The organism is Nesterenkonia sp. E16_10 (genome assembly GCF_017347085.1).
Taxonomy (GTDB): Bacteria; Actinomycetota; Actinomycetes; order Actinomycetales; family Micrococcaceae; genus Nesterenkonia.
The window spans coordinates 1-52,231 of record NZ_JADPSA010000039.1 but is presented as its reverse complement, the minus strand read 5'-3'; the positions used below and the strand labels follow the sequence as shown (position 1 = coordinate 52,231).

The 52,231-nt window shown below is 66.8% G+C and carries 53 protein-coding genes and 1 pseudogene; 19 read left to right on the top strand and 35 right to left on the bottom strand.

The window, feature by feature from the left end; all coding sequences use genetic code 11:
* Positions 1 to 104: 104 nt before the first annotated feature.
* Complete coding sequence (locus I2487_RS15565) at positions 105 to 311, bottom strand: DoxX family protein (RefSeq protein WP_255546357.1); 207 nt, start codon at positions 309 to 311, stop codon at positions 105 to 107.
* A 41-nt stretch (positions 312 to 352) separates the two neighbouring features.
* Between I2487_RS15565 and I2487_RS12735 the strand changes: the two genes are divergently transcribed.
* Positions 353 to 1,204: a UbiA family prenyltransferase gene (locus tag I2487_RS12735; RefSeq protein ID WP_255546356.1), complete on the top strand. Its 852-nt coding sequence runs from the start codon at positions 353 to 355 to the stop codon at positions 1,202 to 1,204.
* Between the two features lie 8 nt (positions 1,205 to 1,212).
* On the opposite strand, the gene I2487_RS12730 is transcribed toward I2487_RS12735, so the two are convergent.
* The 5 genes from I2487_RS12730 to I2487_RS12710 form a co-directional block, all read right to left on the bottom strand.
* Positions 1,213 to 2,355 (bottom strand): FAD-dependent monooxygenase, encoded by a 1,143-nt coding sequence (locus I2487_RS12730; protein WP_207170106.1) that lies wholly within the window; start codon positions 2,353 to 2,355, stop codon positions 1,213 to 1,215.
* Positions 2,348 to 3,091, bottom strand: coding sequence for a methyltransferase domain-containing protein (locus I2487_RS12725; RefSeq protein WP_345941431.1), 744 nt, complete (start codon positions 3,089 to 3,091; stop codon positions 2,348 to 2,350). Before I2487_RS12725 ends, I2487_RS12730 begins: the two co-directional genes overlap by 8 nt.
* 3 nt (positions 3,092 to 3,094) lie before the next feature.
* A complete protein-coding gene (locus I2487_RS12720; protein WP_207170105.1) occupies positions 3,095 to 4,177 on the bottom strand; it encodes a type III polyketide synthase in 1,083 nt (360 codons plus the stop codon).
* A 94-nt stretch (positions 4,178 to 4,271) separates the two neighbouring features.
* Positions 4,272 to 4,832 (bottom strand): mycothiol transferase, encoded by a 561-nt coding sequence (locus I2487_RS12715; RefSeq protein WP_207170104.1) that lies wholly within the window; start codon positions 4,830 to 4,832, stop codon positions 4,272 to 4,274.
* A 31-nt stretch (positions 4,833 to 4,863) separates the two neighbouring features.
* Complete coding sequence (locus I2487_RS12710; protein WP_207170103.1) at positions 4,864 to 5,721, bottom strand: SDR family oxidoreductase; 858 nt, start codon at positions 5,719 to 5,721, stop codon at positions 4,864 to 4,866.
* A 194-nt stretch (positions 5,722 to 5,915) separates the two neighbouring features.
* Here I2487_RS12710 and I2487_RS12705 point away from each other — a divergent pair, with 194 nt between their 5' ends.
* Positions 5,916 to 6,416, top strand: coding sequence for an NUDIX domain-containing protein (locus I2487_RS12705; protein ID WP_207170102.1), 501 nt, complete (start codon positions 5,916 to 5,918; stop codon positions 6,414 to 6,416).
* On the opposite strand, the gene I2487_RS12700 is transcribed toward I2487_RS12705, so the two are convergent.
* The 3 genes from I2487_RS12700 to I2487_RS12690 form a co-directional block, all read right to left on the bottom strand.
* The gene (locus I2487_RS12700) at positions 6,405 to 6,659 is read right to left on the bottom strand and encodes a hypothetical protein (protein WP_207170101.1); all 255 of its coding nucleotides are present in this window, start codon (positions 6,657 to 6,659) and stop codon (positions 6,405 to 6,407) included. The two genes, I2487_RS12705 and I2487_RS12700, sit on opposite strands and share 12 nt — an antisense overlap.
* 10 nt (positions 6,660 to 6,669) lie before the next feature.
* Complete coding sequence (locus I2487_RS12695) at positions 6,670 to 7,047, bottom strand: P-loop NTPase family protein (RefSeq protein WP_207170100.1); 378 nt, start codon at positions 7,045 to 7,047, stop codon at positions 6,670 to 6,672.
* 142 nt (positions 7,048 to 7,189) lie between these two features.
* Positions 7,190 to 7,591: a YunG family protein gene (locus I2487_RS12690; RefSeq protein ID WP_207170099.1), complete on the bottom strand. Its 402-nt coding sequence runs from the start codon at positions 7,589 to 7,591 to the stop codon at positions 7,190 to 7,192.
* A 151-nt stretch (positions 7,592 to 7,742) separates the two neighbouring features.
* Between I2487_RS12690 and I2487_RS12685 the strand changes: the two genes are divergently transcribed.
* Positions 7,743 to 8,468 (top strand): class I SAM-dependent methyltransferase, encoded by a 726-nt coding sequence (locus I2487_RS12685; protein WP_207170098.1) that lies wholly within the window; start codon positions 7,743 to 7,745, stop codon positions 8,466 to 8,468.
* A gap of 24 nt (positions 8,469 to 8,492) precedes the next feature.
* Here I2487_RS12685 and I2487_RS12680 read toward each other — a convergent pair whose 3' ends face one another.
* Positions 8,493 to 9,173 (bottom strand): haloacid dehalogenase type II, encoded by a 681-nt coding sequence (locus tag I2487_RS12680; RefSeq protein WP_207170097.1) that lies wholly within the window; start codon positions 9,171 to 9,173, stop codon positions 8,493 to 8,495.
* A gap of 61 nt (positions 9,174 to 9,234) precedes the next feature.
* Complete coding sequence (locus I2487_RS12675) at positions 9,235 to 10,299, bottom strand: 2,3-butanediol dehydrogenase (protein WP_207170096.1); 1,065 nt, start codon at positions 10,297 to 10,299, stop codon at positions 9,235 to 9,237.
* Between the two features lie 241 nt (positions 10,300 to 10,540).
* Between I2487_RS12675 and I2487_RS12670 the strand changes: the two genes are divergently transcribed.
* The 4 genes from I2487_RS12670 to I2487_RS12655 are packed head-to-tail and all read left to right on the top strand — an operon-like array spanning position 10,541 to position 16,114.
* Positions 10,541 to 12,181 carry an ABC transporter substrate-binding protein gene (locus I2487_RS12670; protein WP_207170095.1) on the top strand — a complete coding sequence of 547 codons (1,641 nt, stop codon included), beginning with the start codon at positions 10,541 to 10,543 and terminating at the stop codon, positions 12,179 to 12,181.
* Between the two features lie 41 nt (positions 12,182 to 12,222).
* The gene (locus I2487_RS12665) at positions 12,223 to 13,299 is read left to right on the top strand and encodes an ABC transporter permease (protein WP_518523727.1); all 1,077 of its coding nucleotides are present in this window, start codon (positions 12,223 to 12,225) and stop codon (positions 13,297 to 13,299) included.
* Positions 13,300 to 13,301: 2 nt separating this feature from the next.
* Complete coding sequence (locus I2487_RS12660) at positions 13,302 to 14,345, top strand: ABC transporter permease (RefSeq protein WP_207170094.1); 1,044 nt, start codon at positions 13,302 to 13,304, stop codon at positions 14,343 to 14,345.
* Positions 14,345 to 16,114, top strand: a complete 1,770-nt coding sequence (locus tag I2487_RS12655; protein WP_218624153.1) for an ABC transporter ATP-binding protein — start codon at positions 14,345 to 14,347, stop codon at positions 16,112 to 16,114. Before I2487_RS12660 ends, I2487_RS12655 begins: the two co-directional genes overlap by 1 nt.
* Before the next feature lie 113 nt (positions 16,115 to 16,227).
* Here I2487_RS12655 and I2487_RS12650 read toward each other — a convergent pair whose 3' ends face one another.
* From I2487_RS12650 to I2487_RS12635, 4 genes are all read right to left on the bottom strand, one after another.
* The gene (locus I2487_RS12650) at positions 16,228 to 16,956 is read right to left on the bottom strand and encodes an esterase/lipase family protein (RefSeq protein ID WP_207170093.1); all 729 of its coding nucleotides are present in this window, start codon (positions 16,954 to 16,956) and stop codon (positions 16,228 to 16,230) included.
* Positions 16,957 to 16,970: 14 nt separating this feature from the next.
* Entirely contained in the window at positions 16,971 to 17,774 is an 804-nt protein-coding gene (locus tag I2487_RS12645) for an alpha/beta fold hydrolase (RefSeq protein WP_207170092.1), read from the bottom strand.
* Between the two features lie 105 nt (positions 17,775 to 17,879).
* The gene (locus I2487_RS12640) at positions 17,880 to 18,611 is read right to left on the bottom strand and encodes an alpha/beta fold hydrolase (protein WP_207170091.1); all 732 of its coding nucleotides are present in this window, start codon (positions 18,609 to 18,611) and stop codon (positions 17,880 to 17,882) included.
* A 17-nt stretch (positions 18,612 to 18,628) separates the two neighbouring features.
* Positions 18,629 to 20,689, bottom strand: coding sequence for a glycoside hydrolase family 9 protein (locus I2487_RS12635; protein WP_255546353.1), 2,061 nt, complete (start codon positions 20,687 to 20,689; stop codon positions 18,629 to 18,631).
* A 211-nt stretch (positions 20,690 to 20,900) separates the two neighbouring features.
* Here I2487_RS12635 and I2487_RS12630 point away from each other — a divergent pair, with 211 nt between their 5' ends.
* Together I2487_RS12630 and I2487_RS12625 are read left to right on the top strand one after the other, a co-directional pair.
* Positions 20,901 to 21,725 (top strand): alpha/beta fold hydrolase, encoded by an 825-nt coding sequence (locus tag I2487_RS12630; protein ID WP_255546352.1) that lies wholly within the window; start codon positions 20,901 to 20,903, stop codon positions 21,723 to 21,725.
* Positions 21,726 to 21,887: 162 nt separating this feature from the next.
* On the top strand, positions 21,888 to 22,877 hold the full coding sequence (locus I2487_RS12625; protein ID WP_207170089.1) for an aldo/keto reductase: 990 nt from the start codon (positions 21,888 to 21,890) through the stop codon (positions 22,875 to 22,877).
* A gap of 98 nt (positions 22,878 to 22,975) precedes the next feature.
* Here the strand turns inward: I2487_RS12625 and I2487_RS12620 are convergent, their stop codons facing one another.
* A complete protein-coding gene (locus tag I2487_RS12620) occupies positions 22,976 to 23,791 on the bottom strand; it encodes an SDR family NAD(P)-dependent oxidoreductase (RefSeq protein WP_207170088.1) in 816 nt (271 codons plus the stop codon).
* Between the two features lie 179 nt (positions 23,792 to 23,970).
* Entirely contained in the window at positions 23,971 to 24,624 is a 654-nt protein-coding gene (locus tag I2487_RS12615; RefSeq protein ID WP_207170087.1) for a phosphatase PAP2 family protein, read from the bottom strand.
* A 159-nt stretch (positions 24,625 to 24,783) separates the two neighbouring features.
* Between I2487_RS12615 and I2487_RS12610 the strand changes: the two genes are divergently transcribed.
* Positions 24,784 to 25,140 carry a hypothetical protein gene (locus tag I2487_RS12610; protein ID WP_207170086.1) on the top strand — a complete coding sequence of 119 codons (357 nt, stop codon included), beginning with the start codon at positions 24,784 to 24,786 and terminating at the stop codon, positions 25,138 to 25,140.
* Here I2487_RS12610 and I2487_RS12605 read toward each other — a convergent pair.
* A complete protein-coding gene (locus I2487_RS12605; protein WP_207170085.1) occupies positions 25,107 to 27,398 on the bottom strand; it encodes an MMPL family transporter in 2,292 nt (763 codons plus the stop codon). The two genes, I2487_RS12610 and I2487_RS12605, sit on opposite strands and share 34 nt — an antisense overlap.
* Before the next feature lie 119 nt (positions 27,399 to 27,517).
* Between I2487_RS12605 and I2487_RS12600 the strand changes: the two genes are divergently transcribed.
* The 3 genes from I2487_RS12600 to I2487_RS12590 all read left to right on the top strand — a co-directional run bounded on the left by I2487_RS12600 (position 27,518) and on the right by I2487_RS12590 (position 30,521).
* Positions 27,518 to 28,096 (top strand): MarR family winged helix-turn-helix transcriptional regulator, encoded by a 579-nt coding sequence (locus tag I2487_RS12600; protein WP_207170084.1) that lies wholly within the window; start codon positions 27,518 to 27,520, stop codon positions 28,094 to 28,096.
* A gap of 93 nt (positions 28,097 to 28,189) precedes the next feature.
* Positions 28,190 to 28,765 carry a helix-turn-helix transcriptional regulator gene (locus tag I2487_RS12595; protein WP_207170083.1) on the top strand — a complete coding sequence of 192 codons (576 nt, stop codon included), beginning with the start codon at positions 28,190 to 28,192 and terminating at the stop codon, positions 28,763 to 28,765.
* A 52-nt stretch (positions 28,766 to 28,817) separates the two neighbouring features.
* A complete protein-coding gene (locus tag I2487_RS12590; protein ID WP_345941430.1) occupies positions 28,818 to 30,521 on the top strand; it encodes an ABC1 kinase family protein in 1,704 nt (567 codons plus the stop codon).
* A 34-nt stretch (positions 30,522 to 30,555) separates the two neighbouring features.
* Here I2487_RS12590 and I2487_RS12585 read toward each other — a convergent pair whose 3' ends face one another.
* The 11 genes and pseudogenes from I2487_RS12585 to I2487_RS12540 all read right to left on the bottom strand — a co-directional run bounded on the left by I2487_RS12585 (position 30,556) and on the right by I2487_RS12540 (position 41,288).
* Positions 30,556 to 31,599, bottom strand: a complete 1,044-nt coding sequence (locus tag I2487_RS12585; RefSeq protein WP_207170081.1) for a YfcC family protein — start codon at positions 31,597 to 31,599, stop codon at positions 30,556 to 30,558.
* A gap of 13 nt (positions 31,600 to 31,612) precedes the next feature.
* Positions 31,613 to 31,936 (bottom strand): annotated as a pseudogene (locus I2487_RS15890) (YfcC family protein); the annotation flags it as partial.
* 196 nt (positions 31,937 to 32,132) lie between these two features.
* Entirely contained in the window at positions 32,133 to 32,651 is a 519-nt protein-coding gene (locus I2487_RS12580) for a hypothetical protein (RefSeq protein WP_207170080.1), read from the bottom strand.
* A gap of 260 nt (positions 32,652 to 32,911) precedes the next feature.
* On the bottom strand, positions 32,912 to 33,193 hold the full coding sequence (locus I2487_RS12575; protein WP_207170079.1) for a hypothetical protein: 282 nt from the start codon (positions 33,191 to 33,193) through the stop codon (positions 32,912 to 32,914).
* Positions 33,190 to 33,705, bottom strand: coding sequence for a sigma-70 family RNA polymerase sigma factor (locus I2487_RS12570; RefSeq protein ID WP_207170078.1), 516 nt, complete (start codon positions 33,703 to 33,705; stop codon positions 33,190 to 33,192). Before I2487_RS12570 ends, I2487_RS12575 begins: the two co-directional genes overlap by 4 nt.
* Positions 33,706 to 33,990: 285 nt before the next feature.
* Entirely contained in the window at positions 33,991 to 34,998 is a 1,008-nt protein-coding gene (locus I2487_RS12565) for a universal stress protein (RefSeq protein WP_207170077.1), read from the bottom strand.
* Between the two features lie 149 nt (positions 34,999 to 35,147).
* A complete protein-coding gene (locus tag I2487_RS12560; protein ID WP_207170076.1) occupies positions 35,148 to 36,302 on the bottom strand; it encodes a polymer-forming cytoskeletal protein in 1,155 nt (384 codons plus the stop codon).
* Between the two features lie 210 nt (positions 36,303 to 36,512).
* Entirely contained in the window at positions 36,513 to 37,187 is a 675-nt protein-coding gene (locus I2487_RS12555) for a response regulator (protein ID WP_207170075.1), read from the bottom strand.
* Positions 37,184 to 38,884 (bottom strand): sensor histidine kinase, encoded by a 1,701-nt coding sequence (locus I2487_RS12550; protein ID WP_207170074.1) that lies wholly within the window; start codon positions 38,882 to 38,884, stop codon positions 37,184 to 37,186. Before I2487_RS12550 ends, I2487_RS12555 begins: the two co-directional genes overlap by 4 nt.
* A gap of 149 nt (positions 38,885 to 39,033) precedes the next feature.
* Complete coding sequence (locus tag I2487_RS12545) at positions 39,034 to 39,684, bottom strand: response regulator (RefSeq protein WP_207170073.1); 651 nt, start codon at positions 39,682 to 39,684, stop codon at positions 39,034 to 39,036.
* A complete protein-coding gene (locus I2487_RS12540) occupies positions 39,681 to 41,288 on the bottom strand; it encodes a sensor histidine kinase (protein WP_207170072.1) in 1,608 nt (535 codons plus the stop codon). The genes I2487_RS12545 and I2487_RS12540 overlap by 4 nt, the downstream gene beginning before the upstream one ends.
* 372 nt (positions 41,289 to 41,660) lie before the next feature.
* On the opposite strand from I2487_RS12540, the gene I2487_RS12535 reads away from it, so the two are divergent.
* Together I2487_RS12535 and I2487_RS12530 are read left to right on the top strand one after the other, a co-directional pair.
* Positions 41,661 to 42,749 carry a universal stress protein gene (locus I2487_RS12535; protein WP_207170071.1) on the top strand — a complete coding sequence of 363 codons (1,089 nt, stop codon included), beginning with the start codon at positions 41,661 to 41,663 and terminating at the stop codon, positions 42,747 to 42,749.
* 108 nt (positions 42,750 to 42,857) lie between these two features.
* On the top strand, positions 42,858 to 43,316 hold the full coding sequence (locus I2487_RS12530; protein ID WP_207170109.1) for a pyridoxamine 5'-phosphate oxidase family protein: 459 nt from the start codon (positions 42,858 to 42,860) through the stop codon (positions 43,314 to 43,316).
* Positions 43,317 to 43,358: 42 nt separating this feature from the next.
* Here the strand turns inward: I2487_RS12530 and I2487_RS12525 are convergent, their stop codons facing one another.
* Both I2487_RS12525 and I2487_RS12520 read right to left on the bottom strand, forming a co-directional pair.
* Positions 43,359 to 44,519 carry a carboxylate-amine ligase gene (locus I2487_RS12525; protein ID WP_345941429.1) on the bottom strand — a complete coding sequence of 387 codons (1,161 nt, stop codon included), beginning with the start codon at positions 44,517 to 44,519 and terminating at the stop codon, positions 43,359 to 43,361.
* 661 nt (positions 44,520 to 45,180) lie between these two features.
* The gene (locus tag I2487_RS12520; protein WP_207170070.1) at positions 45,181 to 45,999 is read right to left on the bottom strand and encodes a bacteriorhodopsin; all 819 of its coding nucleotides are present in this window, start codon (positions 45,997 to 45,999) and stop codon (positions 45,181 to 45,183) included.
* Positions 46,000 to 46,172: 173 nt separating this feature from the next.
* Between I2487_RS12520 and I2487_RS12515 the strand changes: the two genes are divergently transcribed.
* A complete protein-coding gene (locus I2487_RS12515) occupies positions 46,173 to 46,667 on the top strand; it encodes a MarR family winged helix-turn-helix transcriptional regulator (RefSeq protein ID WP_207170069.1) in 495 nt (164 codons plus the stop codon).
* Positions 46,668 to 46,767: 100 nt separating this feature from the next.
* The gene (locus I2487_RS12510; RefSeq protein WP_207170068.1) at positions 46,768 to 47,262 is read left to right on the top strand and encodes an NUDIX hydrolase; all 495 of its coding nucleotides are present in this window, start codon (positions 46,768 to 46,770) and stop codon (positions 47,260 to 47,262) included.
* A 56-nt stretch (positions 47,263 to 47,318) separates the two neighbouring features.
* On the opposite strand, the gene I2487_RS12505 is transcribed toward I2487_RS12510, so the two are convergent.
* From I2487_RS12505 to srmL, 3 genes are read right to left on the bottom strand one after another with little or no spacing between them, the layout of a single operon-like run.
* Complete coding sequence (locus I2487_RS12505) at positions 47,319 to 48,233, bottom strand: phosphotransferase (protein WP_255546360.1); 915 nt, start codon at positions 48,231 to 48,233, stop codon at positions 47,319 to 47,321.
* 2 nt (positions 48,234 to 48,235) lie between these two features.
* Positions 48,236 to 48,964: a class I SAM-dependent methyltransferase gene (locus I2487_RS12500; RefSeq protein ID WP_207170066.1), complete on the bottom strand. Its 729-nt coding sequence runs from the start codon at positions 48,962 to 48,964 to the stop codon at positions 48,236 to 48,238.
* Between the two features lie 56 nt (positions 48,965 to 49,020).
* Positions 49,021 to 50,148 carry a PheS-related mystery ligase SrmL gene (srmL, locus tag I2487_RS12495; RefSeq protein ID WP_207170065.1) on the bottom strand — a complete coding sequence of 376 codons (1,128 nt, stop codon included), beginning with the start codon at positions 50,146 to 50,148 and terminating at the stop codon, positions 49,021 to 49,023.
* Between the two features lie 406 nt (positions 50,149 to 50,554).
* Here srmL and I2487_RS12490 point away from each other — a divergent pair, with 406 nt between their 5' ends.
* Positions 50,555 to 51,124, top strand: coding sequence for a phosphotransferase (locus tag I2487_RS12490; RefSeq protein ID WP_345941428.1), 570 nt, complete (start codon positions 50,555 to 50,557; stop codon positions 51,122 to 51,124).
* Positions 51,121 to 51,384, top strand: coding sequence for a PLDc N-terminal domain-containing protein (locus I2487_RS12485; RefSeq protein ID WP_207170063.1), 264 nt, complete (start codon positions 51,121 to 51,123; stop codon positions 51,382 to 51,384). The genes I2487_RS12490 and I2487_RS12485 overlap by 4 nt, the downstream gene beginning before the upstream one ends.
* A 16-nt stretch (positions 51,385 to 51,400) precedes the next feature.
* Here the strand turns inward: I2487_RS12485 and I2487_RS12480 are convergent, their stop codons facing one another.
* A complete protein-coding gene (locus tag I2487_RS12480) occupies positions 51,401 to 51,967 on the bottom strand; it encodes a GNAT family N-acetyltransferase (RefSeq protein WP_345941427.1) in 567 nt (188 codons plus the stop codon).
* Positions 51,968 to 52,231 lie beyond the last annotated feature (264 nt).

The following is a 52,231-nucleotide window of genomic DNA, read 5'->3' as shown; positions in this document are numbered from 1 at the left end:
CTACCCGCCTCGCGCGATCCTGAAGCCGCCGCGGATGAGCGGCAGCTGCAGCGGGAGCCGCGCGAGCGCGATGTTGCGCACCGTGGGCCGGTGCCAGTATCGCTTCACCGAATAGAGGTTCGCCGGGTCGCCGGGACCGCCAGCAGGGCCGCGCAGCCCAGCTCGGCCACACCGCTGGCGTAGGTGATCCGCCGGCGGTTGCCCAGCTGGGGCGGCACGATGGCGTCGAAGGGCGCCGGTCGCAGGAAATGCATGGTCCCGGCGACACCGAGCAGTGTGGCCATCGACGCTGCGCGCGAGGTGCTGTTCATGGGTCCTCCGGGGTGGGATATCGAGGTGAGAGACTGGCGTGATGACGATCCTGAGCGTGACTCGAGGCCTGTGGGGATCCTCTCATCCCGGACCCACCGTCGTGGTGACCGTTCTCACCGCAGCGCTCGCGGTCTCGGCCGGACTCGGCGTGGAGCGGATCGCACTGCTGGGGTTCGCGGTGTTCCTCGGCCAGCTCTCGGTGGGCATCTCCAACGACGCCTTCGACGCCGAGCGCGACCGCGCCGTCGGGCGCCGCGACAAGCCGATCGCGCGCGGCGATCTCAGCCTGCGCACCGCCTGGATCGCCGCGATCGGTGCTCTGGTGCTCGCACTGGCGCTCTCCGCCCCGCTGGGGCTCGGACTGCTCGGCGCGCATGCGGTGTTCCTGGCGGCGTCCTGGATCTATAACGCGGGGCTCAAGGCCACCGTGTTCTCGCTGGCCCCGTTCCTGCTCGCCTTCGGACTGTTCCCCTCCTTCGCGACCCTGGCGGGCACGGATCCGGGGGTTGCCGCCCCCTGGGCCTGGTTCGCCGGCGCCGCCCTGGGCGCCGCGATCCATCTCACCAATGTCTTGCCGGACCTCGACGACGACGCCCGCACCGGCATCACCGGCCTGCCGCACCGGCTCGGTGCCCGGCCCGCGGCGGCGCTGGCCGCCGCGGCGGTGCTCAGCGGCGGGATCGCGGTCACCGCCGGTGCCGCCGGGTGGCGATTCGAGGCGGTCCCGGCGGTCTCCTGGGTGTTCTTCGTCCTGGTCAGCGCCGTGGCGCTGCTCGCTCTGGTCCTCTCGATCCGGGCCCGATCTGGGCGGGTGCTCTTCCGGCTGGTGATGTTGGCGGCGCTGCTGCTCGCCGCGCAGCTGGTGGTCGCCGGAGGCTCCCTGGCCGGCTGAGGTGAGGCTCAAGCCTCGGCGTCGAGACCCATGGCATAGGCGTGGGCGAAGAGCCTTCCCGACCCCGGACCGAGCATCAGCCGCACCCCGTTCCGGCGGGCGGAGTCCCTCGCGGGTGGGAGCGGCCGGCCGAGCCGAGTGTTCAGCGCCGCCAGCTGCGCGGCCCGGCGGGCCGAGCCCAGCCGGGTGCGCTCCCAATGCCGCAGCTGCGCCTCCGGTTCGGTGCCGGTGGTCACCCAGTCGGTGAGCAGCGGGGCCAGGGTCGCGGCGTCGAGCAGTCCCAGGTTCATGCCCTGGCCCCCGATCGGACTGACCTCGTGGGCGGCGTCTCCGATGACCAGCAGCCGGTGACGGCGCAGCGCCGGGGCGACGAATCGGCGCACCCCGAAGCCGCTGACCGCCCCGGTGAGCGGCTGGCCGTGTGCGGCCAGGGTGCGTGCCATCCGGTCACGCTGGGATGCCGGATCTTCGGAGGTGACCCCGGAGTCCCAGGCGACGAACCGGCGTCGTCCCCCGGGAAGCGGGAAGGACTCGACCACTCCGGAGGGCTCGAGGTGGACCAGGGCGGTGTGCGCGTCCTGCCGGGCCGGCATCTGCGTCCCCCGGCCCTGGGCACCCGGCGCCTCGACGTCGGTCATCAGGTACCGGTCCGGGTAGCTGTGCGCCACCGGGGACCGGTAGACCAGCTCGCGGGAGCGCGGGCCTCCGGCCAGCACCACCAGCGGGGCCCGGCGGGTTCCGGAGCTGGTGTCGAGCTCGACGTGGTCAGACTCGGGGCGCAGCGCGCTGACGGCGATGCCGCGCTGCGGAGCCGGGGCGTGGTGGGCGAGCGCGGCCTCGGTGCCGGACTGCGGCAGCGTCGCGACGAAGGGGAAACGGGTGCTGAGCCGATCAAAGCGCACGACGCCGAGCAGATTCCCCTGCGCGCGGGCTTCCCCACGGGTCACCTGCACCGCCTGCTCCAGCAGCCGCGCGGTCAGCCCGGAGTCCTCCAGGGCGGCGAGCACCGGGGCGTGGATCCCGATGGCACGGCTGTCTGCGCTGCCGTGTTCGCGCTGTTCCAGGATCTCCACATCCACACCGGCACGGCGGAGCAGGCCGCCCAGCAGCAGTCCCACCGGGCCGGCGCCGATCACGATCACCTCAGCCACGGCCGGGCGCTTCCGCGATCAGCCGGAACGGTGCGGGGGAGGTCACGGTCCAGCCGTCGCCCAGGGCGGTGGCGAGCTCCTCCTGCTGGTAGCTGCGCCGGATCGAGCGCAGTCCGTCGGTGCGCAGGAAGGTCCCGGGCGCCAGCGGGGTGATCCCGACGGCGTAGAGGCCGTAGGCGAGCCGGCCTCGGGCGATGTCGCTGTGCAGCACGGTGCCGGTGCAGAGCCGCCGGGAGGATTCGGTGAAGTCGAGCAGGCCGGGGGCGTCCAGGTGGTGGAGCACGTGGTTGGACAGCACGACGTCGAAGCTCTCGCCCGCCTCCAGCAGGGCGCCGGCATCGGCGCAGAGGAACCTGACCGGGGGAGGCTGGCGAGCGCCGGTGCGGTGCTTCCGGTCGTTCTGGGTGTTCTGAGTGTTCTGGGCGGCCTCGTGGGCACGCGGATCTGGATCTGCCCCGGTCCACTCCACGCGCAGCCCGTCGCGGGCGGCCAGCTGCGCCAGGCGGGTGACCACATCCCCGCCCCCGGAGCCCAGGTCCAGCACTCGGGCGGGCCGCTGCCGGTCCAGCAGCGCCGGGCGCAGCCGGGTCCGGTAGACCTGGTCCCAGCCGGAGATCAGCCGGTTGACCAGGTGGAAGCGGCGCAGGGTGGCGTCCAGGCGGACCGGGTCGCAGTCGGGGTCGTCCATGAGCTCGCGGAGCTGCTCATCGCGGGCGGAGAGGTTGACCGGGCTCACGGGTCACCGGGTCTTGTGCAGCAGCGCGGATTCCACCGTCAGCCCGGGCCCGAAGGCCAGCGCGGCGATGCGGCCGCTGACCGTGGGGTCGGTGAGGAGCTGGCGCAGGATGAACAGGATGGTGGCGCTGGACATGTTGCCGTGATCGCGCAGCACCGCGCGGGAGGCGTCCAGGGCGGTGGGCTCAAGCCGAAGTCCCGCCTCCACCCGGTCCAGGACGCTGCGGCCCCCCGGGTGGACCGCCCACCGGGCGGGCGCCGGCTGATCCCCGAGGAAGCGGTCGACGGCGGCGCGGATCTCCCGGCCGATGATCCTGGGCACCTCGGCGGAGAGCCGCATGTTGAACCCGTGGTCCCCGATGGTCCAGACCATGTCCGATTCGCCCTCATTGGTCAGGGCGGTGCCGAACCGTTCCAGGGTGATCCCACCGGGGGTGCCGAGGTTCTCGTCGGCGGTGACCACTGCCGCGGCGGCGCCGTCGGCGAAGACCGAGGCGGCGACGATCTGTTCGGCGTCCGAGGCCTCGCGGATATGCAGCGAGCACAGCTCCACGCAGACCACCAGCACCACGGCCTCGGGCTGCGCGGCGGTGATCTGGGAGGCGGTGCGCAGCGCCGGCAGTGCGGCCGCGCAGCCCATGAATCCCAGGTGGCTGCGTTCCACGGTCGGTGGCAGGCCGAGGTCACGGATCAGCCGGAAGTCCAGGCCCGGTGCGAAGAACCCGGTGCAGGAGACGGTCACGACATGGGTCACCTGGCTCGGTGCCAGTTCCGCCTCGGTCAGGGCGCGGCGCCCGGCCTCGGTCGCCAGTTCTGGGGCGCTCTGCCGGTAGAGCTCGTTGCGGGTCCCGGTGGTGGGCGAGAGCAGCGTGTTGCCTTCCCCGACGAAGACCCCGTCCGGGGTGCCGCCCAGGCCGGTGAGCGCCGAGTGCCTGGTCTCGATGCCGGCGGCGTCGAAGGCGGCCCCGATGAGCCGGCGGGTCAACCGGGTGGCGTCGGGCTGGTCTGCGAAGAAGGCGCGCAGATCTTGCTGGGGCACCGAGGTTGCCGGAAGTGCCGTGCCGATGGAGAGGATGCGCGCGGGCATGTCACCACTAAACCATGGTGACGAGCCTCTCCGCCGCAGAGGCCGCGCAGAAGACCAGGAAGTCTCCGCCCGGCGCCGTTGGCCGGACGAGGACTCACCGGGGCTCTTGGGCCTGATCCTGATGATCCTCTTGTGTCAGGGGCTCCTCGAACGCGACAGGATCCATCCCGATGATGTAGGTGGCCTGGGCGATATGCGCCACCGCGTCCAGCGAGATGCTGATGAGCCGCGCCGCCCGGGTCACCGGCGGGTCCCACTGGGGATCGACGATCTGCTCGAGGTCCGCGTCGTCCAGCGACTCCAGGTAGGACAGCTGAGCCTCGCCGACGGCGCGCAGATGCTCCAGCAGCAGTTCCGGGTCATCGGCCCGGATCCGCCGCGCCTCGGTGCCGGTGTGGCCGAATCCCATCTCGTGGTCCGTCAGGTTCAGGCCGAACCGCTCCGCGAAGCCCTGCGCCGTCCACACCGTCTCTGCTCCGGAGAGGCTGGCGAGCTGTTCATCGATCTCTCGGGCCGAGTGCCAGAGCAGCCAGGCGATGGAGTTGTGGTGCTGCGGGTGCGCGTTGAGCAGCCCGGGCGTCAGTGCGGGGCGCAGCGCCTGTGCCTCCTCGAGGGGGCGGCGCGCGATGTCTTGGAGAATCTCGATGCTGCTCATGGTGATCACCTGTTCTTCGAGGGCGGAAGGGCTATTCGGCGAGGAGGGTGCGGACGTGTTCGGTGAGCGTCGTCGTCGGACGGCCGATGAGGCGGGCGAGCGTGCCGTCGGAGTCGGCGAGCAGCCCTTCGGCGATGTTCGCGTCCAGGGCCGTGATGAACCCTGCGGTGCCCGCGTCCAGGCCGAAGCTGGTCAGCGCGGCGAGGTGCTCCTCGGTGGAGAGCTGCTCCACGCGCACCTCGCGTCCGGAGACCTCCGTGATGGTCGCGGCCAGCTCCTCAAAGGTCCACGGCGCATCTCCGGCGAGTTCAAGGACGGCGCCGTCGTGCTCCTTGGAGAGCAGCACGACGGCGGCGGCCTCGGCGTAGTCCCGGCGTGGGGCGCTCGCGATCCGGCCCGTCCCGGTGCTGGTGAGCAGGGCGCCGGTGGCGACGCCCTGGTGGATGGTCTCGTCGTAGTTCTCGGTGTACCAGCTGTTGCGCAGCACCGTGTGGGTCAGCCCGGAGGCTTCGAGGAGCTCCTCGGTGGCCTTGTGCTCGGGCGCGAGTACCAGGGCGGAGGTGGAGGCCTTCGGGGCGCTGGTGTAGACCACAGTGGCATTGACCCGCTGGGCGGCCTCGATGACCGCATGGTGCTGCGGGACGCGCTGGCCGACCTCGGTGCCTGAGATCAGCAGGACCTTCTCCGCGTCAGCGAACGCGGCCTCGAGGGTGGCCGGGTCGTTGTAATCGATGCGTGCGGTGCGCACCCCCAGGGCGGCGAGCTCGTGGAGCGCCTCGGGGTTGCGGCCTCCGGCGAGGATGCCGGCGGGGGTGGCTCCGCGGGCCAGCAGCTGCTCGACGACCTGGCGGCCCAGGTGTCCGGTGGCTCCGGTGACGACGATGCTCATGACTTCTCCTCCAGGTCTGGGCGCCATGGTGGTGCCTGCCTGGGTCAACCGTGCGGGGAGGTGATCGCTTCCCGACAACGGCCCTGAAGTCCCTGTGCCGGGCCGCTTTCAGTGAGGCCCCATGTGTAGGCATTCACGGGCTCGCCTGCCGTCGATAGGCTGATTCGGAGGATGCCGTCAGAGGAAGGGGCACTGTGGGACTGATCAGCCATGCGGTCGGAATGAAGAAGCAGTTCACCGCAACGGGGTATGTGGTGAACTCCAGCCGTACGCGCCTGCTGATGATCTATCACCGCGGCCTGGGCCGTTGGCTGCCGCCCGGAGGCCATGTGGACCCGGACGAGTTCCCCGGAGACACCGTCCTGCGGGAGGTTCGGGAGGAGACCGGTGCGCACGCTCACCACGCCGGGGAGCCTGACCTGGACCTGGGGCTCAACGGTACGACGGAAGCCCAGCTGCCCACTCCGTTCGCCACGGCTGCGCAGCTGATCCCGGCCTCCGCCAAGGACATCGAGCACATCCACATGGACCTCATGTACCTGCTGATCGCCGCCGACTCGGGTCCCTTGCAGCCACATGAGACCGAGGTCGACGTCGCCCGCTGGTTCACCCGGGAAGAGATCCTTGAAGGCGGGGAAAGTCCGGACAGTGCTCGGGCCTTTGCGGCACGGCACCTTCTCGGTTCAGTCGATTGAGCGCAGCTGTGCCTGATGCAAGATGTACTTCGTGGTCGCCAGCGTCAGATCGGGGCGCCGACGACGCAGCGCGGCCATCGCGTGCAGCTTCTCCGAGGGGCTGATCTGCGCCTGGTGGAGCACCCCACCTGCCCAGGTTGCAGCCTCGGCGTCGTCGGTGAAACCTGCCTCCCGGATCGCGATCCGCTGATCACGGCGATCCCCGAAGAGCATGTGCCTGAGATTTCCTCTGCGTGGCTTCATGTCATTGAGGCTATTGCTGGTGCTCCACGGTTTCAACGCCCGGGGTTCCAGCTTCGAGGACGCGGGCTCTGCGTCTCGTGCGGGTGAGGACGAACAGTCCAGAAGGATCTCCGGCGGGGCTTGGAGCGGGGTTCATCAAGAGGGGGATGAAGCCCTTGGCGATGTCGTAGGCCCGCATCACGACCAGGAGGACACCCAAGGAGGCGGTGCTGGTCAGCGACCCCGGCTCAGGCCGGGGAGGCCACGCGAGGACGCTCGGCAGCGGGGTCTTTCCTGAATCATTGGGCCCGGTCACCGCCAGCGCATCCCCTGAGCCGACACCGAAGCTCACCGCAGCGCGCAGCTCGACGCCATCGAGCGCGACTCTGAGACGCTCGGCGGTGATCACGCGTCTCCCTCGGGTGTACTTCTCGGGCGGCCCCGCATTCCGAGTAGGCCGCTCACCGATTGATCCAGCTAGGTGCCGAAGATTCAGATTTCCCGCCCTCTCGCACATACTCGTTCCGGTGCGGTCCGCCCAGTTCGAGGTTTCAGCCCAGGTTGAGCGCCGAAAACACCCGTCGGCGAAGCAGCTGGTATTCGCCGATGTGGGCACGCGGGCCCTCCGGGGGCCGGACGACGACGCGCGGTTCCCCCACGATGTGGTGGCTCGAGAACTGTTCGCAGGTGAGGTCAACCTCAAGTCCGCCCAGCAGCTTGTTCCAGTAGTGGACGGCGCCTGATCCGGCGCCTGATCCGTCGCCTGCGCTGACATCGGCGATCAGCAGTTCGCCACCGAGGAGGTCCTGGAGGACAAGAGCCGTAGGTCCACACTGCCCATGCGCAGGGTTGTCGGGGCCCCACGCGGGGAGACTGCTGGGGGCCAGGCACGTCGTGTCGGCGCCCCAGGATGCTCGGAACGCCTGCTCGATGTCCTTCAAAGTGTGAGCCATTCCGTCAGCGTATCCGACCATTCACTGCGGGATTGGTCGTGCCATTATTTGAAACACGAATGAGTGTTTTTGCGTGGAATCTAGTGTTGAACGTGCTGGAATGGGCGAAGCAGGGATTTCGAATGCCGTGCCTATGAATGGAGTCCGTGCAATGCAGACAGCGCCCTACGACAGCTTCGCCGCAGCCTATGCGGCGGACAATGAATCCAATTTCGTGAACGGGCACTACGAGCGCCCCGCGATGATCGATCTGGCCGGTGACGTCAAGGGGCGCCGAGTGCTCGACGCCGGCTGTGGATCCGGGCCGCTCGCCGCCGCGCTGATCGAGGGTGGCGCCGACGTCGTCGGGTTCGATCTGAGCCCGGAGATGGTGGAGATCGCGAGGCAGCGTCTGGGGGACGACGTCGACCTGCGTGTGGCAGACCTCGGCGAGCCCCTGCCCGACCCGGACGACTCCTTCGACGACGTGGTCGGCTCCCTGGTGCTGCACTACCTCGAGGACTGGGCGGCGCCCCTGGCGGAGCTGCACCGCGTGCTCAAGCCCGGAGGGCGGCTGATCCTCTCGGTCAACCACCCCTACGCCTATATGCTCAACCACCCGAAGGCCGACTACTTCGCGACCACCCAGTTCTCTGATGAGTTCACCTTCGCAGGCCAGGAGGCGACGCTGACGTACTGGCACCGACCCCTGCCCGCCATCACGTCCGCCTTCACAGAAGCCGGCTTCGACATCGCCTCGGTGTCCGAGCCACCCTATGATCCCGACACGCCGCTCGAGCTGATTCCGCCACCGCTGGTCGGACGGTCCTTCATCTGTTTCATGTTCTTCGTGCTCCAGGCACCGACCGAGGGCTCGTATTCAGGGGCTCGAACTTAGCGGCTCGGGGCGGGGTCTCGGCGCTTACCCTTCGACGCCCGCGAGGATCTCTGCGAGACCCACCAGGTGCTCGACCTCGATCTCCGCAGTCCTGAAATAGCTCGGGTACGCGGCCCCGGTCCGGTTGATCCATGCGGTGCGAAGCCCCGCTGTGGCGGCGCCGTGGATGTCCCAGGGGTGCACTGCGACCAGCATCAGCTCATCGACGCGTCGCCCGGTCTGCTGGGCGGCGTACTCGTAGGCCTCCCCGGCGGGCTTCCACAGCGGTGCCTCGGCGACGCTGAGGCACCTTGAGAAGTGCTCGCGCACGCCGCCGCGAGCGAGCAGCGATTCCGCGATAGCCGCCGAGCCGTTGCTCAGCGTGACCAGCTCGGCGGTCCGGCTCAGCGCGGCAACGCCCGGCGCGACGTCGGGGTGAAGCTCAAGGCTGGTGAAGACCCCCAGAATGCGCTCCACCGCCTCGTCCTGGTCTCGCGCTCCAGGGGTCGCCGCCAGGTGGCGCCTCAGGGTGTCCCCAGCGAGCGCCCCGAAATCCGGATTCTCTCCGGTGGCGGTCAGCGCGAATCCGTCACGGAGCACCTCCGCGAACCACAATGGGGCGACCGTGGCAGGCAGTCCCGAGGCGTCGAACGCGGCGGCGAGCGGGCCCATGTCGGAGAGCGTCTCGTTGACATCGAAGAGCACCACGGGCGGCGGAGTCGTCATGGCTCTCTTCCTACCACGGGCGGTGCTCCCAGTGCCCGGCCTCCAGGCCGAGCCTCCGGGGTCAGGCCCGCGGGTCGACGATGATCTTGACGTGGGCCTCGTTGTTGGTGATCAGCTGCTCGAAACCTTCGGAGACCAGTCCGTCGAGGCCGATCCTGCCGGTGATGAACGGACCGAGGTCGATCTTGCCCTCCTCCACCAGTTTGATCACGCGTTGGTGGTCGTTGGAGTAGCCGATGGTGCCCACCAGCGCGATTTCCTTGAGCACCAGCTTCGGCATGTCGACCTCGGGCTTGTGCCCCCAGATCGAGACGTTGACGATGACTCCGGCGGGCCGCACCGCATCCAGGAGCATGTCCAGGACCACCGGGACCGAGGAGCATTCGAAGCCGACGTCGGCGCCCCGGCCGTCGGTGCGGCGGCGCACCTCTTCGGCGACGTCGACCTCGCGGGGGTCGAAGACCTCATCGGCGACGCCGGTCTCCCGGGCCTTGGCCTTGCGAGCCTCGGAGAGCTCGGAGATGAAGACCGTGAGCCCTTCGGCCTTGAGCACCGCGGCGGTGAGCAGCCCGATGGGGCCCGCACCGCCGACGATCGCGATGTCACCAGTCTTGGCGCCGGACCGGACGAAGGCGTGGTGGCCCACGGCCAGAGGCTCGATCAGCGCGGCGTGATCGAGCGCGACATGGTCCGCGATGGGGTGGACCCAGCGCCGCTCGACCACGATCTTCTCGCTGAGCCCGCCGCCTCGGCCGCCGAGGCCGATGAAGTTCATATCCTTAGAGAGCTGATAGTCGACCCCGGGCCTGGCCTCGACGTCCTCGCGGATGATGTAAGGCTCGACCACCACCTTCTGGCCGGGGGCGAGGTCCGTCACGTCCTCGGCGACCTCGGTGACGGTTCCGGAGAACTCATGTCCGAGCGTGACCGGGGCGGACTCGCCCGAGATCGGGTGCGGGTGTCCGTGGGCCGGGATGAAGATCGGGCCTTCGAGGTACTCGTGGAGATCGGTGCCGCAGATGCCGCACCAGGCGACGTCGATGGCCACGTGTCCTGGCTTCAGCGTGGGCTCCTCGATCTCCTCGATGCGGATGTCTTTGCGGTCGTAGTAGCGTGCTGCGCGCATGGCGAGGGTCTCCTGAGGGCTGAGCCGAGCGGGGTCGAGACTCTCGAAGACTACTCCTCAGACCCTGGCAGAGCACCAGGTTTCGCGCAGGAAAACTCTTCTGCATCGGAAAAGAAAGTGCAGCTCCTCACAGGATTCGTGATCGTTCTGTGCTTCACTGTCCCTCGGGCACGACGATTCGCCGCGACCCCGGTCGCGGCAGCCCTGCCGTTGACCGTCCCTCTGTCAAGGACGTGAACACATGGCATTAACCGGACAGCGGCGCCGCGCCTTCAGCGCGGTCGGCCTCACCGCATCCCTCGCGCTGGTGCTGGCATCATGCGCAGACACCGAGAACATCGATGGCGGAGGAAACTCCGAGGAGGACGGCGGGGGCGGCAGCATCTCTGTCGGCACCACCGACGTCGTGACCTCCCTCGATCCGGCCGGGTCCTATGACAACGGCTCCTTCTCGGTCCAGAACCAGGTCTATCCCTTCCTGCTGAACACCCCCTACGGCAGCCCGGACGTCGAGCCGGATATCGCCGAGTCCGCCGAGTTCACCGGCCCCACCGAGTACACGGTGACGCTGAAGGAGGGCCTGACCTTCGCCAACGGCAATGAGCTGACCTCTTCGGACGTGAAGTTCAGCTTCGACCGCCAGCTGGAGATCGCTGATCCCAACGGTCCCTCCTCGCTGCTCTATAACCTCGACAGCGTCGAGGCGCCCGACGACCTGACCGTCGTCTTCACGCTCAACAGCGAAGACGATCAGACCTTCCCGCAGATCCTCTCCTCCCCCGTGGGGCCGATCGTGGATGAGGAGGTCTTCTCCGCCACCGAGCTCAGCTCCTCCGAGGACATCGTGGAGGGCAACGCGTTCGCCGGGCAGTACACGATCACGGATTACACCGAGAACGAGCTGATCCGATACCAGGCATTCGAGGACTATGACGGCCTGCTGGAACCGGCAGAGACCGACGTCGTCACCGCTCAGTACTTCACGGAGGAGACTCAGCTGAAGCTCGCCGTGCAGCAGGGCGACATCGACCTCGCCTTCCGCAACCTGAGCCCCACGGACCTCGGGGACCTGCGTGAGGACGAGAACGTCACCGTCCATGACGGCCCAGGCGGGGAGATCCGCTACATCGTCTTCGACTTCAACACCCAGCCGTTCGGCGCCGAGACCGAGGACGCCGACGAGGCGCAGGCCCTGGCCGTCCGCCAGGCCGCGGCGAACCTGCTGGACCGCGAAGCCTTGAGCGAGGAGATCTATCAGGGCACCTACACCCCGCTGTACTCCTACGTGCCCGAGGGACTGACCGGCGCCGTCGAGCCGCTGCTGGAGATGTACGGCGACGGCGAGGGCGGTCCGGACGCCGAGGCCGCAGCCTCGGTGCTGGAAGACGCCGGGGTCGAGACCCCCGTGGAGCTGAACCTGCAGTACAGCCCGGACCACTATGGCAACTCCTCCGATGAGGAGTACGCCATGATCGAGAGCCAGCTCGAGGCCGACGGTCTCTTCGAGGTGAACCTGCAGTCCACCCTTTGGGACACCTATAACGCCGAGCGCGTCGAAGGCGTCTACCCGGCCTACCAGCTGGGCTGGTTCCCGGACTACTCGGATGCCGACAACTACCTCTCCCCGTTCTTCCAGGAGGACAACTTCCTGGTCAACGGGTACTCCAACACCGAGGTCCAGGACACGATCCTGGAGCAGACCAGCACCGCGGATGAGGCGGAGCGCACCGCGCTGATCGAAGAGGCTCAGGAGCTGGTGGCGGAGGATCTCTCCACGCTGCCCTACCTCCAGGGCGCCCAGGTCGCGGTCTCGGGCAATGACATCAACGGCGTCACCTTGGATGCCTCGTTCAAATTCCGCTACGCCCCGCTGTCCCGCTGAGTCCCCGGACCATCGAGAGAGCCTGAGAGAAGAGGACCAGCGTGACCATCGCTGAACGAACCGCCCCGATCGCCGCTGCCGGAAAGAGCTCCGGCGGCGGCGGTCTGGGCCGCTATATCCTGGTGCGATTCCTGTTGATCATCCCCACCGTGTTCATCCTGGTGACGCTGGTCTTCTTCCTCATGCGGGTGGTCGGGGACCCGATCTCCGCCTCGGTCGGCGGACGACTGACCCCGGATCAGCTCGCGGCTCGGCTGGCCGAAGCCGGCTACGACCGGCCGGTGCTGGTGCAGTACTTCGAATACATCGGTCAGATCTTCACCGGAGACTTCGGCCGCACCCTGACCGATAATCGCGAGATCAGCGAAATCCTGGTCACCTACGGCACGGGCACCCTGGAGCTGGTCTTCTACGCCCTGGTGGTGGCCCTGGTGGTGGGCATCCCGCTGGGCCGCTTCGCCGCCTACCACCGCGACCAGATCCCGGATGCCGCGCTGCGCATCTTCGCGATCCTCTGCTACGCCACCCCGGTGTTCTTCGCCGCGCTGCTGCTGAAGCTGGTGTTCTCGGTCTGGCTGGGCTGGTTCCCGCTGGGAGGCCGAGCCAGCACCGACACCCAGCTGGTGCTGGACCGGATCTCCGGCTCCTCAGGGATCAACATCATCGATGCGCTGCGCACCGGACGCTGGGACCTCATCTCCGACGTGCTCTCCCACGCCGTGCTGCCCGCCGTGGCCCTGGGGCTGCTCACCGCAGGGGTCTTCCTGCGGCTGGTCCGGACCAACCTCATCGGCACACTCTCGATGGACTACGTCGACGCCGCGCGCTCCCGCGGGGTGCGGGAAGGCCGGCTGCTGCGCAAGCACGCCTATAAGCCGGCGCTGATCCCGATCATCACGGTGATGGGCATGCAGATCGCGCTGATGCTCGGCGGCGCGATCCTCACCGAGACCGCCTTCGGCTGGCGCGGACTGGGATTCCAGCTGGCCCAGTACCTCGGTGCCCGCGACTTCGTGGCGGTCCAGGGAATCGTGGCGCTGCTCGCCGTGATCGTGGCCCTCACGAACTTCGCGGTGGACGTCATCGCGGCCCTGATCGACCCGAGAGTGAGGTACTGAGAATGAGCGTCCCCACCAACGGCGCCCCTGCGGTCTCCACTCCGGAGCCGGTGGCCGACCCCGTGGCCCACGGCGAGGCCGCGCAGCGTGAGCCGCGCTGGAAGCGACTGCCGGTGATCTGGCAGCTGCGCCGCAGCGTCGGGCTGCAGCGCGGCATGCTGATCGCCGGGCTGGTGCTCTGCGCCATGTTCATCCTCATGGCGGTGTTCGCGCCGCTGATCGCGCCCTACGGCTTCAACCAGCTCTCCGACGCCGAGGGCAACTTCCCCCGCCAGGGCGCCCCCTCGGCGCAGTTCTGGTGGGGCACCACGGTGGGCGGCTACGACGTGTTCTCCCGGGTGGTCTGGGGAGCGCAGACCGCGGTGCTGACCGTGCTGCTCGCGGTTCTGGCCTCGATCTTCCTCGGCATCGGGCTCGGCCTGATCTCGGGCTACCTCGGCGGCTGGCTCGACCGAATCCTGGTGACCATCGCCGACGCCATCTACGCCTTCCCCTCGCTGCTGCTGGCGATCGTGGTGTCCATCGTGATCTCCGGCGGGGAGTCGGGATTCCTCAGCGGGATCCTGGCGGCCGCGCTCTCGATCACCGTGGTCTTCGTGCCGCAGTACTTCCGGGTGGTCCGCGCCGAGACGGTGCGGCTGAAGTCTGAACCCTTCGTAGAATCGGCGAGGGTGCTCGGTGCCTCCACCCCGCGGATCCTCTCGCGGCATGTGCTGCGCAACGCCACCCGGTCGCTGCCGCTGATCATCACGCTCAACGCCTCCGAGGCGATCCTGACCCTGGCCGGGCTGGGCTTCCTCGGCTTCGGCATCAACCCCACCGCGGCCGCGGAATGGGGCTATGACCTCAACCGCGCCATCTCCGACGTCGCCGGAGGGATCTGGTGGACCGGGGTGTTCCCCGGTGCCGCCATCGTGCTGCTGGTGCTGGGCATCACTCTGGTCGGGGAGTCGCTCAACGACCTCTCCGACCCACGGCTGCGGATGCGTCGCCGGCCCGCCCGGCTTCCCCGCAAGACCGCCACAGCCATGAAGGGAGCTGCGTGATGACTGTTGTGCAGAACCACACCCAGCCCGACGCCGCGGTGCAGCCAGCCGTGGAGATCCGTGACCTGCGGATCAGCTTCACCACCGACGCCGAACCCGTCCGCGCCGTGGAGGGGGTCAACCTTCATGTGCAGCCCGGCGAGGTGCTCGCGATCGTGGGAGAGTCCGGCTCGGGCAAGACCGTCACCGCCAAGTCCATCCTGGGTCTGCTGCCGGACAACGCGACCGTCTCGGGCGCCGTGGTGCTCGCAGGCCACGACGTCGTCCAACTCTCTGCCGCGGAGCTGCGTCAGGTCCGCGGCCGCGACGTCGCCATGGTCTTCCAGGAGCCCTCCACGGCGCTGAACCCGGTGTTCACCGTGGGGTGGCAGATCGCTGAAGGTCTGCGGGCCCACGGCGAATACTCCCGGAAAAAGGCCCGAGCCCGGGCCATCGAGATCCTCGGCACCGTCGGGATACCCGATCCCCAGAGCCGGGTGAACCAGTACCCGCATCAGTTCTCCGGCGGACAGAAGCAGCGCATCGTGATCGCCATGGCGCTGGCCCTGGGATCGAAGGTCATCGTCGCCGATGAGCCCACCACCGCGCTCGATGTCACCGTGCAAGCCGAGATCCTGGATCTGCTGCGCCGGGTGCGCGACGACTTCGGCTGCGCCATCGTGCTGATCACCCACAACATGGGAGTCGTGGCGGACCTCGCCGACCGCGTCGCGGTCATGTATCGCGGCGAGGTGGTCGAGGAGGCCGACGCCAGGGAGCTGTTCGCAGACCCTCAGCACGAGTACACCCAGCACCTGCTGGGTGCGGTGCCGCGGCTCGGCGCCCTCACCAGCTACCGGAAGCCGGGGGCCAGGTCGACCAGGACGACGGCGGAGGAGCTGTCGGCTGGTGCGGCGGGGGCGCCCTCGGAGGCGCCGGCTGCCGCGGTGGTCCAGGCGCGGGACCTGCAGATCGTCTATCCAGGTCGACTGGGCCGCCCCGGTTTCCACGCGGTCAAGAACGTGAACTTCACCATCGCCCCGGGTGAGGTGCTCGGACTGGTGGGGGAGTCCGGGTCCGGCAAGACCACCATCGGCCGCGCCATCGTGGGATTGACGCGCGCCACCGGTGGCTCGCTCAGCGTGCTCGGGCACGAGATGGTCGGCTTCAAGGAGCGTGCCTTCCGGCCGCTGCGCTCCCGCGTGGGGTTCGTGTTTCAAGACCCCGCCACGAGCTTCAACCCGCTGCTCACGGTGGGCGAGGCGATCGCCGAGCCGCTGCTGATCCATGACCAGGCCCAGGACGCCGCGGGCGCGAAGGCGAAGGTGCAGGCGCTGCTCGACGCCGTCCACCTACCCACCCACTACGGCCAGCGCTACCCGCACGAGCTCTCCGGCGGGCAGCGTCAGCGCGCCAGCCTGGCGCGAGCACTGGCCCTGGACCCTGAGCTGCTGGTGGCCGATGAGCCCACCTCGGCCCTGGACGTCTCGGTGCAGGCCCGGGTCCTGGAGGTCTTCAGCGAGCTGCAGGAGCGCCTCGGCTTCGCGACCCTGTTCATCAGCCACGACCTGGCAGTGGTGGGCATGCTCGCCGATCACATCGGGGTGCTCTACCGCGGCGAGCTCGTCGAGCATGGCACCGGGGAGCAGGTGCTGACCGATCCACAGCATCCCTACACCCAGCGGCTGCTGGCCTCGGTGCCGGTGCCGGACCCGGTGGAGCAGAAGCAGCGCCGAGAGGCGCTGGCCGCGCACCGGGCCGCAGAGGACGGACAGCCCCAGCCGGTCTAGTCCGATCGGGTGCCGCAACCGTGCCGGCCTCACAGCTGTCGAGGGTCACCGCGACCACTCTGCAGGGCGGGTGGCCTCGGGGTGCTGGCCTCGGAGCGCTGGCCTCGGGGAGCTCAGTCCCCGAGCTGCTCGACTCCCTCGAGGATCGCCTCATGCACCTGGGCCTTGCCCAGGGGCAGAAAGTGCCCGCGACTGCCCAGCTGCACATTATGCGCGGCCTCGAGGTGGCTTCCACCGGGGATATGCGGATCGAATCGACCGTAGATGGACACGATCCGGCGGTTCACCTCCAGGCTGGCACCGAGCTCGGCGAGTTCCGGGGAACGCGGCAGGAAGAGCCGGAGCGCCGGAAGCGGCAGCAGCCGGGCCAGCGGGGACCCCTCGAAGGGGGTGTTCAGGGTGACCAGTCCGAGGATCAGGTCGGTGTCGATGTGCCGGGTGAGCAGCAGCTTCCCGATGAGTCCGCCCTTGCTGTGCGCCACCAGCACGCAGCGTCCGATGCCTTCCCGCCGGATGTGTCCCTCCACCAGGCCCGCCATGTCTTCGATGGTGCCGCCGTTGTAGCCCAGGTCCACCACGGCGTGCACGTCGTAGCCCGCTTCGCGCAGCACATCGGCCACCGGGAGCATGAAGGACCAGGTCTCATAGATCCCCGGCAGCAGCAGCACCGCGGGCTTCTGCGACTCGGGCTGACGGTAGGCCTGCGGATCCGGCCCGCCCCGCAGCCCGGAAGCCTGCCGACGCAGCGCATAGATGTAGTCACGGCCCCAGGCGGCGAGGTTGAGGCCGAGCTCCGAGGCCACCCGCAGGCGGCCCTGTGTGCCGGAAGTAGCCATCTCCATGCCCGGGCCTCGCATCATGCGGGCATCGACCGCGGGTCCGGGCGCTCGCCGTCGAGCGCTGCCAAGAACGGGGCGCACGCCGAGGCGAGCTCCTGCGCCCGGTTGATCTGCAGCGCGTGCGGAGCATCGGGGATCTCCACCAGGCTCGCGTCCGGGGCGAGCTCCGCCAGCTGTTGCGCCCACTGGACCGTGGCGATGGGATCCCGCTTGCCACGGACCACGAGCCCGGGGACCGTGCAGTGTTGGATGGTCTCCTCGATCCGGTGGCTGAGCATGTGCCGCACGGTGTCGAGGTAGCGCAGCGGGCCCATCCGCAGGTAGTTGCGGAACACGATCACGTTGTTGCGCGGAGGTTCGCGCAGGGTGTCTCGCATCAGCCGTGAGCTCTGGCCCAGGAAGCTGCGTGCGGCCGGATCCGTGGTGGGTCCGATCAGCACAAATCCGGCATACAGCTCGGGGTGCGTGGCGACGGTCTCAGCGGTGATCTGGCACCCCATCGAATGCCCGACGACGACGGGGCGGTCCAGCTCCAGGGTGATGGCCACCCCGGCGACCACCTCGCTGAGCTCCGAGATGCTCAGTGCGCGGTCCGGGTTGGGGGTCTTGCCATAGCCGGGCAGATCCACCGCGTAGACATCGTGGGTGGCTCTGAGCACCTCGGCAAGCGGCAGGAAGTACTCGCCAGACATCCCCAGTCCGTGCACCAGCAGGATCGGTGGGCGCTGGGCGGTGAAGGTGCCACGCACGTCCACGGCGTGCTCGCCGACCTGCAGCCGCCGGGTGTGCGGCCCCACACCAGGTGCGTCTCTCTGGACCATGAGCCTCTTCTCGAGCCGATGAATGAACCCTGGGGCTAGCACTGCGCCGCGGGCCCCAGGGGAACCATCGTATCGACGTCGGGCCCTGGTCCGGGTTGCGCTGCCTCAGCTGCGACGACGGATCGGGGCGAGTCCGTTCTCGGGGTCTGGCTGATGGAACTGCCGGATCAGCCGGGCCAGCAGGGCGGGCTTCTCCACGATCGCCCCGTGCGTGGCGCGCGGGATGACGGCGAGCTCGCCGTCAGGCAGCGCCTCGAGCATCTCGATCAGGTGTGGCCAGCGCACGTGATCGTCGTCGCCGACCACGATCAGCACCGGCAGGCGCAGCCGGCGGAGGTCCTGTGTGCTCAGAGCAGGCTCCCTGCGGTGCAGCGCCTGAGCCTTCTGCACGACGAGCGGCCAGTGCTGCCCGCCGTCGGGGGATGCCGCGGCGTAGGCCTCGCGCATGAACCCCGGCGGTTCCTCCTCCAGCACTCCCTCGAGCCAGCCGGACCGGTGGAAGGCGGCACCGCCGAAGACCAGGCTGCGCACCAGCTCAGGTCGCCGCAGCGCAAGGTGCAGGCCGACGATCGCGCCGTCGCTCCACCCCACGATGTGCGCGGGTGCCGTATGGGTCTCAAGCACCTGCGCCACCGCCTCGGCCATCTGCGGGAAGGACCAGGCGCCGTCGACGTCGGGGGAGCGGCCATGGCCCGGGCGATCCACCAACAGCCTCCGGTAGTCGGGCAGCTGGGCGCTGAGCGAGGCCATCGCGGTGGAATCGGTTCCTCCGGGGTGCAGGAGCAGCAGCTCCTCGCCCACGCCGGTCTCGGAGGACCAGAGGGTGCGCGATGCCATGATCGTGAGCTCCTCAGCTAGGGGTCGTTTGAGAGCCTGGCCCGGCCCATATCGTCGAGCCAGCTCGCGTGCCAGGCCAGAGCGGCGTTCCAGTTGATCGTGGTCTCGTTGGTGGACCAGGAGTCCGGGGCGTCGAGGTAGCAGAACTGCGGCGGGCAGCCCTCGAGGTCAGCCTGGGCCGTGGGGTCTTCGAGGGTGGAGTTGGCTCCGCCGGCGAGCTTGCCCGCCGGGAACGGTGGCAGCCGCTCGTGATCGGCCGCGTACCAGCGGCTGTGCATGTTCTCGGAGAAATGCGTGCCGTAGCCGGAGACGTAGGAGTTGTTGATCGCATTGCGGCCCAGGACGTAGTCGATGGCCTCGATCCCCGCGTCGCGGAACCGGGTCTCGCCGGTGAGGTCGAAGGCGGTGGCGATCACCGCGGCGTTGTTGAGCACCATGTGATTGGACCCCCAGTCGTAGTCCTCCGGTCCGTAAGGGTGCCCGAAGGGCTGATCCGTCTGGACCCTGCGGTAGCCCTCGGCGGCCTGGATCACCGACTCGACGACGGCCTCGCGGTCCACCAGATCACTCTCCACGGTGGCCAGGTCCAATCGTGCGGCGGCGGCAGTGTTCTGCCAGTCGAAGGCCGGGGTGCCGAAGACCTGGTCCTCGGCGCCGCCGACATGATGCTCGCTGCGCAGCACCGCGTCCTCGTAGTCCTGGGAGCCGGTGCTCAGATACAGCTGGGCGGCTGCCCAGTAGAACTCATCGGTGAACTCATGATCGTTGTACGGACCTCCGCCGGGGTCCGGGTCCGCAGCGTCGGTGCTGCGGTAGATGCTGGGGTGCGCGAGGGCGGCGGCCCAGGCGGATTCTGCAGCCTCGAGCAGCGCCTCGGCGAACTCGGCGTCGTACTGCTCATAGATGCGGGCCCCGTGTGCGGCGGCGGCTGCGAGGTTCAGCGTCGCGGCGGTGGAGGGCCGGTGCAGATAGCGCGGCATCGGGTCCTCGTGCGGGAGGGTGTCCGTCCCGGTCCAGGCGATGTCGTGCATCTTATGGTGGGCCATCCCGCCGGCGTCGATCTCGACGCCGTCGATGGTCATCCGGGTGTCCGCGGGGACCTGCATGGTGAGCATCCATTCGAGGTTCCAGCGGACCTCGTCGAGGATGTCGGGCACCCCGTTGCCCCGCTCGGGGATCAGCAGGGTCTCATCACCCAGGGCCTGGTCCACGGTGGCCTCCGCGTTCCGGCTGCGTTCATAGGTGGAGAGCAGCTGCCACACCGAGATGCCGGAGTTCACCACGTACTTGCCCTGGTCGCCCGCGTCGTACCAGCCGCCGGTCACGTCCAGGGCGTAGCCCTCGGGGCAGCGCCAGGCACTGGGACCGCCGTAGACCTCCGCGCTGGCGCGCTGATGCGCTCCGTTCCACTCGAAGCGCTCCACCGGCAGGCAGGGCACCTGCAGATCGCCTCGGTTGGGCGCCCCGGCCTCTGGCAGCTCCGTCTCGGGTGGAAGGAACTCCGAGAGGTGCCCGGCGGGACGCTCATACTCCTGCCGATGCGCGACGCCCTCGACCTCGATCGGTTCGATCGCGATGCCGGAGCGCTGGGTGTAATAGACGTTGAGCGCATCATGGCGCAGCGAGCTGTAGAGGTCCTCCGCGATGTCGAAGGGGTAGCTCGGTTCGCCCTCGGCGCTCAGCGTGTAGCCAGACCCGGGGTCGGTGTGCCCGGTGAAGTCGATGGTGTGCACGGTCAGCCCCGCGGAGGGGTCGAATCCTTGCGGGGAGGAGGTCCCCTGCGCGACGAGCTCGCCGGCGTCGTCGAGCAGCTGCCAGCTCACGGCCTCGCGCTGCTCGGTGACCATCGTGGCGCGCTTTGGGCCGTCGGGCAGGTAGCCGAGCTGATTGACGCGCACGCGGGGCCCGAGCTCATGCCCGAAGTCCGCGGCTGTGGCGATTGCTGCATCCTGCCCCGCGGGGCCTTCCTCGGCCGGGGGACGCTCACCGGCGCAGCCCAACAGGGCGACGGTGACGAGGAACGTCGCTGCCCCCAGAACCATGCGGGAGCCGGCGCCCGGTGTTGCGCTGGGGTGCATCGGAAATCCTTGGTTCGGCGGGGGACGGCCCGCATCGGTGAACACTCAGCAGCGGCACTGGTCCTGAGGCTCCTGAGAAGCAGTTTTGGGTACCGGCGGTTCAGAAGTCAAAGGGTCCTGGCCGGCATCAACTGGGGCCGCTCCTTCCAGGCCGGTGAATGAACCTGGCGTGTAGCTTGGTCTCATGCCACGCTATGAAGGCTCAGATGGGATGCCCCTGCACTACGAGGACATCGCCAAAGGCGCCAACGCTGAGCGGAGGACGCCGGTGATCGTGCTTGCTGGGGGAGCGGCCCGCCACCCGACCTATCTCGGTGACCTGGCCGGTCTCGCCGACGCCCAGCGCTTAGTCGTGCCGCATCTGCGAGGCGTGGGACGTACCCCCATGCCTGAGCATCCCGAGCGTGGGTCATTCTGGTCTCAGGCCGAAGACCTCGAGCGTCTGCGCCTGCATCTAGGTGGTGGCCGTATCGTGCTTGTCGCCCATTCTGCGGGCACGCGCGTGGCGGTCGCCTATGCCGCGCAGTTCCCTGAATGTGTGGCGAAGCTGGTCCTCATCACGCCTCCGGCTGCGTACCTCGTCGACCAGGCTTCCGACACGGCCGTGATCAGGCGACGCAGGCGGGGAGATGAGGCCTTTGAGCTTGCGCTCGCCGCCCTGGCAGCTGGACCCGCGGGAACTGACGAGTACGCGTTCAATGCCTGGCAGAGCGAGTCGGCTGCAGTCGGCTATGCGAACTGGGGTGTCACAGAGAAGACCCACGCCAGAACTGGGCGGTGGAGTCTGGCTGGGGCCGAAGCGTTCTTCACTGTGCCAACTCCCGCTGACCTTGTGGCCCGGCTCGGAAAGGTTGAGGCACCTGTCTTGGTCATCGCCGGGGCGCAAGACAGTCTCACCGGCGTTGCGCCTGCTGCTGCGATGGCCCAACTCTTCCCCTCGGGGAAGTCCACGGTGATCGAGGACAGCGGGCATTACCCCTGGGTCGAACAGCCAATCAGTTTCAGGGAGACGATTGACGAGTTTCTCGACCGGTAGTCGAGTCAGCACTGGAGCCTCCAGCAGCCCAGTCCACGCTCTGCCGCCGCAGTTCCACGGAGTCTCATGACTCGGCGGTTCGAACATGTCGAGAAATAAACCTCGACCCAGGCGGTGTTCCCCCGGATGAGAACACCCACGATCTTGAGGATTTCTGACCTTATGCGCGACCTTCACCAGCTGCTGAACAACACCATCGGCTTCGGCACGGCACCCCTGGGCAACATGTTCCGTGAGATCCCCGAGGACGAGGCGCTTTCCACGGTCGAAGCCGCCTGGGACGCCGGCATCCGCTACTTCGACACCGCCCCGTTCTACGGCGCCGGTCTCGCCGAGAAGCGCCTCGGCACCGTTCTGGGGAAGAAACCGCGCGATGAGTTCCTGCTGAGCACCAAGGTCGGGCGCTACATGTCCGAGGAGACCGAGGAGAAAGAGGGACTCTTCGCCGATGGCCGGAGCAACAAGGTCATCACGGACTACACCGCCGAGGCCACACGGAAGTCGTTGGAGCAGTCCATGCAGCGGCTGGGCACCGACCGGATCGACTTCGTCTTCGTCCACGACATCTCCCGGGACTTCCACGGCGATGAGTGGATCGCGAAGTTCGAAGAGGCCCGCACCGGCGCCTTCCGCGTCCTCACCGAGATGCGCGAGCAGGGGCTGATCAAGGGCTGGGGACTCGGAGTGAACACCACCGAGCCGATCGAGCTGGCCATGCAGCTTCAGGAGACCCCGCCTGACCTGAGTCTCTCGGCCACCCAGTACACGATCCTGCAGCACGAGAAGGCGTTGGAGCGGATGATGCCGAACGCTCAGGCGCAGGGCGTGGGAATCATCGTCGGCGGACCCTACAACTCCGGAGCACTCCTGGGTGGGGACTACTTCGACTACGCCGAGGCTCCACAGACGGTGAAGGATCAGGTGGCGGCACTGTCTGCCGTGGCGGCCCGCCACGAGGTCGACCTGAAGGCCGCCGCCCTGCAGTTCTCCACCGCCCACCCGGCGACCGTCGCGGTGATCCCCGGTTCCAGCCGGCCCGGCCGGATCTCGGAGGACCTCGCCGCGCTCTCGGCGGCGATCCCCGGCGCCTTCTGGGACGAGCTGGTCCAGGAAGGTCTGATCTCCCCGGAGGCGCCGCTGCCGAAGAGCTGATCGCGGCGGCAACGGCTGCCCCACCCCCGTGGTTGAGTTTTCCGGCGGTGACGTATCGACCGGAGAACTCAACCACCCGGGGTTGTCTCCGCAGCGTGTCAGTCGAACCGCGGGTCTCGGCCGTAGTCCTGAAACCGCAGGTTCAGCGCCGCCCGGACCTGTTCGGGGGCATCGTCTCCGAGGAGCAGCCGCAGCCGGGCGTCGTCGGGATCTTTCACGTGGGCCAGCAGTGCGGCGGCGATCTCGGAGGCCGGTGTGCCGTCGTCGGTCTCGCTGACGGGCCACGGCACGGTCGGGCTGCCGAAAAGGGACTCGCGCAGATCGTCATAGGCCGCGACCGGGGCGCTGAAGCGCATGCTCGCCCCGGCCCAATCGGTGGCGATGGCGCCAGGCTCCGCGATCGTCACCCGGATCCCGAACTGCGAGACCTCGGCCGCCATCGCCTCACTGAAGCCCTCAAGTCCCCACTTCGCCGCGTTATAGAGCCCCAGCGTGGGCATGGTCCCGACGGCGCCCACCGTCGAGATCTGGACGATGTGCCCGCGGCCTTGTTCACGCATCACCGGGATCGCGGCCTGGCACAGCCACAGGGGTCCCATAAGGTCGGTCTCCACGATCTCGCGGGCCTCCGCCTCGCTGACCTCCTCGATGGCGCCGATCAGTCCATAGCCGGCGTTGTTCACCACGACGTCGAGGCCGCCGAACCGCTCGACGGCGTCCGCCACGACCTGGAGGGCGGCGGCCCGATCCCGGACATCAAGTTCCCGCACCAGGAGCCGATCAGAAAAGGGAAGGTCGTGCGCGCCGCGGACGGTGGCGACGACGGCGTGCCCCGCATCCAGGGCCGCCACCGCGAGAGCCCGGCCCAGGCCGCGGCCGGCGCCGGTGATGAGCCAGGTCTGTTCTGAGGTCATGGCACCAGGATAGTGAGAATCCTCGCCACAGCCGACTGTTTGTCCTGCGCAGTTGAGTTCTCCGGCGGCTATGTATCGACCGGAGAACTCAACCAGCCAGGAGGGGCGGGGGAGCTGGTGATTCGTGACGGTCCACGACTGCGAACCTCCCCGTTAGGCACCGCGCCGCGCAGCTGCCCTCAACCCATCGGAACGCCCGCCCCGAGGAGCAGCACTCCTGCAGCGAGGAAGCCGAGCATCGAGCCGGCGATGACCTCGCTCCGGGAATGCCGGCCCAGATGCACCCGCGACCAGATCACCAGCGCCCAGACCGGAACCGTCGCGAGCAGCACCCACCAGGAGAACGCGCTGGCGATGACCACGGCGGTGAGCGCGGAGATCAGCGCATGCAGGCTGATCTTGAAGACGGTGTTGATCACCGCCACCGCGGCAACCAGGCCGACGGCGATGAAACAGGCCCAGCTGACCCAGGCGCTCTCGGTCACGAACAGCGTTGCCGCGGCTCCCAACACGGTCGAGGCCATGACGATGGCGTAGAACAGGTGGCGCTGTGCCCTGTTGACGATGAACTTATCCGTGGCCCGGCCGCGCAGGGTCATCGCGATCGCGACAGCCTGGGGGATCACGGCGAACGCGATCACCGAGATGACCGTGGTCCCCACCCAGTTGGGGTCTGTGACCACTGCCAGCGAGACCAGCATCAGGGCGATCAGCACGGGTGGAGAGAAGATCTCGGACCCGACCCAGGCCGCGCGGCCCAGGGTGGTCTGCCCGTCCTGAGCCCCGAGAGCGGAATCGTGGTCGGCCTCGGGACTCACGCGTGGCACAGTCAACGCCCTCCTGGTGCTCATCCCGTGCTGATTCGTCTGATGCTCCCCGAACCGGGTTCAGGGCCGACCGTGAGTCTGACACATCACGGTCGAGTTCACCCACGTCAGCTGTGGCCCGGTGTGGCTGACCAGCCGGACCCAAGAGCACCCTATGATTCGTCTATGGGACGACCCCTCACCGCGCGCGAACGAGACGTACTGGCCTTCATGGTCGACAACGCCGTTCCCTCCGCAGGTGACCGACCCGTGCCCGCCGCCGCGCGCGAACGCTGGCGCCGGTCAATCCCGACCACCACGGCGGGCCGGGGCTGCGAGTGCGGCGCGTGCCCGTCGATCGATCTGGTCGACGAGCGTGCTCGGACGTCAAAGGGCGGAAGAAGCGTCGTGCTGAGCGCCGAACACCCGAAGGCCTCGGTGCTGCTGTTCATCGACGCCGACCGGCTCAGCTACCTCGAGCTGGCGCCCCACGGAGACGAGGCGATCGATCACTTCCCGTCGGTCGCGGAGCTCAGCGTCTGACCAGCGCCTGACCCGTCACGCTTCGCCAGCTTCGAGGGCCACCAGACCGCAGGCCCGATATCGCGCACCAGCGCCGGGACCAGCAGAGCTCGCACCAGGAACGTGTCCAGCAGCACGCCAAAGGCCACGATGAACGCGATCTGCACCAGGAACAGGATCGGGATCACCGAGAGCGCCGCGAACGTCGCCGCGAGCACGATGCCGGCAGAGGTGATCACGCCTCCCGTGACGGTCAGCCCGCGGATCACGCCGCGCCGCGTGCCGTGGGTCAGCGACTCCTCCCTGACTCGGGTCATCAGGAAGATGTTGTAATCGATGCCCAGCGCCACGAGGAACACGAAGCCATACAGCGGCACGGTGGGATCGGCGCCCGGGAATTCGAAGACGCCGTTGAACACCAGCGCGGAGACCCCCAGCGCCGTGGCGAAGGACAACACCGTCGTGAGCACCAGCAGCACCGGAGCGAGGATCGAGCGCAGCAGGAGCATGAGGATCAGCAGGATGACGACCAGCACGATCGGGATGATGAGGTTGCGGTCGTCGATCGCGGCGTCGTTGGTATCGATGGCCGTGGCGGTCACGCCACCCACCAGCACCTCGGAGTCGGCCTCGGCATAGGTGGCTCGCAGCTCGCGGACGGTGTCCTGTGCGGCGGCAGAGTCCGCAGGATCGGTCAACGTGGCCTGAAGCATGATCGCCCCGTCGATCACGAGGGGCTCCGGGGCGGGTGTCCCGGGAGGGCCGAAGGCGCTGACCCCGTCGGAGTCCACCGGGGCGGAGCCGGCCTCGTCCTCGGTCATCACGGTGACCCCGTCGACCCCGCTGTTGTCCAGCAGGACATCCGCCGCGGTCTGGAGCGAGTCCTGATCGGTGACCACGTAGGCGGGGCTGCCGGAGCCGCCCGGGAAATGCTCGCCCAGGGCGACCTGGCCGTCGCGTGCCTCGGACTCTCCCAGCACCAGCTCAGACTGCGGCACTCCCTGGGCATCCAGCTGCGTGACGCCCACGGCGCCCAGGAACAGCACCAGGGTCGTGGCGATCCAGATGCGGCGCGGCCTGCGCTCCACGACTCGCCCGGTGCGGGCCCAGATCCCGCGGCTGGGGATCCCGTCCTCGGCGGCGACGACCTCGGGCTCGAACCGCGGGCGGCGGGGCCAGAAGGCGGCACGGCCGAAGACGTAGAGGACCGCGGGGAGGAAGGTGAGCGCGGAGGCCATGGCGAAGAAGATGCCGATCGAGGCTACCGGGCCCAAGGTGCTGTTGGACTTCAGGTCGCTGAGCAGCAGGCACAACAGGCCCGCGATGACGGTGCCACCGGAGGCCAGGATCGGCTCGAAGGATCCACGGAGTCCCTTCCAGGTCGCGGTCCACTTGTCCTGGTGGGCCCGCAGCGCCTCCCGATAGCGCGCGACGTAGAGCAGCGAATAGTCGGTGGCCGCGCCGATCACGAGGATGAACAGGATGCCCTGGGTCTGCCCGCTGAGCAGCAGGATGTCCGCGTAGGCCAGCCACCAGACGCTCAGCAGTGAGACCGTGAGCGCGAAGACGCTGGTCGCCAGCACGGCGATGGGCAGCAGCAGCGACCGGTACACCACGATCAGGATCAGAAACACGGCGGCCAGTGAGACGGCGAGAAGGATCCCGTCGATGCCGGAGAATCCGGCGGCGAGGTCCGCCGTGAACCCGGCCGGCCCGGTGACGAAGACCTCGAGGTCGGGAAGTTCGGCACGCAGACTCTCGGAGATCTCGCTGACGACGTCGTCGAGCTCCTCCTCCGACCCGATCGGCACGAACGCCTGCACGGCCAGTCCGTCCTCGGACAGGATGATCGGGGAGAGATCCTCCTGCACCCCGGGGATCTCGGGCAGCTCTGCGACCGCCTCGTCGATCGCGGTGACCTGTGAATCGCCGAGCTCGGTGTCGGAGGTGACGACGACGACGGCGGGGATGGTCTCTGAATCATTGAACTCACCCAGCAGCTCCTGCACCGCGGTCGCATCCGCAGACTCTGGCAGGTAGGTGGTCTGATCGTTGGAAGAGACCTCCGCGACCCTTCCGAAGAAGGGCCCGCCGATGGCGGTGCCGGTGAGCCAGATCAGAATCAGGACGGCGGGGAGGAACACCCTCAGCCATCGCGGAGCGCCGCCCCGGTGTGGGCGGCCGCCGTGACCCCCGCGGACGTCATCACCGCCGCCGTCGGTCGGGAGGCCCGCGCTTGGCGTGGGTGAGGTGCGGGTATCCGTGACGGTGCGCGGCATGTTCATGTCTCCTGACGGGGCGATCTTCTTGATGGAAGAATATACTGTCCTGAGGGATAAAGTACACCAAGGGATAGTAAACGCCGCAAGGTCCGGTGCCGCATCGTAAGGTGGTCAGCATGGCAGCAGGAGAGACCGAGTCGGATCCCGTATCAGAGAGCCTGTATGAGCTTGATGCCACGGATCCCCTTCAGCGACTCGTGGATCGATCCGACGCGTCTGCCGAGGACGTTGCCCAGATCGGTCGGCTCATGCGAGCACTCTCCGACCTGCGCACGGCGGAGCAGCGCCTGTCCGAGGCCTCGCAGCAGTACATGAAGCTCAGTCAGCTGGACATGGGCGCGATCCACTACCTGATCGTGGCGGGCAATCGCGGGGCGACGGTGACGCCCGGGATGCTCGCAGCAAGTCTGGAGATCTCCGCGGCATCGACCACCAAGCTGTTGAACCGCCTGGAACAGGGTGGCCACATCACTCGCGAAGTGCACCCGGCCGATCGTCGGGCCTTCGTCGTACGGGTCACGCCGGAGACGGCGGAGGCCGCGATGGAGACCGTCGGGCGGCAGCAGGCCAAGCGGTTCCACTCTGCCGCTGCGCTGAGTGCCCGCGAGCGAGAGGTGGTCATCGGTTTTCTCCAAGACATGACACAGCAGCTCTCCCTAGACGATGTCGCCTGGGCGAAGGGTGAGGGCGCCTGAGCTTGCCGCGTCACATCTTCACGCCCTCACAGTGGGCGATATATCGTTAAGCTCGATCGGACCCATCGTGGGTGCGGCGCTTAGGAGGCTGTCATGACTGGATCATTTTCAGGCGACTCACATGCCCGGGGCATCTTCGGAGACCGCCGGCCCGCTGCAGGAGGCCCACCGGCTGATCTCTGGGATGCCCTGGACCAGCTGCGCGGTGCCTTCAAGGACAAATCGGCTCCGCGAGCCAGCCGTGGTGATGTACGTGCGGCGGTGCTTGCGCTGCTCTCGGAGCGTTCGATGCACGGGTATCAGATCATCCACGAGATCGAACAGCGCAGCGGTGGCGCGTGGAAGCCCAGCCCAGGCTCGGTCTATCCCACACTTCAGCTTCTGGCCGATGAAGGCCTGATCCACGCTGAGGCAGAGGGCGGGCGCAAGACGTATTCGCTCACCGATGAAGGCCGTGAGGCCGCCGCCGCAGCCGATCAGTGGCCTGCGCAGTGGCAGGGTGCTGAGCATCGCGGCCATGCGGTACGGACCCTCTCCAAGGCGGGCATGGAACTGGCGCAGGCAGCCGCGCAGGTGGGCCGATCCGGAACGCCGGAACAGATCCACCAGGCGGAGCAGGAGATCGACCAGGTGCGCCGGAAGCTCTACGCCATCCTCGCGCAGGACTGAACCGCGTGCTCAAGGCAGGTGACGCGTGGGGCCGCAGCCGTCAGGGCATCGAGTGAGCCCAACGGCTAAATCGCTGCGCAATCGGTACCGTCGAATTCTGCGGTTCGCGGCTCTGCATCTGGTCCAGGTGTGGTGGTTCGAACTGTTCCTGCCGCGAATCGGTCTGGCTCGGCTCGCCGCGATGGGCCGAGCCAGGCGCATGCGGCGGCTTGCTCAGCGCTTCCACCGCCTCGCGGTGGATCTCGGCGGGTTGATGATCAAGGTCGGCCAGTTCCTCTCCTCGCGACTCGACGTGCTGCCCCCCGAGATCACCAAGGAGCTGGAAGGGCTGCAGGACGAGGTCAGTCCTGTCGCCTTCGCGGAGATTCGGGCCGCCGCCGAGGAGGAGCTCGAGGTCCCGCTGGAGCGCGCCTATGCGTCCGTGGACCCGGATCCGCTCGCTGCCGCCTCGCTGGGCCAGGCGCACCGCGCGGTGCCTTCGGCCGAGGATGCTGAGGTCGCCGGTTTCGATGCAGCGGTCGTGAAGATCCAGCGTCCCGGGATCGGTGAGATCGTCGACGTCGATCTGGCCGCACTGCGCCGAGTGAGTCGATGGCTGGCTCGCATCCGCCTGGTGAGCAACCGGGTGGATGCCCCAGCCCTGGTGGAGGAGTTCGCCACCACCAGCATGGAAGAGATCGACTACCTCAACGAGGCTGCCAACGCCGAACGCTTTGCCGCGAACTTCGGCGAAGATCCTCGTGTCACTGTTCCCGACGTGATGTGGGAACGGACCACGCGACGGGTGCTCACCTTGGAGGACGTGACCGCGATCAAGATCAACGACGTCGAGCGGCTCAGGGCGGAGGGGATCGACCCGACGACGGTCGCCACGGAGTTCGCGAACGTGATGTTCGACCAGATCTTCGTCCACGGCTTCTTCCACGCCGACCCGCATCCCGGGAACATCTTCGTCACGCCGGCGCCCCGGGAGCAGCAGCTCCCGGCCGAGGAGCAACCAGCCCGGTGGCACCTGACCTTCATCGACTTCGGCATGATGGGCGAGATACCGGACACTCTGCGCGACGGCCTGCGCCGGGTCTTCATCGCCGCCGCCTCGCGTGACGGCAAAGGCCTCGTGGACGCGATCCAAGAGGTGGGGGTGCTGCTCCCCTCGGCGGACACCGCCGAGCTCGAACGCGCGATGACCCAGCTCTTCGCCCGATTCGGCGGGATGGGGTTCGCCGAGCTCAAGGAGGTCGACCCGCGGGAATTCCGGGACTTCGCCAAGGAGTTCGGCGATCTGGTCCGTTCCCTGCCCTTCCAGCTGCCGGAGAACTTTCTGCTGATGCTGCGCACGGTCTCGCTGATCTCAGGTGTCTGCAGCACCTTGGATTCCAGATTCAACCTCTGGGACGCCATCGAGCCCTATGCCGAGCAGCTGATCCGCGACCAGGGCAGGCCCGCGGTCCAGGACGCCGCCCGTCAGGCGGCAGCCACCGTGACCACGGCGCTCCGGCTTCCCGGCCGGCTCTCCGACGTCGTCGACCGCATCGAGGACGGCCGGATCGCGGTGCGCACCCCGGATCTCGATCGGCGCACCGCGGCTCTGGAGCGCGTGGGCCGGCGGCTCGTCTCAGCGGTGCTGTTCACCGGGCTGCTGGTCACAGGGACCCTGCTGCGATCCGAGGACGGCGTCCTGGGCTCTGTGATCATGGCGGCATCCCTGATCCCGCTCCTGCATGCGGTCTCCCCGTCCCGGCGAGGCAGGATCTAGGCTTCGGTGGAGCGCGGACCCGCGCCGCAGAGCGTCAGCTCCAGCCGGTCACCTGAGCGAAGACCAGGAACAAGATGGCCGTCAAGGTCCAGAGGCCGAACAGCGGCAGGTAGAACCGCAGCCACTTCTCCCAGCGGACACCACCGATGGCCAGGGCGGCCATGAAGTACCCCGAGGTGGGGTAGAGGATATTGGTGAGACCATCCCCGAGCTGGAAGGCCAGCACGGCGGTCTGCCGGGTGACCTCCAGCAGATCTGCGAGCGGGGCCATGATCGGCATCGTGACCACCGCCTGGCCCGAGCCTGAGGGCACCACGAAGTTGAAGCCGGTCTGCACGGCGAACATGCCGACGGCGGCGAGTTCACCGGGCATCCCGCTGACCGCGGTTCCCAGAGAGTGCACGATCGTGTCGAGGATCTGGCCGTCTTCCAGGACCACGGCCACGGAACGGGCGACGCCGACGATGATGGCGGCTTCGAGCACGCTGCGCATGCCCTCGGAGAAGGAGGCGGAGATCGCCGAGGGGTTCAGCCCGCTGACCAGGCCTATGATCAGCATCATCAGCAGGAACATCCCGGCCATCTCGATCATGAACCATCCCTGCGAGGAGACGCCCCAGATCGTGACGCCGAGGACTGGCACCGAAAGCAGCAGCGACACCTTCTGCCGCCCGTTCATCCGCTTCGCCTCACCTTCGGCTCCGGAGGCATAGAGGCGCTGCTTCTCCAGCTCCTCCTGCTCCCCGTACACCAGGCTCTTCGCGGGGTCCTGCTCCACGCGACGGGCGTAGCGGATGACCCAGAACGAACCCAGGGTGATCATCACCAGGAAGAGCGCCCCGCGCAGCCCCGCACCGGAGAAGGTTTCGATGCCAGCGATCTGCTGGGCCAGGCCGGTGTTGATGGGATTGAGCACACCAGAGGTGAAGCCCGCCGTGGTGCCGACGAGCGCGATGGCCACCGCCACCATCGAGTCGTACCCCAGAGCGATGATGACCGGAATGAGCACCGGAATGTAGACCAGCGCCAGTTCCTGAGTGCCGATGAGGGAGGCCAGGGCGGCGAAGACCGTGATCAAGTACCGGGATCAGCAGCAGTCGGCGATTGGCGAAGGCCCGAAGCAGCCGGTCCAGCGCGTTCTCGATGATCCCGGTGCGCCGGATGACCATGAACACGCCACCGATGATGAAGGTGAAGAACACCACCTCCCCGGCATCGACGAGACCGCGGGGGACCGCGGTCGCGAAATCAAGGAACGACGTCGGCGTCGCCTCTGCCGGTCCATAGGAGTCCGCATCGATGACCTCTCGCCCGTCTGGACCTTCCACGCGCTCGAACTGGTTCGCGGGGATGACGTAGGTCGCCAGGGCGGCCAGCGCGGAGAGGACGAAGAGAATGACATAGACGTGAGGCATCTGGAAACCGCGTCTGACGGTGCGTGCCGGCGTATCTGTTGCGACCATCCCCGAGACGTTACGGAGCTGGTGTTTCGCGCGTGTCACGACCGGGTGACCTCACGCTGGACCGGTCTGGTTCACTCCCAGGCGACACGCGAGCGGGTCGAGAGGGCGTCGTTTTCTCGGGCCGTGGCCGGCCGTGTGGGACAGCGAGCTATCGGGAGTTCGCCTTCCCGCGCATCCCGGGCGTCTGCTTCCAAAGATGGTCTGTCGCCGCGGCCGGTTCCAGGGATTCGGGGGAACCGGTTGCTGGGGCAGAACCGCCGAGTGCCAGCCAGTGGGCCTCGATCCTCCGGTCCCGTGGGTGGCGCAGCACCAGCTCCACGGCGCTTCGTGCGCTCGAGAAGGCATCATTCGTCGACTCGGTGAAACGCCTCCCTGCGACGAACTGCGGACCGTGTGCCCGATCTGACTCCAACGCATTGACATGCGCCGCGCGTGCATCCATGTACCGCTGCAGCGGCAGCAGGGAGCTTCTGGTGAGCAGCAGACCCTGCCGACACGGGACGCCGCGCCGCAGAGCGAGTTCCAGCAATCCTTCACTCATCTTCAGCTGGTGCTCATCCTGCCATCGGAGGCCTTCTACCTCAGCGGGGTCCTTCGCACCCAGAAAGCGCTCCGGGAACTGATCGGTCCAGCGGATCCTGGCGAAGGGTGCTATCAGTCGAATCATGAGTCAGCGTTCCTTACTATGATCCGTTGTGGATCAGGTCAGCGCGGCCCTCGCAGGTGGGGTCTTGTAGGGGGCCGATGTGCCGGTGGGTATCCGGTGTCCGCGTCCATGGGGGTGCTCCTGAAGCTCAGTGCCTCGGCATTGAGGTGTTGCTGGTGCAGTGCCGCTCGTTCCCGAGGCCTGATCGCAACACTCCTCTCCCTGGGAGAGTGAGTCAAGGGCAAGGCCGCGGGAGGCGCCCCCACCGGGGTGGGGTGCAGCTAGGGGGCCGGCTTCCCGTTCTCGTCCGAGCGGGTCAGTCGGTCGGCTTCGGAGGTTTCGGCGAGTATGCGCTCTTCAAGGCCCGGAGGTGGGGGCTCCTCCCGCCAGGCGACCCCCGTCGCCTTCATGCGCGCGGCGGTGGCACGCAGCTCTGCGAGCTCTGCATCGATCGAAGGGTCTGCTGCCCGGGCGCGGTCGAACTCGCGCCTCTCCTCGTCACTGAGATCCCCTGCCAGCGCCCCGGCGAGGAGCTCCTCGCGACGTGAAGGCGTTTCTGTCATCGTGCGCCACTACTTCCCAATGCTGTCCGCATAGATCTCAACCCGTAATACATCCGCGTACGCAATGTCGCGACCGGGACCCCGGTCTGTTCCGACAGGTCCTGGTAGCTTCCACCGTGCAGCTGTACGGCGGCGATCACCTGACGGTGTTCAAAGGTCAGCGTAGCGAGAGACTCATAAAGGGCCAACCGCTCGACTATCTGAAGGTCCTCCGTGACAGGCTCACTGGCCCGCTCGATCTTCCCCGCATCAGAGGGCTCGGGGCGCCGGGCGCGAGATCTCAGCGCATCGATGACGAGGTTTCGTGCGATCGCGAACAGCCAGGTCCGCACCGAGCCGCGCGAGCTGCTGTACCGCTCTCGGCTGCGCCAGGCACGAATGAAGGTCTCCTGCACGCAGTCTTCGGCCTCGACTCGATCCCCCAGGGCGTTGAGCGCGAAGGAGAACAGCACTCTGCCGTGCGCGGCATAGGCTTCTTCAGCATTGAACGTCATCTCAGTCTCTGCACGCATGAGGAGCGCCTCCTCGAGGGGCCAGTGGATCCAGCGCACAGGCGGCGTCCACGCCCAAGCTGCTCTTCGCGGTGGGTGCAACAAGCATAGAAACGGTTCCTCGCTGCTCTCAGGGTCGTGTCCGGTGCAAAGAGACTCTCTGAGGGCGACTTGGTGATTCAGCTTTGGATAGGCAGTACTTGAACAGTCAACTGTGATTTCGTTCCTCCGTGAAGGGACCTTGGTCCCGTACCGGCCGTGCCTGGGACCTTGCCGCCAGGGCTCTGGGACGGGGTCAGGGTTGTTCTAGCGGATGGGCCCCGGCTGATCACTGAGCCGCTCATCCTGGAGGTCTGGGACAACCATGACTGGACCGGCCGCCCGCAGGAGCACCCCGCGGGACACCGATCCCAGAAGCTTGCCGCTCAGTGGTCCCCTGCCTCGAGTGCCGACCACCGTCAGCTGTGCCTCATGGGTGGACGTGCTCAGTCGGGCCACAGGATCCCCTGGCTTGACCGAGGTGGTGGTGGCTAGCCCGGGAAAGTGGCTTCTCAGCCATGCCGCCTCTGCCTGAAGCGAGCTCTCCAGCTGTGACTGTCTCCGGCTGATGGTGTCTTGGTCGAGTGGGTCCAGATCCGGGTACCAGTCCAACCATCCCTCCAGCGAGGGCAGCGTCATCAGGAGGTGCAGCGGCACGCCACGGTCTTGGGCCGCTCGGGCCGCATGCAGCGCGGCGACGCGGCTGTGGGAAGAGCCGTCGATCCCCACGGTCACTGGACGCGGGTCTGCCTGAGGGGCGAAACGGGCAGATCCTTCCGCGACGTGGATCGCGTACTGCCGTGGCACCACGACGGTGGGGCAGTGCGAGTGGACCGGCAGAGTGGAGGCCACCGATCCCAGGATCGTCCCGAGGAGTCCGCCGCGTCCCCTGGCTCCGAGAATCGCAAGCTCTGCGGCGGTGGAGAGTTCCGCGAGCACGGCGGCGGTGTTGCCCTGTTCGACTCGGTAGGTGACCCTGCCGGGGTAGGCCTGCAGGTATCTCCGGGCATCATTGAGGACTATTCCTGCCGCGTCGACGGCGGCCTGGGTCTCGGACTTCTGCGGCAGCGCACCCAGGGTGGTGTAGACGGGGATGGGGCCGCTGACGGCGGTGATCACGGTCAGCTCGCGTCGGCTGCGTTGGGCTTCCAGCGCCCCGTAGTGCAGGGCCAGAAGGGACTGGGTGGAGCCGTCGAAGCCGACCAGCACACCTAGGTCCTGGGACGCGAGGTGGAAGGCGCGGGGTCGGGGAGCTGAGTGAGTATCGATGTTCATCTCTTGCCTCCGTGAGGGGGAGAAGGTTGTTGTCAGGGAAGGGCTCGCCGGTTCCGTGGATCGTCGAGTCTGGTGACACGGCCCGAAGCCAGCTCTGAACTGCTTCTTCGGGGACAGCGCTGCGTCGTGGACGCCGGGGTGGAGGCTGCTCAGGGAACCGTCGTTGCTGCAGCCGGTTCGGCGTACGGCTCGGGAGGGGCCCGCCTGGGTCGCTTCTCGTAGAAGTCCAGGAGCTGCGCGCCAAGGCCGAAGAACACCATCGCCAGCCACACGACGATGTTGAGCCACGGAACATGCAGCGCGACGATCAGGATCAGCCCGCCCACCAGTGCCATGACCACAGGGCGCTGAGAGTCCCGGAACACCAGTCGCCCGATGGCGTAGGAGCCGTAGACGAAGGTCGCCAGAGTCATCAGCACCCAGACCAAGATCCCAGCCAGGGCCAGCGGGGCCCCGATGATGGTGATCATGAGAAGCAGGAGCGCCACCGGTACCGCGACCGCCGCCACGAATCCCACCAGGAGCGCCTTCCACGGAGAATGCCTCAGCTGGTTCGTCACCTCCGTGAGTCGGCGCGGGAACACCAACGTGGCGACCAACGTGATGAGGCTCAACGCGACCAGAGCGTAGAGCAGTCCGAGCGCCCAACCGAGGAAGACGCCCCAGGGCGAGGGCTCTGGCTCAGGGGCCGGATCGGGGGCGATGCGCTCGATCGAACCAGCCACCGCGCCGTCAGCGATCGAGGCGCTCCGGTCGCTGTAATAGGTCACGTCTCCACCGACGGACCCATCGATGGAGAAGCCTTCGGCGCTGATCACCAAGTCTCGCTCGATGCTTCCGTCGATGCTGACCTCCCCGGCAGCACCGACGAGATCGGCTCCGAGGGACCCCTCCTCGGTGAGATTCACACTGGCGGCGAACACCGTGCCGCTGCGTTCCACCTCACCGCTGATGACCACATCCTGGGCTGCAAGACGCAGGTTGCCATCGACTGTGCCGGTGATGGTGATCGTCTGTGCCGCCACGATGACGTCGCCGGTGACATCACCGCTGATCGTGACGTTCTGTCCGGCGACGTAGACATCACCCTGGATCGTGTCCGAGACGTCGATGACGGAACCGCTGTAGAACTGTGGTCCCTCGCCATCGTTTTCTGGCGCCGCGCTGGAGGTCGAACTGGGTGTCGAGGGTGAGCTGATCGGGGTCGACGCTGCACCGAAGGCCCCTGCCGCAGACCCGAGGAGCAGGACTCCTGCCATCAAGGTGCTGGCGATCAGGCGACCGGGCTTGGTAGGTGCGCTCATGGTTGGTGCCTCTCTCAGGCCATTGGGGTGAGTCATTGCGCGGACCTTGAGAGGCCCGTGCGCTTGAGACACCACGGTGCTGCGGGAAGGCCACGGAACGGAGCATCCTCGTCGACCTTCTCCGACCTCATTCTGTGGTGGAGAGCAAAGCCTGTGTAGGGCCTTTAGTCTCACCAGCCGTGGGGCGGGGAAGAGCCCGAGGGTGGGGGTCTAACCTGCGGAGTCTCCGACGCCCATCGTGGCGCCGTAGACGGCGACCTGGGTGCGGCGGTCCATCCCGAGCTTCGCCAGCAGCCCTGAGACGTAGTTCTTCACGGTCTTCTCCTTCAGGCCCAGGCGGTGTCCGATCTGCCGGTTGGTGAGTCCCTCTGTGATGAGCCCCAGAACCTGGTTCTCCCGCAGGGTCAGGTCAACCAACGGGGCGCGCGTGGACTTCTCCCGAGCCGCCGCCTGCGCCTGCTTGGTGAGGGAGGAATGCACCCGCTGGGCCAGGTCGCGGGTCACCAGGTTCTCGCCCTGAGAGACTCGAAGGATCGACTCGATCAGATGCCGGCCTTGGATGTTCTTGAGCACGTAGCCCGAGGCGCCGGCGACCACGGCAGCGATGCTGGCGGCGTCGTCGTCGTAGGCGGTGAGGATCAGGCAGTGGATCTCCGGGTGGGCCGAGCGGATCCGGCGGCACAGCTCTATGCCGTTGCCGTCGGGCAGATGGACATCCAGCACGGCGACGTCGGGCAGGGTGGCTTTGACTCGGGCGAGCGTTCCGCGTGCGGTGGCGGATTCCCCCACGACCTCCAGGCCTGGTTCGGCGTCGATGAGCCCGGCGATGCCGTTGCGAACGATCTCATGGTCATCGACGAGGAAGACACGCGTTGATCGGGTCATGTGAGCCTCGGAGAGTTGACCGGGGCGTGCCAGCGGCTCCGGGTTCCTCCGGAGCTGCGGGGAGAGAGTTCGTAATCCCCTCCGTGGGCCTGCGCCCTGGCCCTGAGGTTCCTGGTGCCGCTGTTGAGCACCGCGTCCGGGGAGATTCCTGCCCCGTCGTCGTCGATGGTGATCGTGATCTGGCTCTCTGTGGCGCTGACCTCGATCCAGACGGCCTCGGCGTGGGCATGGCGCGCGACATTGCTCAGTGACTCACGAAGGACAGCGACGGCGTCATCGGCGAGGGAATCCTCCAGGATCAGGTCCACGGGTCCGGTGAACGTCAGACGCGGAACCGTGGAAAGCGTGGGTGCCAGTTCGGAGACGACCTCGAGGAGCCGGTGTCTGACGTTCTTCTCCGGCGCTTGAGTCTGCAGCGCGAAGATCGCGGTGCGGATATCGGCGATCGCCGCGTCGATCTGTGCCACGTGGGGTTCCAGTCGGGCTGCCTGCTGCGGATGTGCTGATGCCAGCGCCTGCAGCCCCATCCCGGCCCCGAAGAGCCTCTGGATCACATTGTCGTGAAGGTCTCGCGCGATGCGGGCGCGCTCTTCGACCATCTCCAGGTGCTGTCGGTCCACCCGCGCCCAGGCCAGGGCGACGGCGAGACCGGCCTGGGTGGCGAACTCTGTGAGCAGCTCGAGATCATCTGTGCTGAAGCGCGGTTCGCTCGCGGAGCGGGTGGCGCACAGGGCGGCCACCCGGTCCCCGGCGACGACGAGGGGCACCGCGATCATCGACGCACTGGGGATATCCTCGGCAAACGGAACCGGTTCGTCTGCCTCCAGGGGAGTGATTCCTGGCTCTCCATTCATCGCGCGTGAGAGGACACAGTCCATCCACGGAACCGAGGCGCCCTCAAGCCGAGCCGCGCGCACTCCCCGCGCGGTATCGACGTAGAGCGCCTGGCCCACAGCTTCGGAGACCACGACGCTGACCAGCTGCGCACCGGTGAGCGAGACCACGCTCTCGGCGAGGACCCCGAACGCCTCGTCGCCATCCGCGTTCAACAGCTTCGCCGCGACCTCGCCCAGCGCGGCACTGAGCTCCTGCGCCCGGCATGCTCGTTCGTACAGCCGTGCATTGTTGATCGCTGTGGCAGCCGTCGCCGCCAGCGCCTGGACCAGAGCCTCATCGTCGGCGGTGAATGACTTCTCAGTAGAATTGGTGAGATAGAGGGCGCCATAGGTGCCGCCGCGGATCATGATGGGCACACCGAGGAACGCCTGCATCTCAGGGTGTCCCAGCGGCGGGCCCACGGAGCGAGGGTCCTCAGACAGGTTCCCGATCCTGATGGGCTCGCTCCCGGTCAGGACGGCGCCGAGAACACCCAGTCCGCGTGGCGGGGCGCCAATGCGTTCGACGAGCTCTGGGGACATGCCCACGTGGAAGAACCGCTCTAATGTCCCATCGTCGTCGACCACGCCGAGGGCAGCGAACCGGGCGTCCACGAGGGTTCGCGCCGACTCTGCGAGATGGTGGAGAACCTGGTCGAGGTCCAGGTCCTCTGTCACGAGCTGGCTCGCCTCGAGCAGGCCCAACAGGCCGTGATGGTCCGTCAGGAAGCGGTCACTTCGGGCCGCGTCAGCGTGGTTCGTCGTGCTCGCCTCGTCGACCGGCCGATCAGGGAACTCTGGAACGGGAGGGTGATCGAACATGGGAGACGGCCTCGTTACTGCCATCAGGGCGTATCCGGTGCGAGGTCGCCCTGAGGGCGATTTTTCGATCCATGACTTTGCGGGACGGTGCCCCTCGACTACAGCACTGAACCGCTGCTGAAGGGAAGCGTCTGGGGCCGACTGGGGTCCTAGGTGCTCAGCCTTGCGCCGTAGACAGCAACCTGGGTGCGGCATGTCATGCCCAGCTTCGCCAGCAGTCCAGAGACGTAGTTCTTGACGGTCTTCTCCTTCAGGTTCAGCCGCTGCCCGATCTGACGGTTGGTGAGACCTTCCGTGATCAGTGCCAGGACCTGGGTCTCACGCAGGGTCAGCTTCACCTGCGGGTCCCGACTCGAGTGTTCCTGCGATGCCGCCTGGGTCTGCTTGGTCAGGGAGGAACGCACCCGGTTGGACAGTTCGCGGGTGACCAGGGTCTTGCCTTGGGAGACCTGGAGGATGGACTCGACCAGGTGTCTGCCCTGCACATTCTTCAGCACGTAGCCCGAGGCGCCGGCGACCACGGCGGCGATGCTGGCCGCGTCGTCGTCGTATGCGGTGAGGATCAGGCAGGGGATCTCCGGGTGCGCCGAGCGGATCTGCCGGCAGAGCTCTATCCCGTTGCCGTCGGGCAGATGGACATCCAGCACCGCGACGTCGGGCAGTGTGGCGGTGATCCGTGCGAGGGCTCCGCGTGCGGTGGCGGATTCGCCGACCACTTCCAGACCTGGTTCGGCGTTGATGAGCTGGGTGATGCCGCGACGCACGATCTCGTGGTCATCGACGAGGAAGACCCGGGTCATGCGAGCCTCTGGGCATTCACCGGGGCATACCAGTGGGCTCGCGTGCCTCCGGAGCTGCGCGAGGTCAGCTGGAAGTCGCCGCCATGAGCGCGGGCCCTGGCGCTCAGGTTCTTGGTCCCGCTGCGGCGGGACAAGGAGGAGGAGAGTCCCAGGCCGTCGTCCTCGACGGTGATGGAGACCTGGGTTTCTGCGGCGTTGATCTCCACCGAGACGGTCTCAGCATGGGCGTGGCGTGCGACATTGGTCAGTGACTCTCGAAGCACGGCGACGGCGTCGTCGGCGAGGGCGCCTTCAAGGATCAGGTCGACGGGACCGATGAAGATCAGACGGGGAATCGTGGAAAGCCTGGGAGAGAGTTCAGACACCACCTCCAGGAGACGATGCCTGACATTCTGCGTGGCTGCCTGAGTCTGGAGCGCGAAGATCGCGGTGCGGATGTCAGCGATCGCGGCGTCGATCTGGGTGACGTGTGTTTCGAGGCTGGCTGCCTGGGCGGGCCGCGCTGATGCCAGGGCCTGCAGCCCCAGTCCGGTGCCGAAGAGCCGCTGGATGACGTTGTCGTGAAGGTCCCGGGCGATGCGGGCTCGTTCTTCGACCATCTCCAGTCGCTGCCGGTCCACTTGGGACCAGGCAAGCGCCACAGCGAGACCGGCCTGGGTGGCGAACTCTGTGAGCAGCTCAAGGTCACCCTTGGTGAAGAGGGATTCCCCTGCGGAACGGGTGGCGCACAGGGCGCCGACCCGGTCTCCGGAGATGACCAGAGGCACTGCCATGATGGAGGCGCTTGGGACATCACCGATGAAGGGAGCCGGCGCCTTCCCGTCCATCGGCGTGATGCCGGGCTGTCCCTTCATCGCGCGGGAGACGACGGAGTCGGTCCACGGCATGGTGGTGCCTTCGATCGTGGAGGCGCCCTCTCCTCGAGCCGTCTCGACATGGAGTTTGCTGCCCACGGCCTCGGAGACCACGACGCTGACCAGTTGTGCCCCGGTCAGGGACGCAACGCTCTGGGCAAGCACGCCGAAGGCGTCGGTATCGGGTGATGCCAGCAGTGCGGAGCTGACCTCACCCAGTGCGGCGCTGAGCTGCTGAGCACGTCGCGCCTCGCCATAGAGCCGTGCATTGTTGATCGCCGTCGCCGCGGCCGTCGCGAGCTCCTTGACCAGTTCCTCGTCCTCTTGGGTGAAGGGGCCTCCTGATCGGTTCGTGAGGTAGAGATTTCCGAAGGTCTCACCGCGGATCTCGATGGGCACGCCCAGGAAGGTGTCCATCGGCGGGTGATGCTTGGGAAAGCCGACTGCTCGAGGGTCTTTGTTGAGGTCCGTGAGTCTGATCGGGCATGAGGTGTCGATGACGGCGCCAAGGACCCCGTGGCCCTCGGGAAGATGACCGATCTGCGCCACCAGCTCGTCCGGCATCCCCACGTGGATGAACTGCTCCAGCTGACCTTCGGGATCGATGACTCCCAGTGCGCCGTACTGTGCATCCACCAGGGTGAGTGCGGATTCGGCGATCTGACGCAGCACGTTCGAGAGGTCCAGTTCGCCGGTGACCAGGAGGCTTGCCTCCCAGAGGCTGCGCAGGCCGGGCTGCGCTTCTGCCATCCGGTGATCTTGCGCGTCCACCTGCGGATGCGAGTTTCGGCGGTCAGCTTCCGGCCTGGGTGCTGAATTTGAACGTGGAGCGGACACAGTTAAACCCTTCATTATACCAAATAGCCATACGGTGTATTTTGGGTATTTAAGGAAGAATTCAGAATTTTGGAATTGTGATGCGGGTAGTTCACGGGATTGCTCCCTGGGGGTTCAGGTGCTGGTTCGAGATTCCAGCCGGGGCTGCCATCTCGATCGTGGTCCCATTATGTCTGGCGGACCCTCCGGAGAGTCTTCGAAATCACGCGCTGTATTGATCGAGAAGACTTCACTAGGGTCCTTAGACTCTACTTCGACTGGTGCGCAAACGCATACGGTCCGCTTATGACTCCTTCACGCGAAGCAAGTGAGACCCGCACGCCGGCTGTTCTGGTCGGGATCGATGGTTCGGAAGACAGCGAGCGAGCTTTTCGAGCAGGGCTGCGGATGGCGCAGCGCCGTGGGCTGTCGCTGAGGTTGGTGGGCACCTTCGCCCGCCCGGTGATGAGTGACGCCTACGCCGTCCCGATGATGGGTGAGTTCGTCGAGACGGCGCTCAAAGAGACCCAGAAGATGCTCGACGGTTATGCCTCACAGGCGGAACAGTCGGGGGTTGAGGTCAGCACCCACGCGGTCGAAGGCGACCCGGGTGCGACATTGGTCGATGAGAGTCGCTTCGCCGAGCTGGCGGTCGTGGGCAAGCGTGGGCGGAACAGATTCGCAGGTCGTGTTCTGGGCAGCGTGTCTGCCAAGCTGTCCGCGCACGGGAGCTGCCCGACCCTGGTCATCCCGGCCCAATGGGAGAGCGAGTCCACCGAGGAGCTGCTTGCCCCATCGCAGGAGCACCCGCTCGGAGATGGGGTGGCGGCCGAGCCCGTGACTCAGGTGGAGGAGTCCGCCCCGCGAGAGCATTCCCGTCGAGAGTTCGCCAACGTGGCGCAGGAGCTCAACTTCGACTCCGAGGTCGTCGTCGGCGTGGACAGCTCCTCGGGCCAGGTGGTGGACCTGGCGGCGCAGACCGCGCAGCTGTTGGAGCGGCCCCTGACCCTGGTGTCGGCGGCTCCGCTGAATGCCAAGGGTCATTGGTACCCCAACACCGTCGAACATAATCTCGAGCTCCCGAATCTGCGTCGGCCCTATATCGAGAACCTCCAGAAGCTGGTGCTCGACGTGGCGGAGAAGTTCCCGGCGCTGAGCGTGCGGTGGCAGTTCTTCGATGGCTCACCAGCAGGGGTGCTCTCCGAGGCGTCCAGGACCGCCGAGCTCGTGGTGATCGGCACCCGAGGTCATGGCGGATTTGCGGGCCTGCTGCTGGGCTCGGTGAGCCAGGCAGTCCTGAACCGTGCGGCCTGTCCCGTCCTGGTCGTTCCGACCTCAAAGGTCGAAGGCTCACGCAGGAAGCCACGAGTCGGGGCCACCCAGGCCGGTGCATGAGCGCCTCGGTCCACAAGATGGAGCTCTGCTCGACGGCGGGCTCGAGGTCAAGAGCCGCCCGCTGCGCGCCCCTGGAGATGTGAAGGCTGTAGAAAGAGAGATCGGATGATGCTGTTTGAACATGCGGAGAACGAGCCTGTGCTCACCCTCGATGCTGACCAGATCTGGAGTCTTCTGAAGACCGCCGGTCACGGGAGGCTTGTCCTGGTGGTGGGGTGGAGGCCAGACATCTTCCCGATCAACTATGCGGTGGCCCCCGACCGCACCCTGATCTTCCGGACCGCGCCGGGGACCAAGCTGGCCGAGCTGGCGATCAATGAAAAGGTGCTGTTCGAAGCGGATCAGATCTTCTCGGACGAGGCTTGGTCCGTGACGGTCCGCGGAGAAGCGCATTGGCTTCAGAATTCGGCGAACATCGAACAGGCAGAGGCGTTGGGTCTGCGGCCGTGGGTGCCCACCGTGAAGGATCACTACGTGAGCATCACTCCTACGGAAGTCAGCGGCCGACACTTCCAGTTCGGCCCCCATCCGGAACGCGAGCTGGGAGAGGGCTCCGAGGGCGGCTGATTTACCATCGCTGTCGCGCTGGGTGCGCAACATCTAGCTGATTCAGTGCCGCATGTGGTCCGGTCGATGACTGCCCGCCAGGGGCGGGCGTTCGAGATCGGCGATCGCACCTCCTGAGTGATGGATGACGCCGGTGAGACCTGCGAGCTGCGCCATCTTGCGCTGCCGAGTGGCTCCAGTGCCCTGGGTCAGGAAAAGCTCCAGCCCGGAGCGGACCAGTTCTTCGTCGCCGAATTCGACCAGGTAGGGCCACGCCTGATTGAACGCCTGCCACACCACCACCTCGGCGGGGACCGGAGCGCCGGTGAACGGGTCGAGCAGCCGAGTGGTGAGACCGAACTTCGCGGCCTGCCAGTGAGCGACGTCCAGGAGCTCAGGTTCAGGTTGAACCCGAGAAGGCTGGTCGATCGCGGCGCAGACCAGCGCTCGGATCAACGTCGCAAGCACCACGGCATCGAGCGTCTGCAGCTGCACGTCGCAGGCTCGAATCTCGATCGTCGGATGAAGCTGCGAGAGCCGGGCCAGCCAACTGATGCCACCGCGGTCGGCCACCACATCGGAGCTCACCAGAGCATCGATCCGGTTCTGGTAGTCGGTGAAATCTCGGAAGGCCGGTGGCACTCCGTTGACCATCCAGCGCCGGTAATGGATGGATCGCCAGCTGGCGAAGCCGGAGTCGAGGCCCCGCCAGAAGGGCGAGTTGGCGCCCAGTGCGGTCAGCAGCGGAAGCCACCGGCGAATCCCGTTCAGTGCTCGGATCCCGGTCTCGGGGTCTGGGACGCTGACGTGGACGTGCATCCCATTGATGTATTGATCCGCAGCAATCCCTGGTGCCAGCTCCGTCATCTGGAGGTACCGGGGGTCATTGCTGACCGCGGCGCCGAATTCCGCAATGGTGGGGGCGGTTCCGATGGGCGCGGCGATCAGTCCGAACCCTTCCGCCACGGATGCGAGGTTCTGTCTGAACCTCAGCAGAGCCGTGGTGGCAGCTGGGGCGTCCCGCAGCACCGCAGAGGCGTGCTCGACCTGACAGGAGAGCCACTCCTGGGAGGTCACGCCCCGGCCGGGCCTGATGCCCTGCAACGCGTTGGACTGGTGCACGGTCGGGGTGGCGGGCAGCATCAGCTCCCGATCGATGAGCAAGAACTCTTCCTCGATCCCCATGGACACCGCGGGGGAGCGACGGGCGAAACCCTCAGGCACGGCTCGGGACCAAGGGCGCGGGGGAACGGGGGGAGCGTCTTTGGCAGCACTCGAACGCCGGACTCATCGGCGGCCTGCTCAGGAGGGGGATGAGGTCGAGGTGCAGGGAGGAAGGTGTCACAGGGAGCTCCTGTCCGTGTGGTGCCTGAGTGGTTCAGTGCCGGCGAATCTCGAGGCGGTGATGGACGTCGTGCCTGACCTGTGATCCTCATAGTTGAAGCCCTCAGCCATGGCCCGCTTCTGGTTCTCTGGCTCCACCGTCGTACGATTTCGACGAGCTGTGCAGGGCCATTGGTCCTGCGCAGGTCGACCCGCGCCCACACCCGCGCCAGTCACCCGCTGGGTCGATCCGCTCTCTGCTGCCTGGCCCGGCGGCAGCAACCCGGACGCCTGCCCTGCGGACAGTATTTAGCGACCTGACGGGTCTGACGCCCCTGGGCAAGAAGTCCCGCATGACGGGTCGTGTTGAGGCGGTTGTCTGCGATGTTCCGGAGATCCTTCTGGGCCTGAATCCTCCGGGCGCCAGGCTGGAGGATGTCGGGCAGCCTGCCTCGGATATCGACTACGTCCTGGATGGATTCGCCAGGCGGGCACCCTCCAGCATGTTCTGCATTGCTGTCCGGCTTGCTGGAGGGGTGCCACGAGGCCAACGATGACGGTGTCAGAGGGTCTCCCTCGCGCGGGCGCCGTGGGAGCTCTCACGTTCTGCGAACGCGGGGTCGTCCGTGAAGGACTTGATCCGGGCCACCCGGTAGATGATGAGCGCATAGATCGCCTTGGCGGTGATGTCAGCCAAGGAGTAGCCGATCTGTTTGCCGACCCAGGCGTCCGCTCCGGAGACGTCGAGCATCGGCAGCAGGTAGGCCACGGGATAGACCGCCCAGCTGCCCAGCAGGAGCCAGCGCAGGTTGCTCAGCGAGCGACGTACGCCCGCCGGCTGCAGGTCGAGCGAGGCCGTCAGCTCGATGAAGAGCACGTAGAGGATGTAGAGGAAGGGGATCATCGAGAGTCCGAAGAAGACTCCCCGGACCAGATTGTCGTCGCTGATCTCGCCCGGGTAACCCAGCGCGATCATCAGTATCGCTGCCGGGACCAGTCGCCACAGCAGCCTGGACTGCAAGGCGCTGGCCAGTGCTAGGACCGCGATCAGTTCGACCAGAAGCAGCGGCACCGTCAGCAGCCAGTCCACGTACCGGTAGCCCTCGTTGAACGAGGCGCCCGCGGCTTGGGTGTAGATCCCATCGCCACCGACGGCGTCCGTGACGAACGCTTCCTTGAAGGAGTCGAAGATGCGGAAGTAATGGTAGGCCGCGATTCCGCAGACCACGATGGCCACGGTGATGGCCTGCCGGTAGCGGGGAAGGATCCGGGGCAGGCAGATGAGCAGGAACAGGGCGGTGAAGAGCTGCGAGGCGATGACCAGGGACAGGAAGTTATAGACGGTGTCGAACTGTCCCTGGGTCAGAGATTCGGGTATCACGGGTTCTCCATCCGGAAGGCCGCGCTCCACTCTGCAAGCCGCGGCAGTGCTTTAGTGGGTATATTAGATACTAAACTATATGAGGGTGATCCGACAACGGCCTGTCGTAGGATCAGGCAGAAGAAGATGACCGAGCCGACAGCGCACCTGCCCTGGTCTCGACAGGAGGACAGATGGCCCAGAATCAGCACGACAGGCACTTACTGACAGGCTTCCCTGATGCTGCCATCCACCTCCTCAGGGCTCTCGAGGAAGAGAGGCAGCGCCTCGCTGAGGAGCATGCCCTCTCGACGACCGACCTCCGAGGCCTCTTCCGCATCGCCGAGTCGGGAGATCTGACTCCTAAGGAGCTGGCTGGCCATCTCGCTTTGACCGGCGGGGCAGCCACCGGCATCTCAAGACGCCTCATCGCCGCAGGGTTGCTGCAGCGCGTCACGCACCCGGAGGATCGGCGCAGTGTGCGACTGCAGCTGACCGGCGAAGGGCACCGGACCATCTCGGCGATCCACGCCGACTTCGTCGCCATGGTCGATCGAGCTACTCAGGGGCTCTCGCAGGAGGATGTGGCGACTGCGACCGATGTCCTGTGGCGGGTCACCGGCGCCTTGTGGGAACGGCGGTCCGCGCTCCGCGCTCCCGGGCGCTCCCTCCCGACCGACTCCGCCTGAGACGTGCTGTCTCAGGAGCTTGTTTTGATCCTTGGACTCGGCTCTTCAAGCCCTCTGGTCTGGCACAAGACTGCCAGCAGGAACGTCGTAGGGTGAGTTTATGGGTACTCCCGACTTTGTCCTCGAGCTGCGTGAAGACGTGGGGCACAAGGAGCTCTTCCTGCCCGGAGTGACAAGCGTGGTGGTTCGCCGGCAGGATGCGAACGGGCTGGCTCTCGATGAACCGGAGGTGCTGGTGGTCCAGCGATCAGACAATGGGTGGTGGAGTGCCATCTCCGGCATTCTCGAACCCGGCGACTCTCCGGCGTCAGGCGCGTTGCGCGAGGTTCAGGAAGAGACCGGAGTCCACGCGCGAATAGTCAGGGTTGCGGGAGTATCGGCGGCCGCGCCGTCGGTCTACCCCAACGGGGACCGGTGTCGATTCGTGGACATCGCGTTCGAACTGGAGTGGATCTCGGGAACTCCGTACGTGGGTGATGATGAATCGATGAAGGTTGGGTGGTTCCCCGCGAGCGCACTTCCCGAGCCGTTTGTCGAAAGTCACCGGGAGCGGATCGAATGGGCGCTCGAGGCAGGGGCCCCAGCCCGGTTCTAGGTCAGTGGGGGATGCGGGCCCTGCGTTCCAGGTGGGAAGGCGCAAAGGGGTCCCCGTCAGAGAGCCTCAAGTGAACAGGAAAGCTCAGGATCAGCGCATATGCGCGTCAGGGTGCTGCGGCCAAGCTGCGCCATGCTGGGATTCGAGGCTTCGTAGTACCAGACCAATCCCATGGCCTGCTGAAAGGCCCAAGCAGCGCCTCGCTGCCACTCGAGATGACCAATACCAAGGGCTTCACGGAAGACGTATCGCGCCTCAGCGTCGAAGAGATGCCACGCCACGATCAGGTCCAGCGATGGATCCGCGGCGGAGAAACCGCCGGTATCCAGAACTCCGGCGAGTTGGCCCTCGTGCAGCAGGATGTTCGCCGGAGTGAGGTCTCCATGCGTCATGGCATCTGGTTGTTCTCGAGAAAGCCTCCGGAAACCAGCCCATAAGGTTCTCAAGCGAGGTACGTCGAGTACTGTCGAGCTCTTGAAGAAGCACCTCTCCATCCACTGGTCGGAATTGGCCAGCTCTCCGCCGCGTCCTGTCCCCTCGAAGCGTCGACCCTTCAAAGGAGCCGATCGGAAAGCGTGGACAAGGTTGGCCACCTCCTGGGCAAGCCCAGAAGAGTCGGCAGAGATTCGAGGTGTTGCGACGTCGCCGGGAAGCCAGGAGTGTATGCTCCACGGAAACGGATACTCACGGCTGGGACGACCAGTCGCTATCGGCATGGGCGCTGGGGCGGGGGAGAGCTCAGCAAGCTCCCACATCGAAAGTGTCTCCCGTTCAAGCTCTGCAACGAGGTCTGTCGCGCTTGAGGCTCGACGTCGAAATCGCGCCGCCCGGGTGGCTCCTATCCGGAAGATCGCGTTCTCTGTCCCAGCTCCGGGGAGTGGCTCGACGGTTTCGCCACTCCAATCCGGGAACTGATCCAGGATCAGCTGCTGGACCGTCGGCACACTGATCTGGATCTCGCCGTGGTGCATCGTCATGGGAGACGGGCGATGACCACCAGCACCCCAGCCCCCTGGCCCACGGGCTCGGAGTGAAATCCGCCAAACACGTCCTGGACGACTAGACCAGCACCCACCAGCAGGGCGCGGACCCGATCGTGTGAGCGGAAACGGATTCGCGAGCGTTCAATGTTCTCTGTGCCATCCGGCGCCACCTCGTGGGCGCCGAAATCCACAAGACCCAGCTCTTCGTCGACATGTGTCGTCTGGTACCAGTGCTGAACCTCCCCCTCGGGGAGACGGACGGTTCGGCGAGAACGCTCTTTGGTCCATGCTTCCCAGCCGCGGGCGTCCGGGTCGCGGGTATCGAACGCCAGGCGACCCCCGGGTGTCAGGTGTGCGGCGATGTCGCGCAAGGACTGGGCCAGCTCGGTGTCGTCGAGGATCGCTTGGACCACGTTGGCCGACATGATCGCGACGTCGAAGCTGGTTCCAGTTGGAATGGAATGTGAGGTGCCCTCGATCCAGCACACCCGGTGAGCGCCGGGCTTCGACCGAGCCGCCTCGAGGGAGGATCGGTCTGGGTCGATGCCCACCATGTCGCATCCTGCTTCTGCCGCAGCGCGAGTGATCCCACCGGTTCCACATCCCAGGTCAAGGGCACGGGCACCGGGCATCGAGGTGAGGAATCGGAGGAAGAAGTCGTCACTCGGACCCCAGTCATTGACCGCGTCGTAGAGGTCCGAGGCGTGATTCGTCGTCATCGAGTCAACGCTAGCGGCTGAGTCAAGGGGTCTGCAGTGGGTTCCTCTTTGAGGCGTCACGATGAACCGGTGGCAATCAGCTCCAGGCGCGGGCCCTGATGCACCGCCAGGTATATACGATCACGGAGGAGATTCGCCTCGGAGTCGGTCATGGTGCGGTGCAATGGGCGCAGCACGATTCGTACTAGTGCGTTGACCTGGTCCCGCCTGAGGCCAAGCCGCGTCCTGGCCGACTCGGGGAGCGCTTCGTAGCCGGTGCGCGCCGTGACCGTGACGGCTTCGACGTCGTCGACCCTCTCCGCCATTGCCTGGCGGATGCGATCACCGATCGTCTCGTCGTCATCATCCGCGCCGATGACGATTGAGATATCCCGACTCATCGCAGGCAGGGTCGAGATCGGTCTCCACGGTTCGAGGTTGGTCATCTGATCCTGGATGCGCGGATCCGCAGAGCGCAGCACCCGGATGTCGTCGATTCCCTTCCGGAGCATCAACGCCCGGTCCAGACCCATTCCTAGTGCCAAGCCGCCCCAGCGAGTCGGATCAAGCCCCGAGGAGGCCAGGAGAACGGGGTCGATGAGCCCGCACTCTGCGAGTTCGAGCCACTCGCCGTTGACCAGTACATCGAGCTGCTGCCCAGCCTGGGTGTAAGGGTGAACGGCGGGAACCGCGCGCCACGGTGTTCCTGGCAGCACCGCCTCGACGATGGTGCCGAGCATGTGATCGATGTCCTCCGGGGTGAGCCGGCCTCCGGAGGAGATGCGCCAGAGGTCGACCTGATGGGGTTCTCCCACGTGGGTGCGGTCGATCGCGTCGCGTCGATACACCAGCCCCGGAAGAACCAACAATTCATCGAGGCTGGCAGTGGTGTCCAGTGACCGCAGCAAGGGTGGGATCGAGGCGGAGGTGTGGCTGCGCAGCATCACCGTGGAACTGACGTATCGGGAGTACCGGGTCTCGCGGGTGATCGCGCCCGCGTCGAAACCCAGCCGGTCGTAGTTGTCTTCCACCGGCACCAGGGGGCTGACTCGCAGCCGCTGCGCGGGGATCTTCCACGTGTCGCGGAGCGCCTCAACGATGCCGTCCAGGAGTTCCTGCATGGCATGAAGCCCCGCGGTGGGATCGGTGAGGTCGCGAATCTGGAGCGCCGAAGTAAGTTGTTCGGGGGAGAGGTAGGAGGGCATAGCGGGTCCTTAGAGCTCAGGTGGGGTGGGGAGATTCCCTCAGCCGACCTGTCGTCAAGGACCTGGCTACATGTGTGCGCTCAGCCCAAGACGGCCGGTTGCCGGCCGAGGGCTGATAAATCGCGGGTCCATGTGCATTCCTCCAAGGTAATGACGCGAGCAGGGAATGGCAATCGTCGAACGGCGATGGGAGAGAGCCGGGACGATCGCGGGATAGCGTCGTCACATGGATCATGAGCAGCCTCTTGCTGGCGGAAACGCCAGTGGCCCGGTCTACCGCGTGGGGTCGACGGTGCGGAAGCCATGGACGGAGGCCAGCTCGAGCGTGTTGGACTTCATGGCGGCCGTCAAGGACGCCGGAGTGGATGTTCCCGCGGCCCTCGGAAGAGATAGCCGAGGCAGGCAGATGACGGAGTTCGTTCCGGGAGAACCCGCGATCGACTCCGATCCGCTGACGGACGCGGAGCTGGCCCGAGTCGGTGGAATTGTGCGAGCGATCCACGACGCCAGCCAGACCTACACGCCTGCGCCGTCTGCTGTGTGGCACACCGGGATCGCGTCTCCAGGAGATGAGTTGGTCTGTCACAACGACCTGGCGCCGTGGAATCTCATCCTCGGGCCGCGATGGACCTTCATCGACTGGGATGCATCTGCACCGAGCACTCGTCTTTGGGACCTTGCGTATGCGGCCCAGACGTTCACGCTCTCCGATCCAGAGCAGCCACCAGAGGACGCCGCCCGGAGGCTGGCCGCACTCGTCGGTGGCTACGACGCCGACGAGGAGCTGCGTGCCGCGCTGCCCGCGGCCATGAGCCAACGGACTGCCGCGATGTTTCACCTCTTGAGGAGCTCGAATGAGGTGGGCATCGAACCGTGGGGATCGATGTTCGAAGAGGGTCACGGAGACCACTGGGGCGCCGTCACCGACTATGTCCGGAACCACCACGCGGTATGGTCACGAGCACTCGATGAGTGACGGCGGACGAGGACGGGGAGGTGCCAGGAGTGGATCGGAATTCCATAGGGAGCGCCATCGAGTACGGCGGTGGTGCTCTCCTATTGGTGCTTTCGCTGGTCGCGGTGATCTCTGTTGTCAGGTCTCCGGTTCACAGTGTTAAGGCCAAGATGCTCTGGGCGGTGTTCGCCGTCGTCATACCTCTTGCAGGACCGGTCGTGTGGTTCTTCGTTGGACGCGAGACTGCGGAGCAGAAGCGTCTGCGGGCACCAGCACACTAGTGCGGGGTTGGCGGCCTCACGAGATATCGGACTCGAGGATCGACATGTAATGCACGTCCACCCACTGATCCTCGAACCACAACGCGTCCCGCCCGGTGCCCTCGTGAGTGAAGCCGACTTTTTCGTAGACGTGTCGAGCACGTGGGTTGAAATCATAGACTTCGAGCGAGATTCGATGCAGACCTAGTGATTTCAAGGCGTATCGGATGGTCATCCGAGTCGCCTCGGTGCCTAGACCCCTCCCGCGCCCCTGTGGGCCGATGAGCGTTCGGAACCCGCAGGAACGGTTTCCCTCGTCCCAGTCGTTGAGCACTACTTCACCGACCATGGCATCGGTGTTCTGATCGATCACCGCGAGCACGAGGCGGTCATCTGCGGTGCTCCACTGCCGGTAGGTCCCGCGAAGGGTCTCCAGAGACCACGGTGAGGGCTGGGGTGCGCTGGTGTGAACGGAGCCCGTCAGGACCGCGATTTCAGGATCTTGGAACAGTCGGTGGATGACCTCGGCGTCGTGGCCCTGGATTGGGCGCAGTCGCACCAGGTGCCCGTCCAGCGTGGGTTTGTGGCTGAAGATGGTTTCCACGTGGAGAGTATTCCACGGCTCGTGGCGATCTTCTCGGAGAGCTCAAATCCCTATACTCACGGCCATCCCGGGGGCACTTCTCTGCGCTGAGCTCTGCAGCGTCAGGCGTCTGGCCTCGAACGGTGTTCTTTCGCCCATCGCGCCTTCGAGGACCGCGGCAGGTTGGGTTGCCCCCGGAAGTAGGTCCACGCGTTATGCGGGCCGCGGTTTCTTCAATGGGTACAGATTTCAGCATACTCAGCCGGGCTGCGGTACCCGAGCGCT

What these genes read in the sequence shown, in the direction of transcription:
- I2487_RS15565 (WP_255546357.1), bottom strand. Translation starts at nt 311, where the DNA reads ATGAACAGCACCTCGCGCGCAGCGTCGATGGCCACACTGCTCGGTGTC.
- I2487_RS12735 (WP_255546356.1), top strand. Translation starts at nt 353, where the DNA reads ATGACGATCCTGAGCGTGACTCGAGGCCTGTGGGGATCCTCTCATCCC.
- I2487_RS12720 (WP_207170105.1), bottom strand. Translation starts at nt 4,177, where the DNA reads ATGCCCGCGCGCATCCTCTCCATCGGCACGGCACTTCCGGCAACCTCG.
- I2487_RS12715 (WP_207170104.1), bottom strand. Translation starts at nt 4,832, where the DNA reads ATGAGCAGCATCGAGATTCTCCAAGACATCGCGCGCCGCCCCCTCGAG.
- I2487_RS12710 (WP_207170103.1), bottom strand. Translation starts at nt 5,721, where the DNA reads ATGAGCATCGTCGTCACCGGAGCCACCGGACACCTGGGCCGCCAGGTC.
- I2487_RS12700 (WP_207170101.1), bottom strand. Translation starts at nt 6,659, where the DNA reads ATGAAGCCACGCAGAGGAAATCTCAGGCACATGCTCTTCGGGGATCGC.
- I2487_RS12690 (WP_207170099.1), bottom strand. Translation starts at nt 7,591, where the DNA reads ATGGCTCACACTTTGAAGGACATCGAGCAGGCGTTCCGAGCATCCTGG.
- I2487_RS12685 (WP_207170098.1), top strand. Translation starts at nt 7,743, where the DNA reads ATGCAGACAGCGCCCTACGACAGCTTCGCCGCAGCCTATGCGGCGGAC.
- I2487_RS12680 (WP_207170097.1), bottom strand. Translation starts at nt 9,173, where the DNA reads ATGACGACTCCGCCGCCCGTGGTGCTCTTCGATGTCAACGAGACGCTC.
- I2487_RS12675 (WP_207170096.1), bottom strand. Translation starts at nt 10,299, where the DNA reads ATGCGCGCAGCACGCTACTACGACCGCAAAGACATCCGCATCGAGGAG.
- I2487_RS12670 (WP_207170095.1), top strand. Translation starts at nt 10,541, where the DNA reads ATGGCATTAACCGGACAGCGGCGCCGCGCCTTCAGCGCGGTCGGCCTC.
- I2487_RS12660 (WP_207170094.1), top strand. Translation starts at nt 13,302, where the DNA reads ATGAGCGTCCCCACCAACGGCGCCCCTGCGGTCTCCACTCCGGAGCCG.
- I2487_RS12655 (WP_218624153.1), top strand. Translation starts at nt 14,345, where the DNA reads ATGACTGTTGTGCAGAACCACACCCAGCCCGACGCCGCGGTGCAGCCA.
- I2487_RS12650 (WP_207170093.1), bottom strand. Translation starts at nt 16,956, where the DNA reads ATGGAGATGGCTACTTCCGGCACACAGGGCCGCCTGCGGGTGGCCTCG.
- I2487_RS12645 (WP_207170092.1), bottom strand. Translation starts at nt 17,774, where the DNA reads ATGGTCCAGAGAGACGCACCTGGTGTGGGGCCGCACACCCGGCGGCTG.
- I2487_RS12640 (WP_207170091.1), bottom strand. Translation starts at nt 18,611, where the DNA reads ATGGCATCGCGCACCCTCTGGTCCTCCGAGACCGGCGTGGGCGAGGAG.
- I2487_RS12635 (WP_255546353.1), bottom strand. Translation starts at nt 20,689, where the DNA reads ATGCACCCCAGCGCAACACCGGGCGCCGGCTCCCGCATGGTTCTGGGG.
- I2487_RS12630 (WP_255546352.1), top strand. Translation starts at nt 20,901, where the DNA reads ATGCCCCTGCACTACGAGGACATCGCCAAAGGCGCCAACGCTGAGCGG.
- I2487_RS12625 (WP_207170089.1), top strand. Translation starts at nt 21,888, where the DNA reads ATGCGCGACCTTCACCAGCTGCTGAACAACACCATCGGCTTCGGCACG.
- I2487_RS12620 (WP_207170088.1), bottom strand. Translation starts at nt 23,791, where the DNA reads ATGACCTCAGAACAGACCTGGCTCATCACCGGCGCCGGCCGCGGCCTG.
- I2487_RS12610 (WP_207170086.1), top strand. Translation starts at nt 24,784, where the DNA reads ATGGGACGACCCCTCACCGCGCGCGAACGAGACGTACTGGCCTTCATG.
- I2487_RS12605 (WP_207170085.1), bottom strand. Translation starts at nt 27,398, where the DNA reads ATGCCGCGCACCGTCACGGATACCCGCACCTCACCCACGCCAAGCGCG.
- I2487_RS12600 (WP_207170084.1), top strand. Translation starts at nt 27,518, where the DNA reads ATGGCAGCAGGAGAGACCGAGTCGGATCCCGTATCAGAGAGCCTGTAT.
- I2487_RS12595 (WP_207170083.1), top strand. Translation starts at nt 28,190, where the DNA reads ATGACTGGATCATTTTCAGGCGACTCACATGCCCGGGGCATCTTCGGA.
- I2487_RS12580 (WP_207170080.1), bottom strand. Translation starts at nt 32,651, where the DNA reads ATGATTCGACTGATAGCACCCTTCGCCAGGATCCGCTGGACCGATCAG.
- I2487_RS12575 (WP_207170079.1), bottom strand. Translation starts at nt 33,193, where the DNA reads ATGACAGAAACGCCTTCACGTCGCGAGGAGCTCCTCGCCGGGGCGCTG.
- I2487_RS12570 (WP_207170078.1), bottom strand. Translation starts at nt 33,705, where the DNA reads ATGCGTGCAGAGACTGAGATGACGTTCAATGCTGAAGAAGCCTATGCC.
- I2487_RS12565 (WP_207170077.1), bottom strand. Translation starts at nt 34,998, where the DNA reads ATGAACATCGATACTCACTCAGCTCCCCGACCCCGCGCCTTCCACCTC.
- I2487_RS12560 (WP_207170076.1), bottom strand. Translation starts at nt 36,302, where the DNA reads ATGAGCGCACCTACCAAGCCCGGTCGCCTGATCGCCAGCACCTTGATG.
- I2487_RS12555 (WP_207170075.1), bottom strand. Translation starts at nt 37,187, where the DNA reads ATGACCCGATCAACGCGTGTCTTCCTCGTCGATGACCATGAGATCGTT.
- I2487_RS12550 (WP_207170074.1), bottom strand. Translation starts at nt 38,884, where the DNA reads ATGTTCGATCACCCTCCCGTTCCAGAGTTCCCTGATCGGCCGGTCGAC.
- I2487_RS12545 (WP_207170073.1), bottom strand. Translation starts at nt 39,684, where the DNA reads ATGACCCGGGTCTTCCTCGTCGATGACCACGAGATCGTGCGTCGCGGC.
- I2487_RS12540 (WP_207170072.1), bottom strand. Translation starts at nt 41,288, where the DNA reads ATGGCAGAAGCGCAGCCCGGCCTGCGCAGCCTCTGGGAGGCAAGCCTC.
- I2487_RS12535 (WP_207170071.1), top strand. Translation starts at nt 41,661, where the DNA reads ATGACTCCTTCACGCGAAGCAAGTGAGACCCGCACGCCGGCTGTTCTG.
- I2487_RS12530 (WP_207170109.1), top strand. Translation starts at nt 42,858, where the DNA reads ATGCTGTTTGAACATGCGGAGAACGAGCCTGTGCTCACCCTCGATGCT.
- I2487_RS12515 (WP_207170069.1), top strand. Translation starts at nt 46,173, where the DNA reads ATGGCCCAGAATCAGCACGACAGGCACTTACTGACAGGCTTCCCTGAT.
- I2487_RS12510 (WP_207170068.1), top strand. Translation starts at nt 46,768, where the DNA reads ATGGGTACTCCCGACTTTGTCCTCGAGCTGCGTGAAGACGTGGGGCAC.
- I2487_RS12505 (WP_255546360.1), bottom strand. Translation starts at nt 48,233, where the DNA reads ATGCACCACGGCGAGATCCAGATCAGTGTGCCGACGGTCCAGCAGCTG.
- I2487_RS12500 (WP_207170066.1), bottom strand. Translation starts at nt 48,964, where the DNA reads ATGACGACGAATCACGCCTCGGACCTCTACGACGCGGTCAATGACTGG.
- srmL (WP_207170065.1), bottom strand. Translation starts at nt 50,148, where the DNA reads ATGCCCTCCTACCTCTCCCCCGAACAACTTACTTCGGCGCTCCAGATT.
- I2487_RS12490 (WP_345941428.1), top strand. Translation starts at nt 50,555, where the DNA reads ATGACGGAGTTCGTTCCGGGAGAACCCGCGATCGACTCCGATCCGCTG.